The sequence below is a fragment of the Rhodovulum viride genome, assembly GCF_003265965.1.
In the GTDB taxonomy this organism is placed as follows: Bacteria; Pseudomonadota; Alphaproteobacteria; order Rhodobacterales; family Rhodobacteraceae; genus Rhodovulum; species Rhodovulum kholense.
This window is the reverse complement of record NZ_MUAV01000005.1, coordinates 1-55,652: the sequence shown is the minus strand read 5'-3', so window position 1 is coordinate 55,652 and position 55,652 is coordinate 1. Positions and strand designations below refer to the sequence as shown.

Here is a 55,652-nt window from a genome sequence, read left to right as displayed (position 1 = left end):
TACCCGCCCGCGATCGAGGCGCTGGTGGCCGAGATGGCGCTGCTGACCGCGCTGATCGGGCAGACCATCAAGCTGCGCTGGAAGCTCAGCCTGCAGGTTCGCGGCGACGGCCCGGCGCGGCTGATCGCGACCGACTACTATGCGCCGTCCGAGGATGGCGCCCCGGCCCGCATCCGTGCCTATGCCAGCTTCGACAAGGACCGGCTGGACCCTTCGGTCGACCCGTTCTCGCAGATCGGGCAGGGTTATTTCGCCGTGCTTCTCGACCAGGGGCCGGGCACGGTGCCCTATCAGGGCATCACGCCCATTGCCGGAGGCGCGCTTTCGGCCTGTGCAGAGACATATTTCGCCCAGTCCGAACAGTTGCCGACCCGCTTCGCGCTGAGCTTCGGGCGGGCGATGCTGCCCGGGTCGGGCAAGGGCGAGCACTGGCGCGCGGGCGGAGTGATGCTGCAGCTGATGCCCAGGGCCTCGATCCCGCAAAGCCCCGAGGGCGGCAGCGGCGAGGAGGGCCTGTTGCAGGCCGAGGACATGCTGGAGGGCGCCCAGGCCGAACACTGGAATCGCGCCAACATCCTGCTCGATACCGTCGAGGAAATCGAACTGGTGGGGCCGCGCGTGCAGCCGACCGACCTTCTGGTGCGGCTCTTCCACGAAGAGCGCCCGCGTGTGTTTGACCCGCAGCCGGTGCAGTTCGGCTGCACCTGTTCCGAGGCGCGGGTTCGGCAGAGCCTGTCGATCTATTCGGCCAAGGATATCGGCCACATGACGACGCCCGAGGGCGTGGTGACCGCCGATTGCCAGTTCTGCGGCGCGCATTACGTGCTCGACCCGGCGACGCTGGGCTTCGAGGCGGAGAAGGACCCCGATGCCGAGTGACCCGTTCGAGGCGCTGGCGGCGGCGCTGGCCCGGCCCGGGCGCGAAACCTCGGACCACGACCTGAACCCGGACTTCGTGCTGCCCGAGGGGCGGGTGCTGCGTCCGGCCGCGGTGCTGGTCGGCCTCGCGCCGGGACCGGCCGGGCTGCAGCTGATCCTGACCAAACGGTCGTCGCGGCTGACCCATCATCCCGGCCAGATCGCCTTTCCGGGCGGCAAGCTGGAGCCGGGCGAACAGCCGGTCGCGGCGGCGCTGCGCGAGGCGCGCGAGGAAATCGGCCTGCCCGAAAGCCATGTCGAGGTGCTGGGCACGATGCCGCCGCACGAGACGGTGACCGGGTTCACCGTGACGCCCGTGCTGGCCCGGCTGCGCCCCGATTTCCTGCGTGTGCCCGAGGCCGGCGAGGTCGACGAGGTCTTCGACGTGCCCTTCGAGCATGTCCGCGACCCCGCCCGGTTTTCGATCCAGTACCGGATCTGGCGCGGCCAGCGGCGCTATTACTACACCGTCCCCTACGGCCCCTATTACATCTGGGGCGCGACCGCCCGCATCCTGCGCGCGCTGGCCGACCGGGTGGAGCCATGACCCGGGTCTTCGGCGACTGGTTCTTTGCCGACCACACCCAGTCGGTCTGCGCGGTACTGACCCGTGCGGGATACAGGGCGCTTTTCGTCGGCGGCTGCGTGCGCAACGCGCTGCTGGGCGTGCCGGTGACCGATATCGACATCGCCACCGATGCCCGGCCCGAAACCGTGATGGCGCTGGCCGAGGCCGCCGGGCTGAAGGCAGTGCCGACCGGGTTCGACCATGGCACGGTCACGGTCGTGGCGGGGCATCTGCCGCATGAGGTCACCACCTTCCGCCGCGATGTCGAGACCTTCGGCCGCCGCGCCGTCGTGGCCTTCGCCGACAGTCCCGAGGAAGACGCGCGCCGCCGCGACTTCACCATGAACGCGATCTACGCGACGCCCGCGGGCGCGGTGATCGATCCCCTTGGCGGTCTTGCGGATCTTGCGGCGCGGCGGGTAAGGTTCATCGACGATGCCGATGCGCGGATCCGCGAGGACTACCTGCGCATCCTGCGCTTCTTCCGGTTTCATGCCTGGTATGGCGATCCCGATGCCGGGCTGGATGCCGACGGTCTGGCAGCTGCGGCCGCGAATTCGGCGGGAATAGAGACGCTGTCGAAGGAGCGGATCGGCGCCGAGATCCGCAAGCTTCTGTCCGCGCCCGATCCTGCGCCCAGCGTCGCGGCGATGGCGGCTGCCGGGGTTCTGGCGCGGACCCTGCCCGGTGCCGATCCGCGCGCCCTGCCGGTTCTCGTTGCCCTTGAACAGGCCGAGGGGCTGCCCCCCGATCCTGTCCGGCGGCTGGCAGCGCTGGGCGGTGAGGCCCCGGCCAGGCGGTTGCGCCTGAGCAAGGCCGAGGCCCGGCGTCTGGACCGGCTGACGGGCGCGGCGGGTCAGTTGGCGGGCGCCGCCGAACTGGCCTACCGGCTGGGGCCCGACATGGCGCGCGATGCGGTGCTGTTACGCTCTGCCGCGCTGGGCCAACCGCTGTCCGGCGATCTGGCATCCGAGCTTGCCCGGGGCACTGAGGCCCGGTTTCCGCTCAGCGCGGCCGACCTGATGCCCGGGTTCGACGGTCCGGCGCTGGGCGCGGCGCTCAAGCGGCTTGAGGCCGACTGGATCGCCTCGGGCTTCCGGCTGAGCGCGGCCGACCTGATCGCCCGCGCCCGGCAGGGATAGGCGCGGGCCGCGCCTCCCTGTTCGCGGGGTGTTCCTCTTGCCCGGCCGCCCCTGTAAGCTCTGCCCGTACCGCACGAGATCCCGCCATGTTCCGCCACTTCGAAAACCTGATCGACCCCTATGCGCCCTATGCGCAGACCGATACGCCGCCGAACCGGCTCTGGCCGTTCCTGGCGGCCTATATGCGCCCGTTCCGCAAGGTCTTCGCGGTCGCCGCGGTGCTGGCTCTGCTGGTGGCCATTGTCGAGATCTGGCTGATCGACGTCATGGGCCGGCTGGTCGACATGCTGTCCTCGGGCACGCCCGGGCAGGTCTGGCAGGATCACGGCCTGTCGCTGATCGGGCTGGCACTGTTCATCCTGATCCTCCGGCCCGCGTTGCAGGCGCTGGACGTGGCGGTGCTGAACAATGCGATCATGCCCAATTTCGGCACCCTGATCCGCTGGCGCGCCCATGCCCATGTGCTGCGCCAGTCGGTCGGCTGGTTCGAGAACGACTTTGCCGGGCGCATCGCCAACCGCCAAATGCAGACGCCTCCCGCCGCGGGCGAGGCGGTGTTCCAGATCTTCGATGCCATCGCCTTTGCCGTGGCCTATGTCGGCGGCGCGCTGGTGCTGCTGGGGCAGGCCGACCCGCGGCTGATGCTGCCGCTTCTGGCCTGGCTTGCGCTTTATGCGGTGCTGGTGCGCTGGACGATGAAGAACATTGCCGTGGCCTCGAAGGCCTCGTCCGACGCGCGCAGCACCGTCACCGGCCGGGTGGTCGACGCTTATACCAACATCCATTCGGTCAAGCTGTTCGCCCATCACGACAGCGAGCTTGGCTATGCCAAGGAGGCGATCGAGGATCTGCGCAAGGCCTTCGGCGCCGAGATGCGGATCATCACCAAGATGGATGTGGCGCTGACCGCGCTGAACGGGTTCCTGATCGTCGGCGTCGTCGGCTGGGCCATCGCGCTGTGGATGCAGGGTCAGGCCAGCGTCGGCGTGGTGGCGGCGGCGACCGCGCTGACGCTGAGGCTGAACGCGATGACCGGCTGGATCATGTGGGCGCTGTCGAGCTTTTTCCGGTCGCTCGGGGTGATCTCGGAAGGGATGGAGACCATCGCCCAGCCGATCGAACTGGTCGATGCGCCGGACGCGACCGCGCTTGAATTCCGCGAGGGCCGGATCGAGATGCGGGCGCTGACGCATCATTACGGGCGCGGGTCGGGCGGGCTCGACCGGATCGATCTGGTGCTGAAACCGGGCGAGAAGGTCGGGCTGGTCGGGCGCTCGGGCGCCGGGAAATCGACCCTCGTCAAGCTGCTGTTGCGGTTCTACGACCCCGAGGGCGGGCAGATCCTGATCGACGGGCAGGACATCACCCGTGTCACCCAGGAAAGCCTGCGCCGCCAGATCGGAATGGTCAGCCAGGACTCCAGCCTGATGCACCGGTCGGTGCGCGACAACATCCTTTACGGCCGCCCAGAGGCCAGCGAGGACGAGATGATCGCGGCGGCGAAGCGCGCCGAGGCGCATGACTTCATCCTCGATCTGCAGGACCCCGACGGGCGGCGCGGCTATGACGCCCATGTCGGCGAGCGCGGCGTCAAGCTGTCGGGCGGTCAGCGGCAGCGGGTGGCGCTGGCTCGGGTGATCCTGAAGGACGCGCCGATCCTGGTGCTGGACGAAGCGACCTCGGCGCTCGATTCCGAGGTCGAGGCGGTGATCCAGAAGACGCTTTACGGGGTGATGGAGGGCAAGACCGTGATCGCCATCGCGCACCGGCTGTCGACCATCGCGCATATGGACCGGATCGTGGTTCTGGACGGCGGCCACATCGCCGAGGACGGGACCCATGCCGCCTTGCTGGCGAAGGACGGGCTTTACGCGCGGTTCTGGGCGCGGCAGTCGGGCGGTTTCATCGGAACGGAGGCGGCCGAGTGAGCCATCTGGTCGAACGGCTGTCGCTGAAGGGCGAGGGGCTGACCGGCGACGGTCTGACGGTGGCCTTGGCGCTGCCCGGAGAAGAGGTCGAGGGCGAAGCCGAAGGCGGCCGCATTGCCCGGCCCCGGATCGTGACGCCGGTCGCAGACCGGGTGCGGCCGCCCTGCCGCCATTTCGCCTCTTGCGGCGGCTGCGCGCTGCAGCACGGGTCCGACGCCTTCGTGGCGGGCTGGAAGACGCAGGTCGTCGAACGGGCGCTCGCGGGGCAGGGGCTTGCGGCGCCGGTGCGGCCGATCCTGACCTCGCCGCCCGCCAGCCGCCGCCGCGCCGTGCTGGCCGGGCGGCGCACCAAGAAGGGCGTTCTTGTGGGCTTTCACGCCCGTGCCTCGGACGTGGTGACCGAGATCCCGGATTGCCGGTTGCTGCATCCCGACCTGATGGCGGCGTTGCCGGCCGCTGCCGCCGCGACCCTTCTGGGCGCCTCGCGCAAGGGGGCGCTGGCGATCACGGTGACCCGGTCGGAAGACGGGGTCGACATGGCGGTGGCCGAGGCCAAGCCGCTGGACACCGTGCTTCGGATCGACCTGGCGGCGCTGGCCGAGACCCACGATCTGGCACGGCTAAGCTGGAACGGCGAGCAACTGGCCGAACGCCGCCCGCCGCGTCAGGCCATGGGGCGGGCTCATGTGGTGCCCCCGGCGGGTGCCTTCCTGCAGGCGACCGAGGCGGGTCAGGCGGCGCTGACCCAGGCGGTGCGCGAGGCGCTGGGCGGCGCGCGCCGGGTCGCCGACCTGTTCGCGGGGGCGGGGACCTTCGCTCTGCCGCTGGCCGAAAGCGCCGAGGTGCAGGCGGTCGAGGGATCGGCGGCGATGCTGGCCGCGCTCGACCGGGGCTGGCGCGGTGCGCCGGGGTTGAAACGGGTGACGACCGAGGCGCGCGACCTGTTCCGCCGCCCGCTGCTGCCGGTCGAGCTGGCCCGGGTCGAGGCCGTGGTCATCGACCCGCCGCGTGCCGGGGCCGAGGCGCAATGCGCCGAGATCGCCCGGTCGGATCTGGGGCGTGTGGCGATGGTCTCGTGCAATCCGGTGACCTTCGCACGCGATGCGAAACGGCTCTGTTCCGGCGGATTCCGGCTGGACTGGGTGCAGCCGGTCGACCAGTTCCGCTGGTCGGGCCATGTCGAGCTGGCGGCGCAGTTCTCGCGCTGATCGCGCTTTTGGCCGTTCGCCGCTTGCGCTAGACTGGTTCGAAACAGCAAGGGCGCGAGCAGACCCCAATGATCGACCGACGTGCGTTTCTGACGCTGACCGCCATGGCGGCCCTTGCGGGCTGCAGTTCGAAGTTCAAGACCTATGACGGGCCCGAGGTCACCCGGGTCGTGGTCATGAAGGGGCAGCGGATGCTGTACCTGCTGCACCACGATCAGGTGCTGAAGGCCTATCGCATTTCGCTGGGCTATGCCCCGGTCGGCGACAAGCAGATCGAGGGCGACGGCAAGACCCCGGAGGGGCGCTATTACATCGACCGCCGCAATCCCAACAGCGAGTTCCACCTGTCGATCGGGATTTCCTATCCGAACGAGGCCGATATCGAAGAGGCCAAGGCGCTGGGCAAGAAACCGGGCGGCGACATCTTCATTCACGGACGCGCCCGCAAGAACCGGCGCCGCAAGGGCGACTGGACGGCCGGGTGCATCTCGGTCACCGATGCCGAGATGGAGGACATCTATGCGATGGTCCGCGACGGCACGGTGATCGACATCTTCCCCTGATCGCCGCGCCGCGAGGCGGGACCTTGCGGCCCCGCCGACGCCGGGGTCAGGCGCCGGACCCGGCTGCGGTGCGCTGTCCGGTGACCAGCGTCCACCAGATCTTGCCGTTCATTTCCTGATAGAAGGCGAAGCCCAGATCGGTCGCCTGCGGATCGAGGATGATGTTCCGGGTATCGGATTCCTCCATCCAGGCGGCCAGCGTCTCCAGCTCGGTCTCGTAGGTTTCCGAGATGTCCTCGCCGCGCAGCTGGCCCTGATAGCCCGCACGGGCCACCCGGTCGAGCGGCGACGACCCGTCCGAGCCGAAATGCCATGGGCGGTTCTGCACCGACATGTCGCGCGAATGGGTGGCGGCCGCTGCGTTCAGCCGCGAATCGAGCTCGAGCGGCGCGAGGCCCCGCGCCTGGCGCAGCGCATTGATCGAGTCGAGCATGCGGTACTGGATCTTGCCCTGGTCGGAACGCGAGATCCGGTAGACCGTCGGCAGAGGCTTGCCGTCGGGACCGATGCGAACCTCTCCTCCGGTCGAGCAGGCGGAGAGCGCGAAAAGTACGGCCACGAGGCCCAAAGCCGGTCGTATCATAAGAAAAACCCCAAGAGTCGGTCTTTTGGTCTTTAGCCGCTTGTGCAGGCGTGTTCAAACCCTTCGCGCGGCGATCCGCCGGGAGTGACGCCGGTTTGAATTGCTCCGCCCGATGGGTAACCTTATGGTCAGCCCGAACTTCCAGAAAAGACGCGACATTCGGAGCGCAATATGACGACCCGTTCGACCCGCGGCCTGACCCGCCGCCATTTCCTCGCCGGTACGGCCCTTGCCGTCACTGCCGGACCTGCCCTCGCCAACACCACCGAGATGGAGCCCGATCTGACCGACATGGTGCGGCGCAACATCTCGAGCTTCCGGGCGCTCGACTGGCATCCCTATTTCTCGAACCTGAAGAACGGCGCGATCCTGGTGGACACCACCTCGCGCGCGCTGCATTTCTGGTCGGAGGACGGTTCGATCTACAAGCTGTACCCGACCTCTGTGCCCCTGTCCGAAGACCTGACCCGGCGCGGCCGCACCAGCGTCGTGCGCAAGGTCGAGGGGCCGGAATGGCGGCCGACGCCGGCGATGAAACAGCGCAACCCCGAATGGCCGGACTATGTGCCGCCGGGGCCGGACAACCCGCTGGGAACCCACGCGCTTTATCTGGGGTGGACCTACTACCGGATCCATGGCACCCATGACACCCGCAAGATCGGACGCCGGTCGTCGAACGGCTGCATCGGCCTTTACAACGAGCACATCGCCGAGCTTTTCGGCCTGGCCAAGGTGGGCACACAGGTGTTGCTAATTTGACGACATCCGGGACGTCTTTGGGTCAAGCTGTTCCGGTCGATTGCAAGAATCCGGGGCCATCCCTTACAGAGAAATTACATGTGTAGGATGCCGCGAAGGGGAGAGTCCCTGCGCTGCTGTTACAGGAGAGACAGATGAAGAAAATCGCCCTTGCCGCCGCCTTCGCGGTTGCCGCCACCTCCGCCTTTGCCGGCGGCTACTCCGAGCCGATGATCGAGCCGGAAGTGATCGCTCAGGACACCTCGTCCTCGGCCCAAGGCATCCTGGTGCCGGTTCTGGCCCTGATCCTCATCGCCGCCGTCGCGTCGAACTGAGATCCGTCCGCAAGGACACGAAAAAGGCGGTGGCCGGGAGCCACCGCCTTTTTTGTTGTCTGCTGTCCAGGCGACCGGGGCGCAGCCGCGGCGGCGGCAGGTCGACTCAGTCGGCCCAGCCGCGCAGATTGGCCTTCACGATCTCGCCCAGCGCCCGGATATGGGCGTCGTCGTCGTTGAGGCAGGGAATGTAGGTGAACTTCTCGCCGCCCGCCTCCTCGAAGCTCTCGCAGATCTCTTCGTTGATCTCCTCGAGCGTCTCGATGCAGTCGGCCGAGAAGGCCGGCGCGATCACCGCGATCCGTTTCTTGCCGGCCTGCGCCAGCCGCGCCACCTCTTCGACGGTGTAGGGCTGCAGCCATTCCTCGGGGCCGAAGCGCGACTGGAAGGTCGTGGTGATGCGGCTGTCATCCCATCCGAGCCGTTCTTTCAGCAGCCGCGTCGTCTTGAGGCAATGGCAGTGATAGGGGTCGCCCTCGGTCAGATAGCGCTGCGGCACCCCGTGATAGGAACAGACTAGGATGTCGGGTTCGTGCTCGGCCGCGGCATAGGCCCGCTCGACCGAGGCGGCCAGCGCCGAAATGTAAAGCGGGTTGTCGAAATAGGTGCTGACGGTGCGCACGTCAGGCTGCCATTTCTCGTCCATCAGCGCCTTGAAGAAGCTGTCGCAGGCGGTGGCCGAGGTGGTGCCGGAATATTGCGGGTAAAGCGGGAAGAACAGGATCTTCTGACAGCCCTTTTCCAGCAGCGACCGGACCCGGGCGCGGGTCGAGGGGTTGCCGTAGCGCATGCAGAAATCGACCACGACGCGGTCGCCATAGGTCGCCTTCAGCTCGGCGGCCAGCTTGACGGTCTGCGATTTGGTGATCGTCATCAGCGGGCTTTCGTCGGCCTCGTGATTCCAGATCGACCGGTAGTTCTCGCCCGACGCGAAGGGCCGCTTTGTCAGTACCACCAGCTGCAGGAGCGGTTGCCAGACCCAGGGCGAATAGTCGATCACCCGCTTGTCGGACAGGAATTCGTTCAGATACCGGCGCATCGACCAGTAGTCATAGCCGTCCGGTGTGCCCAGATTGGCCAGCAGCACACCGACTCGCGCCGGCGGCACCAGCGGGTGGTCGTCGGGCCCGTGCAGGGGCCGTGTTTCAGTCAGACCGGAAGCCGCGGGTTTCCGCCCGTCCTGGTTGGAATCGAACATCGCCTTGGTCCCGGTATCGCGTCTGTCGAGCCTCAAACTCTGAATCCTCCCGGAAATATACAGATTTGAACGCAGGTCAATCGGAACTGCCGCTGTCGCCGGAGCCCGGGCGCGGCGTGTGCGCGCCCAGTGCGTCGGCTAGGCGCATGCGCGCCGAGCCGGGTTTCAATGCCTGCGGTTGGGTTTCTGCAGGCGCCCACCCGGCAAGGTAGATCATTTCGACCGTCGCGGGGATGCGGCCATCCGGCATGGTATGGATTTCCGCATAGCGCCGGGCGGCCTCGTCGAACAGCCGTCGCGGCGCGGGCCGACGGTGGCGGGCGGCCAGCGCGTTGGTCTCGCCCATCGCGCGCAGGTCGTGAAGAAGCGCGTTGAGATTGGCGTAAGTTACAGACATCTCAGCGCAATCCGCCACAGGCAGGGCCAGCCCGGCGCGCTGCAACAGCCCGCCCGCGTCGCGGATTTCGGCCATCGGCAGCACCCGGGGCGAGAGCCCGCCCAGGGTGGCGGTCTCGGCCTCGGCCAAAGCGCTGCGCAGCTCGTGCAGGCTGCGGCCGCCGAACAGGACCCCCAGGAACAGCCCGTCGGGTTTCAGCGCGCGGCGGCACTGGATCAGCTGGCCGACCGGGTCGTCTGACCAGTGCAGCGCGAGGGCGTGAATCACGAGATCGTGCGCGCCGGGGTCCAACGTCAGGGTCTCGTCGGCGGCCACCAGCCGCGCCGAGGGCAGGATGTCGGCCCAGGGCGTTTCGAACGGGGTCACGACGGCCGGGGCCGTAAAGGTTCTGTTAACCTCGTTCAGCCTCTCCTTGATCTCGGCGGCCGCTGCCTCGTGCAGGAACAGCGCGGGCCCCGCCCTGAGGGCCCGGGCGCGGTGCAGCGCCAGGGCGTGGCGGTCGGTCAGGTCGGGCGGTCGGGTCATCTTGGCTCCGGCAGGTTGCCCGGCGCTATGTAGGGGACGAGGCCGATGTTGCAAAGCGCCCTGCGACTCATCTACCCGCCCCGCTGCGTCGCCTGCGGCGAGCCGGTCGAAAGCGATCACGCGCTTTGTGCCCGCTGCTGGGGCGAGCTGGACTTCGTGACCGGTCTGCTCTGCGATGCCTGCGGGGTGCCCTTGCCCGGCGAGGATGCGGGCGATCCGGTCTGGTGCGACGACTGTCTCGCTGCGCCCCGGCCCTGGAGCCGGGGGCGGGCGGCACTGCTGTATCGGGGGCGCGCACGCGGTCTGGTGCTGGCCTTCAAGCATGGCGACCGGACCGACCTGACCCGGGCCGCGGCGGGTTGGATGCTGCGCGCCGGGCGGCCGATCCTCGGTCCGGGGATGCTGGTCGCGCCGGTGCCGCTGCATCGCTGGCGGCTTCTGCAGCGGCGCTACAACCAGTCGGCGCTGCTGTCGCGCGGCGTGGCCGAGGGGGCGGGGGCCGAGCATTGCCCCGATCTGCTGGTCCGCATCCGCGCCACCCGCCCGCAGGAAGGCATGAGTGCCGAGGCCCGCGCCGCGAACCAGGCCGGGGCGATGGCGGTCGAGCCGCGGCATCGCGGACGGGTTCCGGGCCGAACGGTTTTGTTGATCGACGATGTGATGACATCGGGCGCGACGCTCGGCGCTGCGGCCGGGGCCTGTCTGGCCGCCGGGGCGGCCGAGGTCCGGGTGCTGGTCCTGGCCCGCGTTGCGAAAGCCGAGTAAAGACCTATAGTCTCGGCAAAACGTCAGGAGCCGCGATGCAACCGGTTGAAATCTACACGACGTCCAGCTGCGGGTACTGCCATGCCGCCAAGCGGCTGCTGGACAGCAAGGGCGTGTCCTACGCCGAGATCGACGTGACCGCCGATCCGGGCCTCCGCCAGGAGATGATGGAACGCGCCAATGGCGGCTATACCGTGCCGCAGATCTTCGTCGGCGCGACCCATGTCGGCGGCTGCGACGATCTTTACGAGCTCGACCGGGCGGGCAAGCTCGACCCGCTTCTGGCAGGATAGGCCGATGCGCGCGGCACTGATCCAGCTGACCTCCTCGGACCTGCCGGACGAGAATATCGGTCTGGTGCGCGAGCTGATGCGCGAGGCGGTCGCGGGCGGCGCCGATCTGATCCTGACCCCCGAAGTGACCAACTGCCTGTCGCCCAGCCGGGCCCGGCAGAACGAGGTGCTGAAAGAAGAGGCAGACGACCCGACGCTGGCGGCGCTGCGGCAAGAGGCCGCGTCGCTTGGGATCTGGCTGCTGATCGGGTCGCTCGGGCTGAAGACGTCGGACCCTGACGGCCGCTTTGCCAACCGGTCCTTCCTGATCGGGCCGGGCGGCGCCATCGCGGCGCGCTACGACAAGATCCACATGTTCGATGTCGAGATCAGCGAGACCGAAACCTTCCGCGAATCCGGCGGCTACCGGCCCGGGACGCGCGCGGTGGTGGCGCCGACGCCCTTCGGCACGATGGGTCTGGCGATCTGCTACGACCTGCGCTTTCCGCATCTCTTCCGCGCGCTGGCCCATGCCGGGGCCGAGATCCTGACCGTGCCCGCCGCCTTTTCGCCGGTGACCGGCGCCGCCCATTGGGAGCCGCTGTTGCGCGCCCGGGCCATCGAGAATGGCTGTTACGTGCTGGCGCCCGCGCAATGCGGGGTGCATCCGGCGGCCGAGGGGCGGCCCCGGCGCACCCACGGGCACAGCCTGGCGGTGTCGCCCTGGGGCGAGGTGCTGGCCGATGGCGGCGAGGCGCCGGGCATCGTCTATGTCGATCTCGACCGCGAGGAGGTCGCCCGGGCCCGGGCGCGAGTGCCCTCGATCTTCCACGACCGGGACTTCGAGGCGCCGTGAGCGAGATCAGCGAGAGCCTGGTCGTGACGCTGTTCAGCGAGATCTTCATGGCAGATCAGCTGGCCCGGAACCGGATCTCGAAGGCCTTGCCCAAGGGCATGGAAATCAGCCATTTTTCGGTGCTGAACCATTTGGCGCGGCTGAATGAGGAACGCAGCCCGGCGCAGCTGGCGGCCGCGTTTCACGTCACCCGTGGGGCGATGACCAACACGCTGACCCGGCTGGAATGGGCCGGGCATGTGCATATCCGGCCCGACTGGGACGATGCGCGGCGCAAGATGGTGTCGATCAGCCCGTCCGGCCGGTCGGCGCGCGAGGCCGCGATCCAGGCGGTGGCGCCGGTACTGGCCGAGGCGGTGGCCGATATCGGCGAGGATCGGCTGAAGGCGGCGCTGCCGGTCCTGAGGATGCTTCGCCAGAAGCTGGAAGGCTAGGGCGGCCCGGCCGCCCCGCAGGGCATCAGGCCGGTTTGCGTGCGGCGGTGACGTAGTTCACCGACAGGTCGCGGCTTGAAATCGACCAGTCCCAGGTCAGCGGGTTGAAGACGAAGCCGCTGCGGTCCAGCACCTTCAGCCCGGCCTGTTCCAGCAGCCCGCACAGCTCGTCCGGGGTGATGAACTTCTGGTATTCGTGGGTGCCTTTCGGCAGCCAGCGCATCACGTATTCGGCGCCCAGGATGGTCATCACGAAGGCCTTGGGGTTGCGGTTGATGGTCGAACACAGATGCAACCCGCCCGGTTTCAGAAGCTCGCGGCAGGCGGTCAGATAGGCCAGCGGATCGGCCACATGTTCCACCACTTCCATGTTCAGCACCACGTCGAAGCGTTCGCCCGCGGCGGCCAGCGCCTCGGCGGTGGTGTGGCGGTAATCGATGGTCAGCCCCGACTGTTCGGCATGAATCCGCGCGACCGGGATGTTGCGTTCGGCGGCATCGGCACCCACGACCTCTGCGCCGAGACGCGCCATCGGTTCGGATAGAAGCCCGCCGCCGCAGCCGATATCGAGCAGCCGAAGCCCCTTGAACGGCGCCTCAAGGCTCAGATCGCGGTCGAATTCCGCGGCGATCTGGCGCGTGATGTAGTCCAGCCGGCAGGGGTTCAACATGTGCAGCGGCTTGAATTTTCCGGCCGGGTCCCACCATTCGGCGGCCATGGCCTCGAATTTCGCGACTTCTGAAGGGTCGACGGTTGTCTCTGCAGCTTGCATCGCGGGCTCCGTTCCTGTCTTCTGTCTGCACCCCCCTTGGGGGGTCGGTTCCCGGGGTTATATAGACGGGTCATGGACAAATCCGCAGGCCAAAAGCGCGCATCGCAGCATCTTTACCCGCCGATCGACCCGTTCGATCAGCGGATGCTGGAGGTTGGCGAAGGGCACCGGATCTATGTGGAACAATGCGGGCACCCGAGGGGCATTCCCGTGATCGTGCTGCATGGCGGACCCGGCGGTGGCTGCAGCCCGGCGATGCGGCGCTATTTCGATCCCGCCGAATTCCGGATCGTCCTGTTCGATCAGCGCGGCTGCGGACGGTCTCGGCCCCATGCCAGCGTGACCTCGAACACCACCTGGCATCTGATCGCGGATATCGAGAAGATCCGCGCCGAGCTGGGGATCGACCGCTGGGTGCTGTTTGGCGGCAGCTGGGGCGCGACGCTGGCGCTGGCTTATGCCCAGACCCATCCCGCACAGGTCGCGTATATGGCCCTGCGCGGCGTCTTCCTGATGACTCGGGCCGAGCTTGACTGGTTCTATGGCGGCGGCGCCGGGCAGTTCTGGCCCGATCTCTGGGCGCGGTTTTCCGACCTTATCCCGGCCGATGAGCGGTCCGACATGATTGCCGCCTATCACCGTCGCCTCTTTTCCGGCGACATGATGATGGAAACCCGGCATGCGCGGGCCTGGGCCGCCTGGGAAAACGCGCTGGCCTCGATCGAGCACGAGGGCCCCGCCGGCGAGGCGCCCGCCGACTACGCCCGCGCTTTCGCGCGTCTCGAGAACCACTATTTCATGAATCGCGGCTTTCTCGACCGCGACGGGCAGTTGCTGGACGACGTGCCGCTGATTTCGCATATCCCGGCGACCATCGTGCAGGGCCGCTATGACATGGTCTGCCCGCCCACCTCGGCCTTCCGGCTGGCCGAACGCTGGAGCCGGGCCGATCTCAAGATGGTGCCGATGGCCGGGCACGCCCTGTCCGAGCCGGGAATCAGTGCCGAACTGGTGCGCACGATGCGCGGCGTCCAGCGGCAGGCCGGGCTTCTGGGGCTGTAGCGCATGCATGTGAATGCCCGTTTCTGGGATCGTCTGGCGCCCCGCTATGCCCGGATGCAGGTCCGCGACCCCGATGCCTATGAACGCAAGCTGGCGATGACGCGGGCCTTCCTTGGCCCCGAGGCGCAGGTCTTCGAATTCGGCTGCGGCACCGGCACGACGGCGTTGAAGCACGCCCCCCATGCGGGCCATGTCACCGCCATCGACTGCGCCCCCGCGATGATCGGGATCGCACGGCAGAAGGCGGCCGAAGCCGGTATCGGCAATGTCGAGTTCCGGGTCGGCGATCTGGCCGACATGCCCGACAGCCCCGGCGCCTACGACATGGTGATGGCCCATAACGTGTTGCATCTGCTGCCGGATCGGTCGGGCGCGCTGGCCCGCGTGCGCCGAATGCTGAAACCCGGTGGGGTGTTCGTGTCCTCGACCGCCTGCGCGGCGGGGGCGCCGCGACTCTTCCGCTGGGTGGCGAAAGCGGGCCATGCGCTGGGGCTCTTGCCGCTTTTCAACCTGCTGACCGCCGACGGGCTGCGGGCCGAGATCGCGGCGGCGGGGTTCGAGATCGTCGAGGACTGGCGCCCCGAAGGGGGCCGCGCGCCGGTGCTGTTCCTGATCGCGCGCAAGCCCGCCTGACGCGTTCACCTCAATGGGCACGCGACAGTCTCTTGCCTTTCCGGTGCCGCAGGCGTATATCGCCATTCAACAACGGCGGTTCGGCGTCCAAACCCGAACCTCCTCCGGATGAGTTTGTGCGGGCCGTTGGCCCGCTTTTTTGTTTCTGGAACGCTGCCCCATGTCCGACCTCATTGCCAAGACTGCCATCGACCGGCGCCTGGCCGAGATCCTGACCCCGGTGATCGAGGGGATGGGCTTCGAGCTGGTGCGCGTCCGCCTGATGGGCGGCAAGACCAAGACCCTGCAGGTGATGGCCGAGCGGCCAGATGGCGGGATCGAGGTCGACGATTGCGCCAAGATCTCGACCGCGATTTCGGCCGTGCTCGATGTCGAGGACCCGATCGAGGAAGCCTATACGCTGGAGGTGTCCTCGCCGGGCATCGACCGACCCTTGACCCGGCTCAAGGACTTCGAGACCTGGGACGGCTACGAAGCCAAGCTGGAGACCGCCGAAATGATCGACGGCCGCCGCCGCTTCAAGGGCATGCTGCAGGGCGTCGAGGACGGCGAGGTGCTGATCGAGATCGACGGCCCCGAAGGCGAGCCGGTGATCATCGGACTGCAATATGGCTGGCTGTCGGATGCCAAGCTGGTGCTGACCGACGAACTGATCCGCGAGATGCTGAAGGCGCGCAAGGATGCGGGCCTCATCGACGAGAGCGACTTTGACGAGATCGAGACGGACGACGGGTCCGTCCCGCAGGAGGACTGAGACATGGCGATTACCTCTGCCAACCAGCTCGAACTGTTGCAGACCGCCGAGGCGGTGGCGCGCGAGAAGATGATCGACCCCGATCTGGTCGTGCAGGCGATGGAAGAGTCGCTCGCCCGGGCCGCCAAGTCGCGCTACGGCTCGGAAATGGACATTCGCGTGTCGATCGACCGCAAGACCGGCCGCGCCACCTTCACCCGGGTCCGCACCGTGGTCGAGGACGAGGCGCTGGAAAACTATCAGGCCGAGCTGACCGTCAAGCAGGCCAAGCAGTATCTGGCCGATCCGCAGATCGGCGATACGGTCGTTGACGAGGTACCGCCGGTCGAGCTGGGCCGGATCGCCGCGCAAAGCGCCAAGCAGGTCATCCTGCAGAAGGTCCGCGAGGCCGAGCGCGACCGTCAATACGACGAATTCAAGGACCGCGCGGGCACCATCATCAACGGTCAGGTCAAGCGCGAGGAATACGGCAACGTCATCGTCGATATCGGCCGGGGCGAGGGCATCCTGCGCCGCAACGAGAAGATCGGCCGCGAAAGCTATCGCCCGAACGACCGCATCCGCTGCTACATCAAGGACGTGCGCCGCGAGACCCGCGGCCCGCAGGTCTTCCTCAGCCGCACCGCGCCGGAATTCATGGCCGAGCTGTTCAAGATGGAAGTGCCGGAAATCTACGACGGCATCATCGAGATCAAGGCCGTGGCCCGCGACCCGGGCTCGCGCGCCAAGATCGCCGTCATCTCTTATGACAACTCGATCGACCCCGTGGGCGCCTGTGTCGGGATGCGCGGCAGCCGCGTTCAGGCGGTGGTGAACGAACTCCAGGGTGAGAAAATCGACATCATTCCGTGGAATGAAGATCAGGCGACGTTCCTCGTGAACGCGCTGCAGCCGGCCGAGGTCTCGAAAGTCGTGATCGACGAAGAGGCCGGCAAGATCGAGGTGGTGGTGCCCGACGAACAGCTGAGCCTCGCCATCGGGCGTCGCGGCCAGAACGTGCGTCTGGCCAGCCAGCTGACCGGGCTCGACATCGACATCATGACCGAGGCCGAGGAAAGCCAGCGCCGTCAGGCCGAGTTCGAGGAACGCACCCGGCTGTTCATGGACACGCTGGATCTGGACGAGTTCTTTGCCCAGCTGCTGGTGTCCGAAGGCTTCACCAATCTCGAAGAGGTCGCCTATGTCGATCTCGACGAGCTTCTGGTGATCGACGGCGTCGACGAGGATACCGCGGGCGAGCTTCAGGCCCGGGCCCGCGACCATCTGGAAGAGATGAACCGCAAGGCGCTGGAACATGCCCGCGAACTGGGTGTCGAGGACAGCCTGGTTGACTTTGAGGGCCTGACACCCCAGATGATCGAGGCCTTGGCTCTCGACGGCGTCAAGACGCTTGAGGATTTCGCGACCTGCGCCGACTGGGAACTTGCCGGTGGCTGGACCTCGGTCAATGGCGAGCGGGTCAAGGACGAGGGGATCCTCGAAAAATTCGACGTCTCTCTGGAAGAAGCCCAGACCCTGGTGATGACGGCGCGCGTCCAGCTTGGCTGGGTCGATCCGTCTGAGCTGGAGCCGGACGCCGACCCCGAAGAGGACGCCGGCGAGGAGGAGGCCGAGGCCTGAGGCCCGGCCCCGGAGACCGGACATGGCCCGAGGCGGTGCAGGCAGATCGGCCGACGAGCCGGAGCGGCGGTGCATCGCCACGGGCGAGGTGGCGCCGAAGGCCGGGCTGATCCGGTTCGTGGTCGGCCCCGAAGACGAGGCGGTGCCCGATTTGCTGGGCAAGCTTCCGGGCCGCGGCATGTGGGTCGCGGCCGACCGTGACGCATTGGAAAAGGCGGCGAAGAAGCGCCTGTTCTCGCGTGCGGCGAAACGGCAGGTGGCGGTGCCCGGGGATCTGCTGGAGCAGGTCGAGGCGGGATTGCTGCGCCGGGTGGTCGACAGCCTGTCGCTGGCCCGCAAGGCCGGGCTTGCGGTGGCGGGGTTCGAGAAGGCGAAAGGCTGGCTGGACAGTGGGCAGGCAATTGTCCTGATCCAGGCCAGCGACGGGTCGGAGCGGGGCAAGACCAAGCTTCGCCCGCCCCGCGATGAGGGTGGATTCATTGGCTGTCTGACGGCCCGGGAATTGGGTTTGGCTTTCGGTCGGGAACATGTGATACATGGCGCGCTTGCGGCTGGCGGACTCACGGAACGTGTAGTAGAGGATGCCGCCAAGCTTTCGGGCGTACGCAAGAAAGACGGGGGAGGGACCCCCGGAAAGGGTTGAAGACCTTATGGACGATACTGACGGCAAGAAGACATTGGGTTTGCGCGGGAGTTCGCGGTCCGGCCAGGTGAAGCAGAGCTTCTCGCATGGCCGCACCAAGAACGTGGTCGTCGAGACCAAGCGCAAGCGCGTCGTCGTGCCCAAGCCGGGAGCCGCCAAGTCTGGCGGCGGGGCCGGGGGCGGACATGCCGGAGGCGATCCGTCCAGGCGCCCGGCCGGGATTTCCGACGCCGAGATGGAGCGTCGGCTGAAGGCGCTTCAGGCTGCCAAGGCGCGCGAGGCTGACGAGGCCCGCCAACGCGCGGAAGACGAGCGTCAGCGCGAGGAAGAGCGCCAGCGCCGCCGCGAGGAGGCCGAGGCGAAGGAGCGCGAACAGCGCGAGATCGAAGAGGCCGCGCGCCGCAAGGTCGAAGAGGAAGAGCGCCGGAAGCGCGAGGAAGAGGAAGCCGCCAAGGTCAAGGCGGCGGCCGCCGAACGCGCGGCCGCAGCACCGGCTGCGTCGGCCAAGCCCGCTGCGGCCGGTGCTGCCGCGCCCGCTGCCGATGGCGATGCGCAGCGCGCGGCCGCCAAGACCGCGTCGCCCCGCAAGGTCGACCGCGAGCGCGAAGGCGCCGACGACCGTCCGGGTCGCGGCAAGACCACGGCCGCCAAGGGCGACCGCCGCTCTGGCAAGCTGACTGTCAGCCAGGCGCTGACCGGCGGCGAGGGCGGACGTCAACGCTCGCTCGCCGCGATGAAACGCAAGCAGGAGCGCATGCGCCAGAAGGCGATGGGCGGTGCCGACAAGCACGAGAAGGTCGTGCGCGACGTGCAGGTGCCGGAAACCATCGTGGTGCAGGAACTGGCCAACCGGATGGCGGAACGTGCCGCCGACGTGGTCAAGTCGCTCATGCAGATGGGCATGATGGTCACCCAGAACCAGTCGATCGACGCGGATACCGCGGAACTGATCGTCGAGGAATTCGGCCACAAGGTCGTCCGCGTTTCGGATGCCGACGTGGAACAGGTGATCGACACCGTCGAGGACAAGGCCGAAGACCTTCAGCCGCGCCCGCCGGTCATCACCATCATGGGCCATGTCGACCACGGCAAGACCTCGCTTCTGGACGCAATCCGCGATGCCAAGGTGGTCGCGGGCGAGGCTGGCGGCATCACCCAGCATATCGGCGCCTATCAGGTGACCACCGATAGCGGAGCGGTGCTGAGCTTCCTCGACACGCCCGGCCACGCGGCCTTCACCTCGATGCGGGCACGTGGCGCGCAGGTCACGGATATCGTGGTTCTGGTGGTCGCGGCCGACGACGCGGTGATGCCGCAGACGGTCGAGGCGATCAACCACGCCAAGGCCGCCGGTGTGCCGATGATCGTGGCGATCAACAAATGCGACAAGCCTTCGGCCAACCCGCAAAAGGTCCGGACCGACCTTCTGCAGCATGAGGTCGTCGTCGAAGAGATGTCGGGCGATGTGCAGGATGTCGAGGTTTCGGCGCTGACCGGCAAGGGGCTCGACGAGCTGCTTGAGGCCATCGCGCTGCAGGCCGAGATTCTCGAGCTGAAGGCCAACCCCGAACGCCAGGCCATGGGCGCGGTGATCGAGGCGCAGCTTGACGTGGGCCGCGGCCCGGTTGCGACCGTTCTGGTGCAGAACGGCACGCTGAAGCAGGGCGACATCTTCGTTGCCGGCGAACAGTGGGGCAAGGTCCGCGCGCTGGTCAACGACAAGGGCGAGCGCGTGAAATCCGCCGGTCCGTCGGTTCCGGTCGAGGTGCTGGGCCTGAACGGCACGCCCGAAGCGGGCGACGTGCTGAACGTGGTCGAGACCGAGGCCCAGGCCCGCGAGATTGCCGAATACCGTCAGCAGGCCGCCAAGGACAAGCGCGCCGCTGCGGGGGCCGCGACCACGCTCGACCAGCTTCTGGCCAAGGCCAAGGAAGACGCCAACGTGGCCGAACTGCCGATCCTGGTGAAGGCCGACGTGCAGGGCTCTGCCGAGGCCATCGTCCAGGCGATGGAAAAGATCGGCAACGACGAGGTGCGCGTGCGCGTGCTGCATGCCGGTGTCGGTGCGATCACCGAAACCGATGTGGGTCTGGCCGAAGCCTCGGGCGCGCCGATCATCGGCTTCAACGTCCGGGCCAACGCGCCGGCGCGGAACGCCGCGAACCAGAAGGGCGTGGAGCTGCGCTATTACAGCGTGATCTACGATCTGGTGGACGACGTGAAAGCGGCGGCCTCGGGCCTGTTGTCGAACGAGATCCGCGAGAACTTCATCGGCTACGCGCAGATCAAGGAGGTCTTCAAGGTCTCGGGCGTCGGCAAGGTCGCGGGCTGTCTGGTCACCGAGGGCGTTGCCCGCCGGTCGGCCGGGGTGCGCCTGCTGCGCGACGACGTGGTGATCCACGAAGGCACGCTGAAGACGCTGAAACGCTTCAAGGACGAAGTCGCCGAGGTCCAGTCGGGCCAGGAATGCGGCATGGCCTTCGAGAATTACGACGACGTTCGCGCAGGCGATGTCATCGAGATCTTCGAACGCCAGGAAGTCGTGCGCACGCTGTCCTGATCGGGCCTGATCGGATCAGATGTCGACACTGGAAATGGAAGGGGCGCTGCGAGCGCCCCTTTTCGTTCTGGTGAGTGGGGTGGGGGAATGGGGTCGCTTACGCCGCCGCCTCGATCGGCAAGCCTTCGAACAGGCGGGTTCCGACGCGGACCACGATCCGCCCATTCGCCCGGCAGAGCACGAAGGCGCCCTGCACCGAAACGCAGCTTCCCAAGCGGATGGTTCGTATCATTGCGCTATCCTCGATCAGCAACAATTCGAAGCTTTGCGCGATTTTATTAACCAATAAACAGAAATTTGATGAGTATGCGCCGGTTTCCGCCCAGACGTGGGGTCATGCGGCGCGAGGGCTGGTGCGCTCGGGCGGATAGTGTCGCCCGGGGTGCAGGGCCCCTCCGCCCGGCAAACCGTTTGACCGCATCGATTCGGGCTCCGGGGCCAACTGCCTCGACAGGCGCGACTCGGGCGAGCTGGGGTGTCAGACCTCGATGATCGCGCTTCGGTTGCGCAGCAGCAGGAAGCCCCCGACCAGAAGACAGAACCCGGCGATTCCCAGCGGATAGGCCAGCATTATGTAGTCGCCGCGATAGATCGGATAGAAGGCGCGGCGGGCCTCTCCGACCAGATGGATGATCGGGTTCCACCACAGGACCTCGCGGGCCTGACGCGGCAGGCTCTCGAAGGTGAAGAAGATGGCCGACAGAATGAAAAGCGGGCGGTTGATGATGCCCCAGACCCGCTGCCAGAGCGGGAAGAAGGAAAAGAGCACCGCGTTCAGGGTCCCGACCCCCAGCCCCAGAAAGGCCGCCGCCCCGAGCGCCACGAAAAGCGGCCCCAGTGACAGCCGCACCGGGTCGTCGGTCACGACCAGAAGCGTCGTGAACACGAGAAAGCTGACCACGATCACTGTCAGGAAGGACAGGAAGAAGCGCGCCAGAACCGCGTCGAGCGGCGTGACCATCGGGAAATGCATCAGTTGCCGGTTCACCGCGATGGAGGTGCTGACCACCGCCGCGATTTCGGAATAGGCGTGGAAGGGGATGTAGCCCGTCGCATAGAACAGGATGAAGCTTTCGCCCAGCGGCGGGGTGTGGATGAACTGCGAGAAGGCCAGCGCCAAAATCGCGATCATCCCTGCCGGCTCCAGAACGGCCCAGACATATCCGCCTGGAGACCGGCCATAGCGGGTGATCATTTCGCGGATCACCAGTGCTCCAAAGACGCGCAGCGCCCCCTGCAACGGATTGGTTCGGGACGGTTTGGCGGCGGGACGCTGAAATTTCATGTGATGTCCTGAGTGGCGACGACTCAACCTACGGCATTGCGCGCGGGGCAGATATGCTTACCATTGCACGAAAATCTCCGACAGATGGAAGCCGTCGTGCAAGTCGTGCCGAAAATCCAGGGTGGCCACTCCGTCACCCATGAGGTCTCCGAGACCGATACGAATCGCGCACGCTTGCGCCACCGGGTGATGCGCTTCGGCTTTGCCGTGGTCGTGGTGTTGCCGACCCTGATCGCGGCACTCTATCTCTGGCTGGTCGCGGCTGATCAGTATCATTCCGAGGCCGCATTCTCGGTCCGTTCGGAGGAATACTCGAACCCGCTCGAGGCGCTCAGCGTCTTTACCCAGGTCGGGTCATCCTCCGGGTCCGACTCGCAGATCCTGTACGATTTCATCCGCTCGCAGCCGCTGATGCAGCAGGTCGACGCCGATCTCGACCTCAAGGCCCTGTTCGGCAAGCATCCCTCGGATTTTGTCTTTTCGCTTGAGGGCGACGCCTCGCGCGAAGACATGCTGGACTACTGGCAGCGCATGGTGAAGGTCGCGGTCGATCCGCTGACGGGGGTCCTGACGCTTCAGGTCCGGGCCTTCACCCCCGAAGACGCAGAGGCGATCGCGCAGTCGATCCTGAACCAGAGCGGACGCATGGTCGACGATCTCAGCCGGATCGCGCGCCAGGATGCGATCCGTTTCGCGCTGGAGGATCTGGGCGAGGCCGAGGTCCTTTTGCGCGACGTGCGCCGCAAGGTCCGGGTGTTCCGGCTGGAAAACGACATCATCGACCCGACCGAGGCGGCGGAATCGCAGATGGGCGTGATCGCGGCGCTGGAAGGGGAACTGGCCAGCGCGCTTGTGGAACGCGAGACAATCACCAGCTTCGCGGGCGAAGAGGACCAGCGGGTCAAGAGGATCGACCGGCGCATCGAGGCGGTGCGCAGCCAGATCGACCAGGAACGTCGCCGGATCGGCAAGCCGACCTCGGGGCCGTCCTCTCTGGTCGATGCTATCGGGTCCTACGAGGAATTGCTGGTCGATCTGGAATTTGCCCAGCGCGCCTACACCGCCGCGCTGGCCGCCTCGGAACAGGCCCGCGCCGAAGCGCGCCGCATCAGCCGCTATCTGGCCGTGCACATCCCGCCGACCCTGGCCGAGGACAGTCTTTATCCGCAGCGGGGCCTGCTGATCCTGCTGGTCCTGATCTGCTCGCTGGCGGTCTATTTCACGGGTCTGCTGATCTATTACAACGTCCGCGACCGGGGCTGAGCGATGCTGGAATTCCGGGGCGTCGAAAAGTCCTTCCGCCTGCCGGGCGGGGGGCGGCGCCATATCCTGCGGGGGCTTACCCTCGATCTTCCGCGCCAGTACCGGGTCGCGATCATCGGGCGCAACGGGGCCGGCAAGTCGACCTTCCTGCGGATGATCGCGGGCACCCACCGGCCCGACCGGGGCGAGATCCGGCGGATCGGCCGGGTCAGCTGGCCGATGGGCTTTTCGGGCGGCTTCCATTCGGCGCTGACCGGGCGGCAGAACGCCCGCTTCGTGGCCCGGATCTATGGCGCCGATTCCGATGCGCTGGTCGAGGAAGTCTCCGAATTCTGCGAGCTTGGCCCCTATTTCGACGCACCGTTCGAAACCTATTCTTCCGGGATGAAGGCCCGGCTGGCGCTGGGGGTGAGCCTTGCCACGAATTTCGACTGCTACCTGGTCGATGAAATCACCGCCGTCGGCGACGTCGCGTTCCGCCGCAAGGCCGAGGCCGCCTTTGCCGCACGGCTGGACCGGGTGCAGATCATCATGGTCTCGCATTCCGATGATACGCTCCGGAAATACTGCAATGCCGCGCTGTTTCTTCAGGACGGGCACGCCTGGTTCTTCGACGATCTCGAAGACGGGCTTGCAGCCTATCGCGAGACGCTGAGGGCATGAGCCTCAGGCCGTTGGGCGTTGCGCCGCCCGCCTTTCTGGCCGGACGATTTTCGCCGACCGCCGATCTTTATCTCGGCTTTGCCTGCCGCGACCGCCTCGCCCGTGGCGCGCTTCGCCAGCTTTCCCCGACCGTCTTCGCGGCCGGCGAGACGCTGATCGTGATCCGCCATGCGGCCGGGATGCGGACGCTGCCGCCGCATCGACGGCTGGTCTATGTGATCGACGACGACATCCGTGCCGGGATCGCCGACCGGGCGCTGCCGCCGATCTATCGGGCCAAGCTGGCGCTGCTGGAATGGCCCGAGGCGCGCCGGTTCGAACCCGCGGCCGCCGCGATCCTGGCCACAAGCTCCGCACTGGCCGCGACGCTGCGCGCGCGCCGGCCCGGTGCCCGGGTGGAAGAGATCGCGCCCGCCTGGCCCGTTGCCCAGATGCCGGTGCCGGACCCCGTGGCGCCGATCCGGCGGATCGGGCTGCTGATGGGGCGAAGCCATGCCCGCGACGCGGCGCCGCTTTGGGCGCCGCTTCTGCGGGTGCTGGATCGCAGGCCTGGGCTCGCGCTGACGGTTTCGGGCAATCTCGACCTGCCGCGCGCCGTCGCCCGCCATCCGGCGGTAGACGTGCTGCCCGCGCTCGACTGGGCGGCCTATCTGGGTTGGCTTCGGCAGGCGCGGCTGGATCTGGGGCTGGTGCCGCATCTGGCGTCGCGACGGTTCAATGCCGCGCGCTCGGCCAGCAAGCTTGGCGAATACGCGATGGCGGGCGCGGCGGTGATCGGGTCCGACAGCTGGCACGAAGCGGCGCGCGGTGCGATGTGCGGCCGCTGTCTGGCGCTGGGCGCCGATCCTGCGGCTTGGATCGCGGCCATCGACCGGCTGATCGACGACCCCGCCTCGGCCCGCGCGATGGCCGCCAAGAACCGCGAGGCGCTGATCGCCGCCGATGCCGAGGGGCATCAGCGGAGGCTCTGGGCCTCATTGCTGGACGCGGCCGAAGACTGAGCGGCCCCGGCAAGGGCGGCGGCCAGCCGGTCGGCCAGATCCCGGGGGCTGGCGTCCAGCGGCAGCACCTGTCCGTTCGGGCGCGCGGCGGCGGTTTCGCCCTGGGCGCCGATGTCGAAAGCCAGCACAGGCAGCCCCGTCGCCAGGCATTCATGCACCGTATAGGAAAAGGTTTCGGGCCAGATGGCAGGCACGAACCAGGCGCCGATGGTGTGGGACGCGGCCAGGGTCGCGATCTCGTCCCGGCGGTAGCGCCCGTGAACGGTCATCCCGGGATGGGCGAAGGCGGGGTCGATCTCGCCCAGAACAACGATCTCAAATCCCCTGTCCGGCAGTGCGGCCAGCGCCTTCAGCACAGCGGCCCCCTTGGCATACCCGATCCGCCCAAGAACCCCCAGCCGCGCAGGGCCCGAGGGCGGTGCCAGTCGCGGCGGCAGGTGACCGACATGGTGAGGGCGCAGCACCAGATGCGGGGCGAGATCGGGCCAGACCCGCGCCACGCGCCGTGCGCTGTCGGCGGAAAAGACGACGATCTCGTCGGCGCGGGTTGCCGCGCGGTGCCAGGCCTGTCGCCAGGTTTCGATCCGGGGCGGCCGTGCGCCCGAGGTCACCGCCAGTTTCCGGTAACAGGACTGACAGGAAACGGGGTCCGGCAGGCCGCAGAAACGGCCCGCCGACCCGATCAGCGTATGGGACGGGCAGAGCGGCAGAAAGTCGTGGAAGATCAGCTCGAAACGGTCCTGCGGCCGCAGTCGGTCAAGCATGTCGTTCAGCAGCCCAAGCGGGTCGGCCGCGCCCACCAGGTTGGAATAGATCAGCCGGATGCGGGCGGGCCGTGACAGCAGATCCGCGGCCCCGGCCCGCGACAGGCGCTGATGCACCGGCGGGCCGCTGTCGTGAAGCTCGGCCAGTACCCCGGCGGGGTCGTCGCGCAGCACCAGAGCTACGTTGCCTTGCGCCCGCTCGGCCGCGATGCGGTCGGCCAGCCACAATTCGGCCCCGCCGCCCAACCGGTGCCCCAGGAAAACCGGCACCGGCTTGGCACTTCCCAGCCCGGCAAGGCGCGCCGCCAGCGGCGTTTCGGACCCGGCGGCGGGGGTGTTCTGCAACGCGGCCTCGGCTCCGGGGATCAGCGCGCGTTCCAGCCGGGTTCCGGCTCCGCTGTCGCCGCGCAGGAAATAGGCCGCGATGTCGCCCGCATGGCGCAGGGGCAACAACGCCAGCGCCGTGGCCGCCGAGAGCGCCCCGAGCACACGTTGGTCGGGACGATAAAGCGAAATCGTGACTGCGGGCGCGCCGTCGACCTGCCAGACCAGATGCCGCCGGCCGGGCAGGGCGAGCCGTACCGGGCCATCGCCGGGCTCGACGCGCCGGGTCGCGGTCTCGGTGCCGATGCGGGCCGGGCATGTGGCTTGCGCCTCGAGGCTGACGATCCCGTCGCGAGCCTGGGTTGCGATGCGGATCGTTTCCGTTGGCGCGACCCGAATGCGGCGCATGCCTCGCCGGCCCTGCAGTCTGGACCAGAGAAGATGCAGCAATACCCGCCGCGCGGCGGCCATTCGCGAGGTAGCCATGCGGCCAATCTATCTTATGCGATATGGACTTGGCCAGCGTGCCGCCAGAAACCGCAGGCCAGACGCATGCGTTCGACGGAGAACGCGTGACCGGCCCGCGCCAAGCCGGACCCATGGTTGACAGGGTCGATTTCGCAACAATAGAAACGTGCAGAAGTCGCTAATCTTATGCGGGAAGGCGCGTGCATGGAGCTGCGGGCTCGATCTGATCTGGAGTGCGTGGCCGCGCTGCGTTTTCCTCGGCAGGGCCGCCGGTGATCTCCTTGAGACGGCGTGTCGGTGGGACCGCCGATCCGATAGATTTCGCGATGGACGCGGTGACGGTCAAACGGATCGCAGGCCGGGCGTGGCGGACGGCAGGCGGCGGCGAACCGCTGGACCTGGAGCTTGTGTCTGGCGGCCGGGTGCTGATGACCGCAACGGCGGACCGTCCGGCGCCATCGGGTTTGCCTTGCGCGTTCGAGTTCCGTCTGGACGGCGGAACCGCCGCGGCCATCGGCCGCCGGGCGGCACATCTGCGCGTCGCGGGCGAAACGCGGCCTTTCGCGAAGCTGCATTTGCCTGGTGGCAAGACGGTGCGGGCAGGTCGGCGGGTGACGCTTGTGTCGCGGACCCTCCGCGCGGCCTATCTTTGTCGGTTGCGCACGGAATTTATGGTGAACCGTCCATTTGGGGACGGCGAGGGCGTGATCGAGACGGTGGCGTTGCGCGACGGCGTGCTGCATGTGCGCGGCCGCTCGAGGGTGCCGGTCACGATCCGAAGCGAGACCGCCCGTGTCGACCTGGCCAAAAGCGATATGGAAGATCGGGCGTTCGACCTGCGGCTGACAGGACACAGGCTGCTTTGGGTGGAGGGCGCCGGTCTGCCGCTTCTGGCGATCCGCCTGCCCGCGCCCCGGTTCTCGCCATTGGCGACGGTGCGCACCGTTGTCGATTTCTGCCGTATCCCGTTTCTTTTTGGCGGCAACCTTGCCGCGTTTCTCTTCCGGGGCGATGCCAAGGCGGGCGACCCGATCGAGGCGTTTTTGCTGCGTCTCCGCCCGGCCTCAGAGGCCGTGCCAGAGGTCGTGCCGGGGCTTTTCGCAGCGGCCGCGCCGCCCAAGCCTGCGCCGCCCGCCGATATCGTTCTGCCGGTCTTCAATGCCGCGGACGATCTGCGCGTCTGTCTGGAGCGTCTGGCGCGGAACACGCCGCCTGAGCATCGGGTGATCGTGATCGACGACGCCTCGACCGACCCGGCCATCGCGCCGATGCTGGAGGCCTTCGCGGACGCCCGGCCCGGCACCCTTCTGGTGCGCAATGCCGAGAATGGCGGTTTCATCGCCAGCGTGAACCGGGGCCTCGCGGAAAGCCGTGGCCATGTGGTGCTGCTGAACAGCGATGCCTTCGTCCCGCCGGGCTGGATCGACCGGCTGATGCGGCCGATCCTCGACGATGCGCTGATCGCCTCGGTCACGCCGATGAGCAACGAGGCCGAGATCGCGACCGCGCCGGTGATCTGCTGCCCCGAGCCCTTGGCCGAAGGCCAGGCCGAGGCCATGGATGCCATCGCCCAGCGGCTGAACCCCGCGGCCGCCCGGGCCGAGAGCCCGACCGGGGTCGGGTTCTGCATGGCGATGTCCCGGCGCTGGCTGGACGAGGTGCCCCGGTTCGACACGGCCTTCGGGCGCGGCTATGGCGAAGAGGTCGACTGGTGCCGCCGGGTGGGCGAACGGGGGGCCCGCCACCTTCTGATCGGCGATCTTTTTGTCGAACATCGCGGCGGCGGCAGTTTCGGACCCGAGAAGGCGGCACGTATCGCGGCGGCATCGCGGCTGATCAATGACCGGTATCCGGCCTATGATGCGTCCGTGGCGGATTTCGTGCGCACGGACCCCTTGATCGGTCCGAGGCTTGCGCTGGGCCTTGCCCGCGCGGGGACCGAGGCGCCGCTGCCGGTCTATCTGGGTCATCGCCTGGGCGGGGGGGCCGAACACTGGCTGCAGGACCGGATCGCCCGCGATCTGGAGGAGGGCGGTTCGGCACTGGTTTTGCGGGACGGCCCCGAACCGGAAACCGTGGCGGTCGAGCTTTATCGTGCGGCGGGTCAGACCCAGGCCGTCCTTCCGCTGGCCGAACTGGGCGGCTATCTTGGCGCTGCGGGCCGCAAGACCCTGATCTATTCCTGCCTTGTCGGTGCTCGCGCGCCGCTGGATCTGGCCGAGGCGGCCGCGCTTTCTCTGGGTGCAGAGGACGGCTTCCGGATGGTTTTTCACGACTATTTTCCGCTGTGCCCATCCCGTAACCTCCTGGGCCATGACGACCGGTTCTGCGACCTGCCGGGGGCCGAACGGTGCCAGGCCTGCTATGACCGGCTTGCCGCCATAGGTGAGACGTGGCCTCCCGGCATTTCCGACTGGCGGGGCCGCTGGCACGCGCTGGCTGCGCGGGCCGGGACCATCGAGGTGTTCTCGCCGTCTTCCCGAACGCTGGTCGCCCGCGCCTGGCCTGACCTCGCCCCGCGAATTGCGCTTCAGTCGCACCGGCTCGCGTTCCTGCCCCGCGCGGTGCGGCCTGCGCCCCGCGCGCGCCCGGTTTTGGGCGTGCTTGGCAGCATCGGGTTCGAGAAGGGGGCCGCCGTGCTGCGCGACCTCGCGGCGGCACCGGGCGTGCGGATGGACATTGTTGTGATCGGAAAGATGGACGAGGCCTACGCCCATCGCGGCATACGGGTCATTGGTCGCTACCGGCGCGAGGAGATTTCGGATCTGGCAGAAGCCTATGGGGTCGGGCGCTGGCTTATCCCGTCGGTCTGTCCCGAGACCTTTTCCTATGCGACCCACGAATGCCTTGCCACCGGGCTGCCGGTTTTTGCCTTTGACTTCGGCGGGCAGGCCGATGCGCTGCGCGGCGCCCCGAACGGACATCTTCTGCCGCGCGACATCGCCCCTACAGAGCTTGCCGCGCGACTTCTGGCGCCGCCGCCGAGCGACAGGCCCGCAGAGAGGAAAGAACTGACTGCATGACGATCGGCCGGACCGGAACGACGACCCACCCCGCCCCCGCGGATCCCATGCCCATAACTGTGAAACCGGCCCTGTCGGACATCTTTGCGCCGGATGACGAGGAAAGTGCCAAACGCCGGATTGCGGGTGCCCGCCGGGAGAAGGCGGAACGCACGTTGCTGATCCATTTCACACCGCGGTCGGGCTCGAGCTGGCTGGCCTCGCTGCTCGATGCGACCGGGTGCCTGGGGATGGGGCACGAGCTTTTCAATCCGAATTTCATGCCGCAGATCGCGCGGCATTTCGGAGCCCGGACTCTGACCGAATATGTAGAGATGGCGCGGCGGTTTCCCGTACGACAAGGCAGCCTCAGCTTCGAGATTACCTCGCACCAGCTGCATGCGGTCTTTGACGATCCCGCTCAGTTCTTTGCAGCCTTCGCCGACGCCGCGAGCGTCTGGCTGATCCGAGAGGATATCGTGGCCCAGGCGGTGTCGCTGGCCAAGATGGTGCAGACGCAGGTGGGTCACGCGGCGGATTCCGATGCCGAGACGCGGCGCAGGGCCGAGGCTGGCTTTGCCTATGACCGCAGCACGATAAAATACTGGTTGAGACACATTCTGGCTGCCGAGCAACGCACCGAGAACTATCTCAGGGCCTACCGGATCGCGCCCCTCAGGCTGTCCTACGAGCGGATCACCACGATCCCGCCGCGTCAGCTGGTCGAGCTGATGGCCAATTGGTGCAGGTATCCGGACCTGCCTGACGATGCACCGCTATCGTCCCGGCATGAAAAGATCGGGACCGCACAGAACCTCGACTATGCGGAGCGGTTCCGCAGGGAAAATCGTCGCTTCCTTGCCAAGGTCGAGGCAGAGCGGCGGTCGTGGCTGGACCGGCTGGACGACCCGGGCCAGGGCTTGCCCAAAGGCTGAACAGCCATCGACCCGGGAAACAGAGCCAAAGGATGGAAAGCCTTGGCGCCTGTCGGAAACGGACGGAAACCGCCGCGGAGGCCCTTGTCTGCCTGCGTCCGGTCCATCGTCAGGCGGCGAAGACGCCGAACCTGTTCATTGGCAACGAGCTGGTCAAAGCGATCCGGGAAGGCTGGACGAGGCGAGGCTTTTGGATCTGACCGCAGCCGTGGTGCCGACCCAAGCCGGATCCGCCACGGTCGCATCCCTTGTGCGTGCGCTGGGCATGGTCGAGGTGTTTGAGGACGAGGCCGCGCTGACCGCCCCCTTGCCGACAGCGCCGTTGTCACCAAGGTGTGCGCCCAAAGGGTTCGCTGGCAAAGGCCCTGCCCACAGCATGTTCGCGTGACGACGAGGCGCCCGCATGACGGCTCAAGTCTGCGCCAGCTTTTCCAGCAGCGACCTCAGGCGTTCTACCGGTTCCGGGTCCGGTTGCACCGTCCGCTCGAGGCTCGGATCGGTCCGCCGGAATTTTGGTTCGTGTCCGGAAGCCCCATTCGCGCGGTGCGCGTCTCTGCCCGGGCACCGCGTTGGTCCCGATCTGACTGTGCCTGTCGGCGTCACTCGACAGAGACCCCGCTTTCGGCACACCGGCTGACCGCGTTTCGGGGCGGCCGGCGCAGTCCGCCTGTTTTTTCAGTAAACCGCAGGGACCTGCGCAAAATACGGGCAAATCAGGCGGGGATTTTGCAGGAATCACCATGAGCCTTGCCCGCCCACCGCCTTGAGTCGGAAAATCTGACTTCGAGGACGAGACGGGCGTTCCGGCATCGGGTCAAGGCGGACGGGGGCTGATCGCCCCGGCCGCATCGAGGCCTTGGCTGCCGGATTTCGCGCGGATCGGCAGTTGCCAAAGACCCTGCGGCGGATAGAGTGCACTATGGCCAACGAAATGCCATCAGGGAAAGAAAGGGCCACATCATGAAATTCAGTACACTCCTTGCAGGCGCCTCGGTCGCGCTGACGGTGACGGCGGCGGCTGCCTCCGCGCAGGACATGTCGTTCTTCCGGATCGGTACGGGCGGCACGGCGGGCACCTATTATCCGATCGGCGGGCTTCTGGCGAATGCCATCTCGAACCCGCCCGGGTCGCGGTCGTGCGAAGAGGGCGGCTCGTGCGGCGTGCCGGGCCTGGTGGCCTCGGCGCTCTCCTCGAACGGCTCGGTCGCGAACATCAACGGCATCGCCGGGGGCACGCTGGAATCGGGTTTCGCCCAGTCCGACGTTGCCACCTGGGCCTATTCCGGCACCGGGATCTGGGAAGGCAAGCCCGCGGTCGAAAGCCTGCGCGCCATCGCCAACCTCTATCCCGAAAGCATCCACCTGGTGGCTGACGCCGCCTCTGGCATCAAGAGCGTCGCCGACCTGAAGGGCAAGCGGGTGTCGCTGGACGAGCCGGGCTCGGGCACGCTGGTCGACGCGCGGATCATCCTCGAAGGCTACGGCCTGTCGGAAAGCGACGTCACCGCCGAGTTCCTGAAACCCGACCAGGCCGCGGACCGCATGCGCGACGGCGCGATGGACGCCTTCTTCTTCGTCGGCGGCTATCCGGCGGGTGCGATCGCCGAGCTGGCCAGCCAGCACGATGTGACCCTGGTGCCGATCTCCTGCGAGGAAGTGCCAGCGATCTGCGAAACCTACAGCTTCTTCGCGTCCAATACGGTGCCGGGCGGCACCTATGAGGGCGTGGACGAGGACACGACCACCCTGTCGGTGGGCGCGCAATGGGTGACCAGCGCCAGCCAGCCCGACGACCTGATCTACGGCATCACCAAGGCGCTGTGGAACGAGAACACCCGCAAGCTTCTGGATGCGGGGCATTCCAAGGGCAAGCTGATCACCGCGGATACCGCGCTTGACGGTGTCGGCATCCCGCTTCATCCGGGTGCGGAACGCTTCTATCGCGAAGCGGGTCTGATCCAGTGATCGCGAACCGCGCGGCGCGATTTGCGCGGCGCGTCTGATCGGGGTGGGGCCGCGGCACGCTCGCGGCCCTTTCCGTTTCCAAGACAGGGTGGGCAAGCATGACCGAGAACCGGACTGAAACGGCGCAAGGCACGGCAACCGAGACGCTCAGCGCCGAGGATCTGAAGGCGCTGGAAGAGAAGTTCGATCCCGAGATGCGGTTCCGGACAGTGGCGCGGCCGCTGGCGATGCTGGCCGCGGCGATCATGTTCCTGCTGTCCTGCTATCACTATTACACGGCCGGTTTCGGCATTCCCCCGGCGACGACCCATCGCGGGTTGCATATGGGGGTGACGCTGCTGCTGGTCTTCCTCAGTTTCTCGGCCTTCGGCGGGAAAGAGGTGCGCCCGGGCCCGCTGGCGCCCTGGGGCATGCCGCTGATCGACTGGGTCCTGGCCGGTGCCGGTCTGGTCGCGGCGCTGTACGTGCCCTGGATCTATGCCGATCTGGCATTCCGGGTAGGCAACCCGTTGCCCGTCGATATCGCGATGGGGACGATCCTGATCGTCGTTCTGTTGGAGGCCGTGCGCCGCTCGATGGGCTGGCCCTTGCCGGTGATCGCGATCCTGTTCATCGCCTATGCCTATTTCGGGCGCTCGATGCCGGGCATTCTCGTCCATCCCGGTGCCAGCTGGTCGAACATCGTCAACCACCTCTACCTGACCTCGCAAGGGATCTACGGCACCGCGCTGGGCGTCATCGCGACCTATGTGTTCCACTTCGTTCTGTTCGGCGTGATGGCCTCTCGGATCGGGCTGGGGCAGTTGTTCATCGACATCGCCTCGGCGCTGGCCGGGCGCTATGCGGGCGGTCCGGCCAAGGTCTCGGTTGTGTCCTCGGCCCTGTTGGGGTCGATTTCGGGCTCGTCCATCGCCAATACGGTGACCACCGGCGCGCTGACCATTCCGGCGATGATCCGGATCGGCTATCCCCGGCATTTCGCGGCGGCGGTCGAAGCCGCCTCGTCCACCGGCGGGCAGATCACGCCGCCGGTGATGGGGGCGGTCGCCTTCCTGATGATCGAGTATCTGGGCGTGCCGCTGACCACGATCCTGACCGCAGCTCTGGTGCCCGCCTTCATGCATTTCTTCGGCGTGCTGGTGCAGGTCCATCTTGAGGCGCGCCGCCTCGGCCTGCGGGGCCTGCACCCGTCCGAGCTGCCCAATGCGTGGCGGGTGTTCCGCAAGGGCTGGCTGTCGGTGCTGCCGCTGATCCTGCTGATCGCGATCCTGCTGTCCGGGCGCACGCCCTTTGCCGCTGCCTTCTGGTCGATCACCGCCTGCATCGGGGTGCTGCTGATCCAGAAGATTTCCGAGGGCGGCCTGCTGGACGGGCTGAAGGGCGCCGCCTACGAGGTCTGGGAAGGCTTCGTGCTGGGCGCGCGCCAGTCGTTGGCGGTCACCGCCGCGGCGGCGCTGGTGGGCGTGGTGATCGGGGTGGTGACTCTGACCGGCGTCGGCTTCAAGATCGCCTATATGGTGACCGGTGTCGCCAGCGGCTGGGCCAATGACGTCCATGGCTGGCTGGCGGTGCTGCCGATCGAGCTGATGACGGTGCCGACGCTGACGCTCTTGTTCACGCTGATGCTGACGGCGGTGGTCTGCATCCTGATGGGCTGCGGCATTCCCACCACGGCCAATTACATCATCATGGTGGCGGTGGCCGCGCCGATCCTCGGCCTGCTGGGAGTGCAGCCGCTGGTGGCGCATTTCTTCGTCTTCTACTACGGCGTTCTGGCCGACATCACGCCACCTGTGGCGATGGCCGCCTATGCCGCGGCCGGGATCGCCGGGGCCAATGCCTTCAGGGCCGGGAACACCGCGTTCCGGCTGGGCATGGGCAAGGTGCTGGTGCCCTTCGTCTTTGCCTTCCAGCCCGCGCTGTTGCTGGTGACCGACGGCTTCACCTGGTCGGCCTTCTTCCTGGCCGCCTTCGGGGCGGTGATGGGGATCTGGGCGTTGGCGGCGGCGGTGTCGAACTGGCTGTTCGCGCCGCTCCATTGGGCCGAAAGGATCCTGCTGGTCATCGCGGCGCTGCTGCTGGTCGCTCCCGATACCGGGGCGACGGTGGTCGGGCTGGCGCTGTTCCTGCCTCCGGCGCTGCGGCAGCTGGCCTTCCGGCGGCGGAGCATGGCGTGAGGCGAAGGGATGGGAGACGGCGATGGCCCAGGTGATCTTCTATGAAAAGCCGGGCTGCGTCGGCAATGCGCGGCAGCGGGCGGTTCTGACGGCCTCGGGCCACGCGCTCGACCTTCGCGACATCCTGCGCGCCGGGTGGACAGCCGAAACCCTGCGCCCCTTCTTCGGCGACCGGCCGGTCCGCGAATGGGTCAACGCCAGCGCGCCGCGCGTCAAGTCGGGCGAGATCCGGCCCGAGGCGCTGACCGAGGCCGAGGCGATGGACCTGATGCTGGCCGATCCGCTGCTGATCCGCCGGCCGCTGATGCAGGTGGGAGAGGTGCGGATGGCGGGGTTCGATCAAGCGGCGGTGGCCGACTGGATCGGCCTCGCGCCCACCCGGGCGCCAGTCACCGACGCGTGCCCGCGCCGTCCCGAGGCGCCGCCCTGCGCGCCGCCGGACGCTTAGGGGGGGGCCGGGGCGCCTTTGGGGCGCCCCGCCGCGATCTGGTCAGCCATTGTAGTCGGCGTCGGCGACCTTCTCCATCCAGGTGACCGGCGATCCGTCGATGCTTTCCTGAATGGCGATATGGCTCATCGCGGTTTCCGCCGAGGCGCCGTGCCAGTGCTTTTCGCCGGCCGGGAACCAGACGATGTCGCCCTGGCTGACCTCTTCGACCGGGCCGCCCTCGCGCTGGACGCGGCCGCGGCCGAAGGTGATGATGATGGTCTGACCGGCCGGATGGGTGTGCCAGGCGGTGCGTGCGCCGGGTTCGAAGGTCACATGGCTACCGCCGGTTCGGCCGGGCTCTTCGGCCTGGAACAGCATGTCGACACGGACGGTGCCGGTGAACCAGTCGTCGGGACCTTTCATCGAGGCATTGCTGCCCGAACGGATGATCTTCATGGTCGTTCTCCTTTGGTTGGACGCGGGCTCAGCCGCGCAGCTTGTCGAAACGGTAGGTCAGGGCCGGACCGCCGGGTTGGTTGCAGGCCAGTTCCGCGGTCACCATGGCAAAGGGCTCGGCGAACCGGCCGGTCCGCAATCCGCCCGCATCGGGCGGCTCGAAGCCGATGTCGCGGACCAGGCTGGCGGCGATGTCCTTGGCCCCGGTATCGTCGCCATGGACCGGCAGATGCGGCGCCGGGGCCCGCCCCTTGCGGGCGAGGACCGGCCGCAGGCCTTCCGACGGGCTGGTGTTGAAGCGGGCGATCCAGCGGGCGTGGGGCCGCATCCGGGCCAGCTCTTCGGCGCCCGAGGCGGTCGGGCCGAAAAGCATCGCGCTTTCGTCCTCGGTGACCGGGACCGAACAGTTTAGCACGACCCGGTCCGCCAGGTCGCCGGCCTGATCCAGGACTTCGGGGATGCAGGCCCAGGGCGGGGCCAGCTGGATCGCAGCGGCACCAACCACGGCCTCGGCCACGCTGCCCTGCGCGGCCCCGCAGTCGCGGGCCATGGCGGCAAGCCGGTCGGGGTCGCGGGACCAGGCAAGGGTGACCTCGTGGCCGCGAGCGGCCCCCATATGCCCCGAGCCGAGAATGCCGATTCTCATGGACCCCTCCTGCGGTTGCGCGGAGGCTACCGGTTGCGGATTTCGAAGACAGCCTTCGCCACCGGCAGCGCCGAAAAGACCTTCGGCCAGCCGGCATAGAAGGCCAGATGCGACAGCATCGCGCCGGCCTCGGCCTGGGTCAGGCCGTTCTCCGTGGCGCGGTTGAGGTGGAAGGTCATCTGTTCGGGCTGGCCCGCAGCGATCAGGGCCGCGACGGTCACCATGCTGCGGTCACGCGGTGCGAGGTCGGGGCGCAGCCAGAGGTCGCGGAACAGAAGGTCGCGCTTGGTGTCGAAGACGCCCATGCTGACATCGCCGTAATTGCCGCGCACCAGAGTCTCGCGCGCGTCCTCGGCCTCTTCGTCCAGGGGCAGAAGACCGGGATCGACCGCGGGCAGGTCTTCGGGGACGATGCCGCGGGCGGCAAAGACCGGCGCGGCGGCCTCGGCGGCGGCGGTGGCGTTGCCCCAGCCGGTGTAGAAGGCCGGATGGGTGATCGTCTCGGACAGCTCGGCCGGGGTTTCGTGCCGGGTCATCAGCGTCGCGAAGGTGACCAGCGCGCGGTCGCGGACCGAAGGCTTTTCGCCGGTCCAGACCGACCCGAAGAGATCGTTCTTCGAATAGGCCTCGAGCGCGGGAGAAACGCGGCCGACATCCTGGGCGGCGGCTGCGGACGAGATCAGGGAAAGGCCCGAGACCGGGATATGGGTCTTCATGGGGCGCTCCTGTCGGGAATTTTCAGTTTACCCGGCAGATGTGGCGCCATCCGGGCCGGGCTTAATACCCGGACTCTTCACGCCACTTATGCAACACACTCATAGGCAGACCGTCATCTCGGGTCCCGCAGGGCCTCCAGAACCGCCTCGAAGGCCGAAGACGGCCGCTGGCGGCTGGGGTAGTAGAGATGGAAACCGGGAAAATAGGGTGAGTAGCTTTCGAGACAAACGGCCAGCCGCCCCGCCGCCAGATGTTCGGCCGCCAGCCGTTCGGGCACCAGCGCCAGCCCGTGCCCGTCGACCGCGGCGCGCAGCACCGGGTTGACGGTGTTGAAGCAGACCTGGCCCTGGACCTTGACCCGGATCTCGGTGCCGTCGGCATCCTCGAATTCCCAGGCATAAAGCGCGCCATGGGTCGACAGCCGCAGGTTCACGCAGCGATGCCCGGTCAGGTCCTGCGGGGTTTCCGGCACCCCGGCCTCGGCGAAATAGTCGGGCGCGCCGACGCAGACCATCCGTTCGTCCGGGCCGATCCGCATCGAGATCATGCCCTCGCTGACCTGCTCGCCATAGCGCACGCCCGCGTCGCATTGCGAGCTGGCGAGGTCGGTATAGCCGCAGTCCATCACCAGCTCGATATTGACCGAGGGGTATTTCTTCAGAAGCGGCGACAGCTTGGGCCAGAGCAGCGACTCGATGGCATATTCGACGGCGACGATCCGCACGGTGCCGGTCGGCGTGTCGCGGGACTCGTTCAGCGCCATCAGCCGCGCCTCGATCTTCTCGAAACACGGGTTCAGCGTCGCCAGCAGGTCTTCGCCCTCGAGCGTCGGCGCCACCGACCGCGTCGTGCGGGTCAGAAGCCGCAGGCCCAGCCGCTGTTCCAGCCCCTTGATGGTGTGGCTCAGCGCCGATTGCGAAACGTTCAGGCGCGCGGCGGCTTTGGTGAAGCTGCGCTCTTCCGCGACAGCGGCAAGCGCGATGAGGTCGGTGATGTTTTCGCGAAGCATGTGAGAGGACCGGATCTTGGATCATGACGGATGTTCTCGCGATGTATGGCCTCTGCTCATGGGGCCGATCATTATCCTGCCATCGGGGTCGTCGACGGCGGTCGTGGGAGGCGAACCGCCTTCGACGTCGGTGGCGCGCTCGCCGCAGGTCACCGCCGACCCGTCGACGTTCTCCTGCACCGCATAATGGGTCACAGAGGTCGTCGCGGTCGCGCCATGCCGGTGTTCGACGCCCGGCGGGCACCGGACCACGTCGCCGGGCTGCATGACCTGCTTGTCCTTGCCGCGTTCCTGCATCCAGCCGGTGCCCGCGGTCACGATCAGCATCCGACCGCCCGGATGGGGGTGTCAGGCCGACCGCGCGCCGGGCAGGAAGGTGACCTCGCCGGCGCTGACCGAGGCCATGTCGGGACCGAAGACCGGGGCGACATAAGCGGCCCCCGAGAAGGTCTCGGCGCTGCCGACCTGGCCGGCGCGGCTTTCCGCAGGGGTGATCTGCATCGATTGCGAAAAGGCCGCGGGGGCGGCGAGGACGAGCGCCAGAGTTGCCAGGGTCCGTTTCATCTTGGGTGTCTCCTCGCTGTGCTCGGGGCGACCGGTCACGCCGGTGTCCCGGACATGGGGCGGGCGCGCGGGATAATTCCCGGCGGGCTAAATCCGGTCACGAGCAGGCTTCACGAATGGATCTCGTCCATGCCGCACCGGCATATTCATGACAGCCGGTCATGAGCGGCTTGAGCGCCTGCGCGATTATCCTTGGTGCCGGAATGCGGCAGCATCTTCGCCGTCTTCGCCCTGTATGTGGTCCGCATTGCAGACCTCGGCAGCGTGCGACGTCACCGAAACTGCATCAAGGGAGCCAAAATGTGCGATTCCTGCAATGCGAAGGCTGAACTGCTGACCTGAAGCGGCGAAAGCCGCCGCACCTTCCTGCGAACCGGCACCGCGATGGCCGCCGCGCCGCTGGCCGCCGCCGCCTTCGCCGGTCCGGCCCGTGCCCAGGAGACCGGAGGCGCGGCGCTGGCACCGTCCGAGGTTCAGGCCTGCCCCGGTTCCACATCCCGCAGGAAGGCGAGTGCCGAGGCATGACCCGGATCACTTTCATTACCGGAGACGCGGTGCTTTCCGCCACGCTGGACGACACGCCCTGGGCCGACGACTTCGCGTCGCTGCTGCCAATGGAGGTGACGCTGGGCGACTATCACGGCATCGAGAAGGTGTCGGATCTGCCGCGAAAGCTGCGGACCTAGAAGGCACCCGCGCGCTATGCCGCGCGCGCAGGCGACATCGCGACCCATGCTTCGTGGGGCAATCTCGCGATCTTCGTCAAACCCTTCGGCGCCACCCCGGGGCTTGTCCGGCTTGGCGCCTTCGACGGGGACTTCGGCGCCCTTCTCAAAAGCGGCCGCGTTCCGGTCCGCATCGAAATCGCCCGATAGTCGGCAGGGCCCTCCGGTTCCCGCCCACCCGGCAGAGCGCTCGCGGGCCGGAGTTCGTCCCGCACGTCCCGAAGCTGCCCCGGCCCCTGCGATCCGGTGCTTCGGGAGCGTCGCGCGGAATGCCCCGGCGGTTGTTTCGCAATTCCCGACGCCGCGGTTTCTCTTACCCGATTTATGCCATTTTTGCGGGTTAAGCCCCTGTTCATGTCCGCGTTCTAAAGCTGGGGGCGGGTGAATCGAGGTGGTGCTATGGCCGTTGGAACCAACGCGCCGGTCATCATCAAACGAAAGAAGGTTGTCGGTGGCGACGGGCATCATGGCGGTGCCTGGAAGGTCGCGTATGCGGATTTCGTCACGGCGATGATGGCCTTCTTTCTGCTGATGTGGCTGTTGAACGCGACGACAGAGAAACAGCGAAAGGGAATTGCGGATTACTTCAATCCGACAATTCCGGTGAACCGTGTGTCCGGGGGCGGCGAAGGCGCTTTCGGCGGCGATTCGATCTTTTCCGAGGAAACGCTGATCCAGCGGGGCACGGGGGCGACCCAGCCCAGCCCCTCGCCCGACCGTCAGGCGAAGGGCGAGATCGGCAGCGGTCCGGTCGAGCAGAAGGACGACAAGGGAACCAATTCCGCCGATGCCGAGGCCGAGACCCAGGCTCTCAAGAAGCTTGAGGACATGATCAACGGCAAAAGCGGCGAGACGATCCTGAGCGAGCAGATGATGCGGCACGTCGTGACGCGACTCACCGATGAGGGTCTGATCATCGAGCTGTTCGATATCGAGGGGGTCCCGCTCTTCGATGCGAACGACCGGCCTACCGAGATCCTCGAACAGCTGACCGAGGTGATCGGCGGCGCCTTCGGCGTGGTGCGCAACAAGGTGTCGGTCGCCGGTCATGTCAGCGCGCGCCCCGTCGTTCTGCTGGACAATCCGGTCTGGGACATCTCGACTCTCCGTGCGCAGACGGTGCGCAAGATGCTGGAGGACCACGGCGTGGCCCCGGCCCGGATCGAGCGTGTCACGGGCTTTGCCGACCGGAAACCCGCGGTTTCGCGGCCGATGGCGGTGCGCAACAACCGGATCGAACTGACTCTGCTCCGGTCGGATCTGAGAAACTAAGGAAAATTTTGAATGTTAGGGCCGCGTTAAAGACAAGGGTCGTACCTCTGGCCTAACGGGAACAGCAGCAAAGAGGCGCACCCAAATGACGATTTCTTCCTCGCTCAACGCAAGTGTCGCTGGTCTCGCGGCGAACGCCACTCGCTTGGCGACGATCTCCGACAACATCGCGAACTCATCGACCTATGGCTACAAGACGGCCAATGCCGATTTCCATTCGATGGTGATCAACTCGTCGCGCGGGACCTATTCCGCCGGCGGTGTCCGCACGACGACGACGCGGATGATCGATCAGCCGGGTGCGCTCCTGACTACCGCGAATGCCACCGACCTCGCGGTCCGCGGCCGCGGTTTCCTGCCGGTGATGACCCAGTCCGAGCTGATCTCGAAATCGGGCAACTACACCATGTACATGACCACCACCGGGTCGTTCCGCACCGACGAGGATGGATATCTGAAGACGTCGACCGGGCTTGTCCTCATGGGCTGGCCCGCCGATGCCGATGGCTCGATCCCGTCCTATTCGCGCGATACCACCGACGATCTGCAGCCGATCCAGATCCAGACCAACCAGTTCGCGACCGAACCGACGACCGAAATGACGATTGGCGTGAACTTGCCCGCCACCGAGACGGCCTACGATTCGGCTTCGCCCACCGGCACGCCGCTGCCGTTGTCGGTCGAGTATTTCGACAACCTTGGTACGTCGCAGAGCATCGAGATCAATTATACTCCCGATACCTCGGTCGCGGGCCTGTCGAACAGCTGGAACGTGACGTTGACCGACTCGGCGACCGGGGCCGTCGTAGGCGATTACGATCTCGTCTTCTCCGATACCCAGCAATATGGCGGGACGCTGGAAAGCGTTACTGCCAATACGGGCGGCGCCTGGGATCCGGCGACCGGGGTGCTGACGGTGCAGGTGGGTCCCAACGGGGACACGATGTCGATCAATATCGGCGCCCAGCACAGCCGTTCGGTCACGGTCCAGCTCTCGGACAGCTACGGTCCCACCACGATTACCAAGAACGGCTTCCCGGTCGGCAATATGACCTCGATCGAGATTGACGCGAACGGCATGGTCAGGGCGAACTTCGACACCGGGATTACCCGCACGCTCTATCAGGTGCCGATCGTCGACGTGTCGAACCCGAACGGTCTCTATGCCCATGACAACCAGTGCTACAGCCCGTCTGACACCAGCGGCTCGTTCTTCATGTGGGATGCCGGCGACGGGCCGACCGGGGATGTGGTGAGCTTCGCGCTCGAAGAATCGGCGACGGACGTTGCCGGAGAACTGACCGATCTGATCCAGACTCAGCGGGCCTATTCATCGAACGCGAAGGTCATCCAGACCGTCGACGAGATGCTCCAGGAAACGACCAACATCAAACGGTAATCTGTCCCGGCGGCGGGAAGAGGAGGTGACACATGAGCCTGAGCGCGAGCCTAGCCAACGCCCTATCCGGCCTCAATGCCGCTTCCCGCGGTGCCCAGGTCGTTTCGTCGAACGTATCGAACGCGCTGACCGAAGGCTATGGCCGGCGCGTTCTGGAAACCACGCCCAACACCGTCTCGACGTCGGGCAGCGGTGTGAAGATCGTCGGGGTGCGCCGCGATGTGAACCAGCAGCTGATCGGCGACCGGCGCCTCGCAGATGCGGCCTCGGCCGAGGCCGAAGCCCGCGCCGACGGTCTCTCGAAGCTTGAGGCTGCGCTCGGAACGGCTGACAGCGCCGATTCGATTTCCAGCAGCATTGCCGCCTTCGAATCGGCTCTCGCCGCGGCGGCCAGCAGACCCGACAGCGACGCTCGGCTTGCCACGGTGCTGTCGGCGGCACAAAGCCTCACCGACAGGATCAACGATGCGGCCGATGCCATCCAGCAATCGCGGATGGATGCTGAATCCGGCATCGCATCGAGCGTTCAGACCCTGAACGATACGCTTCAGCAGATCTCCGAACTCAACACCGAGATCTGCAAGCAATATTCCTACAACAACGACGCCAATGCGCTTGTCGATCAACGCCAAATCCTGATCGACAAGCTCGCCGAAATCGTCCCGATCCGGGAGATCCCGCGCGACAATGGTATGGTGGCTCTTTACACCGAGAACGGCGCTGCCCTGATCGACGGCCCTCCGGCCGAATTCTCCTTCTCGAGCGCCGGCGTGATCGTTCCCCAAATGACGGTCGAAGGCGGGGCCCTCAATGGCCTCTACATGAACGGCAAACCCGTCAAGGTGTCGGGCACCTACGCGGCGATGGGCGGCGGAAGTCTCGAAGCCCTGTTCGAACAACGTGACATCACGGCGGTTCAGGCGCAGACCGATCTGGATGCGCTCACCCGCGACCTGATCGAACGTTTCCAGGATCCGGCCGTCGACTCCTCGCTCGGGGCGACCGATGCAGGCCTCTTCACCAACTTCGGCGCCGCTTTCGATCTTGTGTCCGATCCCAATGCGGAAACCGGCCTGTCCACGCGGATCGGCGTGAACGCACTCGTCGACCCCGATCAGGGTGGCGCGCTCTGGCGGCTCCGCAGCGGGATGATGGCCGGGTCGGCGGGTTCGGTTGGCGATGCGAGCCTGCTCAATTCCATGTCCGATGCCTTGACGGCCAGCCGCACCCCAAGCTCCGGTTCCTACACGACCCAGGCCTTCACCATGGCCGACCTCGCGTCCGAAGTGGTTTCGGGCATCTCGGTTCGCGCGCAATCGGCCATCGACCAGTCCACGTTCAGCACCGCCCGCGCCGCGACGCTTCGGGAGGCCGAACTCGCGGACGGTGTCGACACAGATTACGAACTGCAGATGCTGATGGTCTTCGAAGAGGCGTACGCCGCCAACGCGAAGGTCATGCAAACGATTGACGAACTGATCAACATGTTGATGGAGCTTTGAGTCATGTCCTTAATCTCTATGGGAGATCTGGCGCAGAGCCTCGGGCTTCGCACGCGCAATGCCGAGGTCAAGGCGCAATTCACACGCCTGACAGAGGAAATGGTCAGCGGGGTAACCTCTGATCCGGCCGCTCGTGTGCGGGGCGATTTCCGCCCTCTCGGCGCGATCGAGCGCAGCTTGACGATGCTCGACGCCTATGACCTTGCGACATCCGAAACCAAATCGACGGCGGAGGTCATGCAAGCGGCGCTGGGCGTTCTCAGCGATACGGCGAAGGACATCGGTTCGACCCTGATCAACGGTTCGTCGGGGCAGCATGAGAACATGATCGCCGCGGCGGGCCAGGAGGCGGATGAACAATTCCGCCAGGTCGTTGCCGCCCTGAACACGCGGTTTGCCGGGCGGTCGTTGTTCGCCGGCGATGCGACCGATGCACCGGCGCTGGCAAGCGCCGATACGATCCTGTCTTCGATCGGGAGTGCGATCAGCGGCCTGACCAGCGTCACCGACATCGAAACCGCGATTGACAACTGGTTCAACTCCCCCGGAGGTTTCGACACCGTTGCCTATCAGGGCTCCACAACGGCAGTCGGGACGGTTCGCCTCAACGAGACAGAAACCATCCGCCTTGACGTCACCGCCATGGACCCGGCCATCCGCGATGTGCTGAAGTCCTTGGCGACAGGTGCGCTTCTGGCAGACCCGGCGCTTCTTTCAGGGAACCCCGTGCTGAGGTCGCTTCTGGCCGAATCTGCAGGCGAAGGTCTTCTGACCGCCGACAGCGCGCTGACTGACGTTCGGGCGCTGCTTGGGGTCCGCCAGGAAAAGATTGAGTCGATCGAGACCGAAAACAGTGCCAACCGGAAGACGCTTTTGCTTGCCCGCGATGGTGTGATTGGCCTCGATCCGTACGAAACCGCCACCCAGATGGAAGCCGTCGAATCCCAGATCGATGCGCTCTATACGGTCACGGCGCGTCTGGCGCGCCTCAGCTTCACGAACTACATGTCATGATCAGCCGCCTGACCCTTCTGCTTGCCGCCCTTATCCTCGCTTTTCCGGCCTTTTCGGCGCCGATCCGTATCAAGGATCTGGTGGAGTTCGATGGGGTTCGGGGCAACGATCTGGTCGGATACGGCCTTGTCGTCGGTCTCAACGGGACCGGCGACGGGATCCGGAATGCGCCCTTCACCGAAGAGATCATGTCCAACATTCTCGAACGGCTTGGCGTTAACGTTACCGGAGAGCAATTCCGGCCCAAGAACGTTGCGGCTGTTCTGGTCACTGCGAGCCTGCCGCCCTTTGCCCGCGCCGGGTCTCAGATCGACGTGACCGTTTCAGCCATCGGCGATGCCAAAAGCCTTCTGGGCGGCACTCTGGTGATGACGCCGCTGAACGCCGCCGATGGTCAGATCTATGCCGTGTCGCAGGGGGCTGTGATCGCCGGAGGCGCGTCGGCAGAGGGCGATGGCGCTAAGGTCGTAGAAGGCGTTCCGACATCGGGCGTTATCCCTTCGGGTGCGCGGGTCGAGCGAGAAATCGATTTCGATTTCGGATCGCTCAATCGTCTGCGATTGGCTTTGCGCAACCCCGACTTCACCACGGCGGGGCGGATCGAGGCGGCGATCAACAATGATTACGGCCGCGGCGTTGCGCGCATGATCGATTCAGGCACCGTCGTGCTGGACATTGGGGCGACCCGCGCGCCCTCGCCAGCGCATGCGCTGCAACGTATCGAGGGGATCATGGTCGAGCCTCAGCAGAAGGCGACGGTCGTGGTCGACCAACGATCGGGTACCATCGTGATGGGGGAAGACGTACGCATTTCTCGCGTGGCGGTGTCTCAAGGCAATCTTACGTTGCGTGTGCAGGAAGAGCCACTGGTCATTCAGCCGAACCCCTTCGCGCAAGGGCAGACCGTCGTCGTCCCGCGGACCAGGGCGTCCCTTGAAGAAGATCCGGGAACGGGTCTGGCCGAGATCAACGAAGGAACATCTTTGTCAGAAGTGGTCGCGGGGCTGAACGCCTTGGGGGTTTCTCCGCGCGACATGATCGACATTCTCAAGAGCATCAAGGCGGCTGGGGCTTTGCATGCGGATTTTGTCGTCCGGTGATCCCAGTATCGTGATCCTGTCCCGTGGCGTTCTGCATTTGACGCTGGTTTTGGCCGTGATGCTCGGTGCGGGCCGGCTTGATCGGGATGTCACGGCAAGCAGGCCGATGACGGAATGATCGCCCATCGGTGCGACCATTCCTGCGCCTTGACGCCGGCGTCGAGAGGACAGCGCGAAGAAGGCGGCGCCGATCCTCAGCGAAAGCCCCGGGACGTTTGCCGGATGACGGCGATCTGGGCATAGCCGCGGAAGAGCACGCGATGGCTCGCCGCGCCGCCGGTCTCTGCCGCGACGCGACCCACGACCCCGGCGAGGTCGGTGCGGGGCTCCACATGGAACCGCGCAAGCCAAGCCCGAAGCCCCCTTCCGAAAGCCTCCGGCAGTTCCGCCTGATCGTGAAAATCGACGATGTGCAGCGTGCCGCCCGGGGCCAGATGGCGCACTGCTTCGCGGATCGCCTCGGGCCAGTCGGGCATCATCGAAAGCGCGTAGGAAATTGCGATCCGGTCGAATGCGCCGGTGCCGAACAGCGCGTTGGGGTCGAAGCGGCGCGCGTCGCCCTCGGCCAGCAGCGCCCGACCGTTCAGGCGAGCCGAGGCGGTGCGCAGCATCTCGCGCGAGATGTCGAGCCCGAACAGCCGGCGGCCGGGATAGCGCGCGCCGATCCGGGCGAGGTTCCGGCCGGTGCCGCAGGCAATCTCCAGCACCCGGCCCTGCGCGGGCGGGTCGAGATCGGCGATCAGCCGGTCGCGGCCCAGCAGGAACCAGGCCCGGGTCGCATCGTAGATCAGCCGCTGATGCCGGTAGGTGGCATCCATCAGCGCCGCGTGCTCGGTCGTGTCGGTCATGGCCTCAGCCCCGCAAGCGGTAAAGATGGACCGCCCCGTAGATCGCCGACCGGTCTTCGGCCGAGGCGCGGCGTGAGGCTTCGGTGTCATAGGCCCAGCGTCCCAGGATCGCGTCGGGCACCCGGCCGGGCAGGATGTCGGGTTCACCGCCGGTGCGGAACAGCACCCGCGCGCCCGGCGCCGCGACCCGGGTCAGTTCGGTCCAGAGCGCGGTCAGCTGGGCATCGGTCATCCAGTCCTGCGCATCGAGCAACACCGTGCAGTCGACCGACCCCGCCGGCCGATCCGCCAGATAGTCGGTGACGGACCGGTTCCGGACCGAAACGCGCCCGGCCATTGCCCGCAGAGTCTCGAAAGCATCGGGGTCCAGATAGGGCGGCACCGCGCCGCCCGCGACCCCGCCATAGCGCCGCTTGCAGGCCTGCCAGGCGAAATAATTCTCGGCCACGGGAAAGTCGCAGAAAAGCTTGCGCAGCCGCTCGCGCAGCACCGGGATCACGTCGCCGCCGCCATCGGCGGCCAGCTTGTCGTGCTGTGCGGGCGGAATCCCCAGCCCGAAGAGCGCCGCCCGACGGCGTGCCAGCGCGCGGACCAGCGGCCGGTCGAAAAGCGGGCCGACCTCGGTTTCGAAGAAGCGGCGCTGCTCGTCGAGGCTTTGGGCCGCCAGCAGCCGGTCGAAATCGACCCCGCCCAGCCGCGCCACCAGCCCGGCCGCGCCCAGGAACCGGCCCAGCAGCCCATGGCGATAGGCGCCGCGCGCGAAGATCTCGATCCGGCGGCGGCCGAACACGCGGCCCTCCCACCAGTCCCGGGAGGCCGCGTCGAGCCGCGGCGCCAGATACCGGTCATAGGCCCTGACGTTCGACTGGCGGTCGGCCTCGCCGAAGAAGGCGAAGAAAGACGCCTGATCCGGCAGGTAAAGCGCCGCCGCGCGCTTTAGGTTCAGAAGCGCGACATGGGCAGGCGACAGGTCGACCGCGGCCACTTCGGCCGGGCGGCGGGTGAGATAGGACATCACGTTGCAGCCGCCCGAGGCGATGCAGACCACCCGGTCGCCCTCGGCCAGATCCAGCGCCGCCATGTCGGCGACCGGGTCTTCCCAGATCTGGACATAGACCAGACCCTGAAAGAGCCGCGAGAAGGCCCGTTCCAGCAGGCCGGTCGCGCTCAGGGCGCGGTTCTGGTGGACGGCCGCGCCAAGCTGGGCTTCGACCGATGCGGGGGGAACAGAGATATCGCTCATGCCGCCTCGCGGTCCTGGCCGCGGCGGCGCCCGCCCAGCAGGCGCAGCCGGTCGCGGCGGAATGGCCGGGCCCGCATCTCGGCCGCCCAGTCGATCAGCTCGAACCGGCCGTCCGGATGCTCGATCACGGCGGTGCAGCTTTCGACCCAGTCGCCGCAATTGACATAGGCGAGCCCGTCGATGGCCGACAGCTCGGCCTTGTGGATATGGCCGCAGACGATGCCGTCATAGCCGCCCCGGCGGGCCTCGGCGGCCAGCACGTTTTCGTATTCGCTGATGTAGTTGACGGCCTGCTTGACCTGCTGCTTGGCCCAGTTCGACAGCGACCAGTAGGGCCCGCCCCAGATCCGCCGTGCCCGGTTCAGCAGGGTGTTCAGCCCCAGCGCGGCGCCGTAGGCGCGGTCGCCCAGATGCGCCAGCCACTTGGCATGCACGACGATCGAATCGAACTGGTCGCCATGGGTGATCAGATAGCGCCGCCCGTCGGCCGCCACATGCACCGCCTGGCGTTTGACCTCGATCCCGCCGAAATGGGTGCCCAGATAGGCGCGCAGCATCTCGTCGTGATTGCCCGGGATGTAGACGATCTCGACCCCGCTCTGGGCCCGGGCGAGGATTTCCTGCACCAGGTCGTTATGGGTCTGGGGCCAGTGCCAGGTGCGTTCGAGCCGCCAGCCATCGACAATGTCGCCCACCAGAAAGATCCGTTCGGCGCTGTGATGCGACAGGAAATCGAGAAGCATCCCGGCCTGGCATCCGCGCGTTCCCAGATGGATGTCAGAAATAAATATGGTGCGACATTCCATGGCTGGACCCATAATGTAGATTCTATTCGGATGGGGATACCCGGTTCGTGCAACATCCATGTGACGTGGGCCCGCGTCGGCCTGCGGCGGAATCGTCGCCATGCGGTCTGAGGGATTGCCCTAGCGCAGCCAGAACTCGACCCGGTGGTTGAGCCGGTGTGCTACCGCTTCGGGGAGCGCGTCGTCGGCGTGCGCGCCCGTACAGGCCACCGGCAGCAGGGCGCCGAACGCGACAACCTCCAGCCGGACCCGGCCGAAATCGGCGGCCGTTGCCGCGGCACGCAGGGCGTCCCGCACGGCCTCGGCGTCCTTCCGGGCCAGCGCGCGGTCGGCATCGGGACCGTCCGCGTCATCGGCAAAGCCCGCAAGGATCAGGGTGCGGCCATCGAAGGTTCCGGCTTCCAGCGCCCGCGCCAGAGCCTCGATCCCTGCCTGCGACAGGGCTTCGTCCGTTTCGGGGCCGGGGCGGACGGTTTCGGTCAGGCGCACCGCGCCGCGCAGAACCGTGACCATCCGCTGCAACTCTGCCAGACCGGACTCCGGAGCGGCCTCGGCGATGGCGAGCGCCAGTCGGTCCCCCTGACGGGCCAGTGGAATCTCCTCGCGCATGAGATCGGCAAAGCCCGCCCGGCGGATCGCGATCTGGGCCGCGGGCGTCGCCAGATAGTCGAGGAAGGCCCGGGCAAGCGGCGGCAGCTGCGGCGCACCCACATAAAGGAAAAGCGGCACCACGAAGGGGTAGTCGCCGGTCTTGATGCCTTGGCGCGAGGCCAGCAGACGGGTGCCGCATCCGGCGCCCAGCGGCACCTGAACCGCGCCGCCGAGCGTCGAGAACCGGGTCAGCCCGAGTCCCATCGGGTCGGCCGCGACCGCCGCCGAAACCGCCGCCGCATCGGCATGCTGTCGCGCCGAGGGGACCGCCGCCCGGCCCTCCAGAAGCCGTGTCTCGGGGCTTTGACCGAGCCCCCCGTCCGGTCGCGGCAGATGCACCGTGACCGGGGCCTTGGTCCCGCCGATCCGGGACCAGTCGACGATTTCGCCGGTCAGCAGGCTCAGGACGGTCTCGTAGGGAAGGCCGCGCCCCGGGTCCCCCATTCGGGTGTCGGGAGCCACCACCGGCACGATGGCGTCGAGCGCGATCAGCCGGCGGCGGTGGTTTGCGGAAAGGTCTCCAAGCCCGGCTTCGCGTCCATGGGCGACCTCGTCGGGCAGGATGGTGCGGTCGGACATTGCGATATCGGCGCCGCCGGTCAGAAGATCGGCAAAGCCCTCGCCGGTGCTGCCGGTGGTCAGGGCGATTTCGGCACGCAGCGTCCCGTCGTCCGGGGCGCGCAGCCGGAACAGACCCCGCCGCCCGTCGACAGCCCGCTCGACCGTCATCCCGCGTGCGGCGGCAAAGCCCTCGATCAGGGCGGGCATCGCGACATCGCCCAGCGCTGGCGTCCCCGAAAGCGCGAACCGGGCGACACGCGCCTCGGCGCCGGGACAGGCGGCGCCCTCGCAGGTCACGGCATCGGCATTGACCGCGAGCGGGCCATAGATCGTGTCGAGCCGATAGATCCCGTCGTCAAACTCCAGCAGGCGGCCGCCAATCTCGACCGTGCCGTCGCGCGAGATCAGCGTCACCTCCTCGGCCGGGGCGGGCCGGGCGGCCAGAAGGGACAGCGCCGCGCAAAGCAGGGCGCCTGGCAGACAGCGCATGTTCAACCGGACCGGATTGCCTTTGTCGGGCCCGAGTGTCCGATCTGTCAGCGCCGATTTCAACCGGTCGGATTTCAACCGGCCGGGCGGACGGCCGCCGGTCCTAGACCAGCTGGCCGTGGCAATGCTTGAACTTCTTGCCCGACCCGCAGGGGCAGGGGTCGTTGCGGTTCGGGTTGCCCCAGGTTTCGGGCCGGCTCTCGTCGAAACCGGGGGCCGCAGAGGCCAGCGCCGCCGGGGCGGGCTCGGTCCCGTCCGCGGGCGCGTCGGCATGCGAGGGCTGGGCCTGTGCCGTCGCCTCGGCCAGCCGGGCCTGCTGTTCGGCCAGCTGGCGGATCATCTCGTTCCGCTCGTCTTCGGTCAGCGGCCGGATCTGTCCCAGTTTCTGGGTCACATCCTCGCGCAGGCTGTTCAGCATCGATTCGAACAGCGCGAAACTTTCGGTCTTGTATTCGTTCAGCGGGTCGCGCTGGGCGTAGCCGCGGAAGCCGATGACCGAGCGCAGGTGTTCGAGTTTCAGCAGATGTTCGCGCCACTTGGTGTCGATGGTTTGCAGCAGCATCTGTTTTTCGATGTTGCGCATCGCCTCGGGGCCGAACTGCGCCGCCTTCGAGGCCATCGCCTCGTCCGAGGCGTCGGCGATCCGTTCGGCGATGGTCTCGTCGTCGACGCCCTCTTCCTCGGCCCAGTCCACGATCGGCAGATCGAGGTTCAGCGACTGGGCCACCGCGCGTTGCAGCCCCTCGTTGTCCCACTGGTCGGCATAGGACCGGGGCGGGATATGCGTCTCGACCAGATCGTCGATCACCTCGTGGCGCATGTCCTGCACGATGTCCGACAGGTCGTCCGATTCCATGATCTCGCGGCGCTGGCCGAAGATGACCTTGCGCTGGTCGTTCATCACGTCGTCGAATTTCAGAAGCTGCTTGCGGATGTCGAAGTTGCGCCCCTCGACCTTGGCCTGCGCCTTTTCGAGCGACTTGTTCACCCAGGGGTGGATGATCGCCTCGCCGTCCTTCATTCCCAGCGTCGACAGCACCTTGTCCAGGCGCTCGGACCCGAAGATCCGCATCAGGTCGTCTTCCAGCGACAGGAAGAAATAGGACCGGCCCGGGTCGCCCTGACGGCCAGACCGGCCGCGCAACTGGTTGTCGATCCGGCGGGATTCGTGACGTTCGGTGCCCAGCACGTAAAGACCGCCGGCCTCGAGCACCTTCTGTTTTTCCTCGGCATGCTCGGCCTCGATGCGCGCACGCACCGCGTCGGGATGGGCGGTCGGGTCGGCCTCGAGCGCCTCCATCACCTTGATCTCGGCATTGCCGCCCAGCTGGATGTCGGTGCCGCGCCCTGCCATGTTGGTGGCGATGGTGACCGCGCCGAAGCGGCCCGCATCGGCCACGATCTGGGCTTCCTGTTCGTGGTGACGCGCGTTCAGGACGTTATGCGGAATGCCCTGTGTCTTGAGCATCTCCGACAGCATCTCGGATTTCTCGATCGAGGTGGTGCCGACCAGAACCGGCTGTCCCCGGCCATGGGCTTCCTTGATCGACTCGACGATGGCCGCGTATTTCTCGGTTGCGGTGCGGTAGACGGCGTCATGCTCGTCGATCCGGGCGATAGGGCGGTTGGTCGGGATCTCGACCACGCCAAGCCCGTAGATCTGCATGAATTCCTCGGCCTCGGTCGCGGCCGTCCCGGTCATGCCCGCCAGCTTGTCGTACAGCCGGAAGTAGTTCTGGAAGGTGACCGAGGCCAGGGTCACGTTCTCGGGCTGGATCTGCACGCCTTCCTTGGCCTCGATGGCCTGGTGCAGCCCGTCGGACAGCCGCCGCCCGCGCATCATCCGCCCGGTGAATTCGTCGATCAGCATCACCTCGCCGTCGCGCACGATGTATTCCTTGTCCTTCAGGAACATCTTGTGCGCCTTCAGCGCCTGCTGGGCGTGGTGGACGATGGTCGTGCTTTCGGGGTCGTACATCGACTGCCCCTCGGGCAGGATGCCCATCTCATGGAGCCGCTTCTCCATGAACTCGTTGCCTTCCTCGGTGAAGGTCACGTTGCGCATCTTTTCGTCGAGCTTGTAATGCTCGTCGGTCAGCTCGGGCACGACCTTGTCGAGGGTCATGTACAGCTCGGACCGGTCCTGGCTCGGCCCCGAGATGATCAGGGGCGTCCGCGCCTCGTCGATCAGGATCGAGTCGACCTCGTCGACGATGGCGTAATAATGCCCGCGCTGCGCCATGTCCTTGAGCTCGGACTTCATGTTGTCGCGCAGGTAGTCGAAGCCCAGCTCGTTGTTCGTGCCGTAGGTGATGTCGGCCCGGTAGGCCGCGCGCTTTTCGGGTTCGGGCTGCCAGGGATAGACGACGCCCGTGGTCATGCCGAGCATGGCATAGACCTTGCCCATCCATTCGGCGTCGCGCTTGGCGAGGTAATCGTTGACGGTGACGATATGCACGCCCTTGCCGGTCAGCGCGTTCAGATAGGCCGGGAAGGTCGCGACCAGCGTCTTGCCCTCGCCGGTCTTCATCTCGGCGATATTGCCCCGGTGCAGGAAGATCCCGCCCACCAGCTGCACATCGAAGGCCCGCAGCCCCAGCGCCCGGCGCGCGCCCTCGCGGCAGTTGGCGAACGCTTCTGGCAGAAGGTCGTCCAGCGCCTCGCCCTCGGCGATCCGGCGGCGTAATTCCGCAGTCTTGGCCTTCAGCCCGTCGTCGTCCAGCGCCTGGAACTCTGGCTCCAGCGCGTTGATCCGGGCGACCAGCGGGCGCACCTTCTTGACCAGCCGGTCGTTCCGGGTCCCGAAGACCTTACGGGTGAGTGTTCCGATGCCCAGCATGTTCTCTCCGCGCGGATGCGTATCTGACAGGATCTTGTACGACGGACCGCTTGCCCGCCTGAGAATGCGGCAATAGAAGTGGCCAAGGAAATAAGGCCGACCCCGAGAACCAGTTGCGATGTAAGGGGAGGCCGGAATGGTGTCAACGCCGCCAAGTGCCCGGCGAGAAGGAGAGCCCCATGACATTTGCCCTCAAACCGCTTGCCGCGCTGACCCTCGCGGCGGGGATGGCGCTGCCCGCGCTGGCCGAGGATATCGGCCCCGACACGGTCGTTGCGCGGGTGGGCAATCAGGAGATCACCATCGGGCACATGGTCGTACTGCGCGCCCAGCTTCCGGCCGAATATCAGCAGCTTCCCGACGACGTGCTGTATCAGGCGGTGCTGGACCAGCTGATCCGCCAGACCGCGGTGGGCGAGGCCATCGGGACCGACCTGTCGAAGGGCGCGAGCCTCGCGCTTGAAAACGAACGCCGGTCCTTCGTGGCGGGCGAGGCGCTGTCGCGCGTCGCCGAAGAGGCCGTGACCGACGAGGCGGTGCAGGCCGCCTATGACGCGGCCTATGGCGCCGCGCATCCGATCAACGAATACCATGCCGCGCATATCCTGGTGGAAACCGAGGACGAGGCGAAGGCGATCGAGACCGAGCTGGCGAACGGTGCCGATTTCGCCGAACTCGCCAAGGAGAAATCCACCGGTCCGTCGGGCCCGAATGGCGGCGATCTGGGCTGGTTCTCGGAAGGCATGATGGTCCAGCCCTTCGAGGAGGCCGTGGTTGCGATGAAACCCGGCGAGGTCTCGGCCCCGGTGCAGACCCAGTTCGGCTGGCATGTGATCAAGCTTTACGAAAACCGGTTGAAGGACGCCCCGGCGCTGGACGATGTCCGCGGCGATCTGGTGCAGAAGATCCAGCGCGACGCGATGGAGCAGGCGCTTGAAAAATACACCGAAGAGGCCGACGTCACCCGGACCGAGATCGAGGTCGATCCCGCGATCCTGAAAGACCAGTCGCTGCTCGACCAGTAAGTGCCAATCCAAGAGGGACAGATGGCCAAGGACAAGAAGAAAAAGGTCGATACGGGCGAGACCAAGAAGAAAAAGGCCAAGATCAAGCCGCTGAAGCGCGAGATCGAACGCCTGCGGGCGCAGCTGGTGGCGGTGTCCGAAAAGGTCCCCGCCAAGCAGCCGGTGATCTCGCCTCTGGCTCCCGAGGCCGGGTTCCCGGCGCTGCCGGTGATCGAGGGCGCCGAATTCGCGGCGGCCGAGGCCGGTGTCCGCTACAAGGGTCGGCTTGACGTGATGCTGGCCCGGCTTGCGCCCGGCACGGCCGTGGCCGGCGTCTTTACCCGGTCGGCGACGCGCTCGGCGCCGGTTCTGGACTGCGAGGCCAAGATCGCAGCCAAGCCCGCGCCGAAACAGGGTGCGGCGATTCTGGTGAACTCGGGCAATTCGAACGCCTTCACCGGAGCCGCCGGGGCCGAGGCGGTCTCGGCGCTCTGTGCGGCCGCGGCCGCGGCTTCCGGCGTGCCCGAAACGCGGGTCTTCACCGCCTCGACCGGCGTGATCGGCGAGCCGCTGCCGCATGAGCGGATCTCGGCGGTTCTGGGCGATCTGGCGGCGCGGCTGTCGCCCGAGGCGCTGCCGCTGGCCGCGCGCGCGATCATGACCACCGACACTTTCCCCAAGGGCGCGACCGCCACGGTCGAGATCGACGGACAGCAGATCCGCATTGCTGGCATCGCCAAGGGGTCCGGCATGATCGCGCCCGACATGGCGACGATGCTGGTCTACATCTTCACCGATGCGAAGATCGGCCAGCCGCTTCTGCAGAAGATGCTGGGCAAGCTGACCGACGAGACCTTCAACTGCATCACCGTCGATGGCGACACCTCGACCTCGGACACGCTGATCGTGGCCGCGACCGGCAAGTCGAAGGTGCCCGAGATCACCGATCTGCGCAGCTCGGCCGGGCGCGCCTTCCAGGAGGCCCTGAAGGGCGTGATGCTGGATCTGGCGCATCAGGTGGTGAAGGACGGCGAAGGCGCGACCAAGTTCGTCGAGGTCGCTGTGACCGGCGCGGCCAGCCCGGCCGATGCGCGCAAGGTGGCCATGGCCATCGCCAATTCGCCGCTGGTCAAGACCGCGGTCGCGGGCGAGGACCCGAACTGGGGCCGGATCGTGATGGCCATCGGCAAGTCGGGCGCCAGGGCCGACCGCGACCTGATCTCGATCCGCTTTGGCGACATCCTCGTCGCCGAAAAGGGCTGGGTGGCCGAAAACTATGCCGAAGAGGTGGGGGCGGCCTACATGAAGCGCGAAGAGCTGGCGATCCGCGTCGATCTGGGGCTTGGCAAGGGCGCCGCGACGGTCTGGACCTGCGACTTCACCAAGCGCTACATCGAGATCAACGCCGACTACCGGTCATGAAGATCGTTCTGGTGGCCGCGGTGGCCCTGATCGACGTGGATGGGCGGGTTCTGCTCGCCCAACGCCCCGTCGGCAAGTCCATGGCGGGCCTCTGGGAATTTCCCGGCGGCAAGATCGAGCCGGGCGAGACCCCCGAGGCCGCGCTGAAACGCGAACTGAAGGAAGAGCTTGGCATCGACACCTGGGAAAGCTGTCTCGCGCCGCTGAGCTTCGCGAGCCATTCCTATGACGACTTTCATCTGCTGATGCCGCTGTTTGCTTGCCGCAAATGGCAAGGCCAGCCCCAGCCCCGCGAGGGTCAGGTGCTGAAATGGGCGCATGCGCGGGATCTGCGCGATTTCCCGATGCCACCCGCCGACCTGCCGCTGATCCCGGTGCTGCAGGACCTGCTTTAGCCTGGCTCGGGGCGGCATCGGTCGGCTCGATCCCGCCCGCGCGCTTGGTATCATGCGTTTGCATCGCGCTGGGACGGGTTTAATTTCAGCTCCATCTCACGAACACCCCGGTCGTCGACGTGTTCGGAACTCGGTCGAAAACTAACAAGTTATTTCAAGCTCTTGTAAGCTAACTGTTCCATCCCGGATGATCACATAGACCCTCGCCGGTCTGCCCTGTTCATGGCAAGGTCGATCCT

52 protein-coding genes and 2 pseudogenes (1 of these 54 running past the window's edge) are annotated in these 55,652 nt (G+C 66.9%); 36 read left to right on the top strand and 18 right to left on the bottom strand.

From position 1 onward, the window contains the following. The 6 genes from hslO to BYZ73_RS05480 all read left to right on the top strand — a co-directional run. A protein-coding gene (gene hslO, locus BYZ73_RS05505) for an Hsp33 family molecular chaperone HslO (protein ID WP_112315204.1) crosses the window boundary here: on the top strand, window positions 1–879 show its 3' portion. The gene continues 126 nt to the left of window position 1, outside the view; 879 of the gene's 1,005 nt are visible here — the last part of the coding sequence; the start codon falls outside the window, past its left edge; the stop codon is at window positions 877–879. Next, window positions 869–1,465, top strand: a complete 597-nt coding sequence (locus BYZ73_RS05500) for an NUDIX hydrolase (RefSeq protein ID WP_112315203.1) — start codon at window positions 869–871, stop codon at window positions 1,463–1,465. The genes hslO and BYZ73_RS05500 overlap by 11 nt, the downstream gene beginning before the upstream one ends. After that, complete coding sequence (locus BYZ73_RS05495) at window positions 1,462–2,628, top strand: CCA tRNA nucleotidyltransferase (RefSeq protein WP_112315202.1); 1,167 nt, start codon at window positions 1,462–1,464, stop codon at window positions 2,626–2,628. Before BYZ73_RS05500 ends, BYZ73_RS05495 begins: the two co-directional genes overlap by 4 nt. Window positions 2,629–2,714: 86 nt before the next feature. Continuing rightward, window positions 2,715–4,556, top strand: coding sequence for an ABC transporter ATP-binding protein (locus BYZ73_RS05490; protein WP_112315201.1), 1,842 nt, complete (start codon window positions 2,715–2,717; stop codon window positions 4,554–4,556). Continuing rightward, window positions 4,553–5,764: a class I SAM-dependent RNA methyltransferase gene (locus BYZ73_RS05485; RefSeq protein WP_112315200.1), complete on the top strand. Its 1,212-nt coding sequence runs from the start codon at window positions 4,553–4,555 to the stop codon at window positions 5,762–5,764. The genes BYZ73_RS05490 and BYZ73_RS05485 overlap by 4 nt, the downstream gene beginning before the upstream one ends. 68 nt (window positions 5,765–5,832) lie before the next feature. Beyond that, window positions 5,833–6,327 carry a L,D-transpeptidase family protein gene (locus BYZ73_RS05480; RefSeq protein ID WP_108025648.1) on the top strand — a complete coding sequence of 165 codons (495 nt, stop codon included), beginning with the start codon at window positions 5,833–5,835 and terminating at the stop codon, window positions 6,325–6,327. A 46-nt stretch (window positions 6,328–6,373) separates the two neighbouring features. On the opposite strand, the gene dalA is transcribed toward BYZ73_RS05480, so the two are convergent. Then, window positions 6,374–6,910, bottom strand: a complete 537-nt coding sequence (gene dalA / locus BYZ73_RS05475) for a divisome-associated lipoprotein DalA (protein WP_112315199.1) — start codon at window positions 6,908–6,910, stop codon at window positions 6,374–6,376. Window positions 6,911–7,081: 171 nt separating this feature from the next. On the opposite strand from dalA, the gene BYZ73_RS05470 reads away from it, so the two are divergent. Together BYZ73_RS05470 and BYZ73_RS05465 are read left to right on the top strand one after the other, a co-directional pair. Continuing rightward, window positions 7,082–7,669, top strand: a complete 588-nt coding sequence (locus BYZ73_RS05470; protein WP_108025644.1) for a L,D-transpeptidase — start codon at window positions 7,082–7,084, stop codon at window positions 7,667–7,669. 134 nt (window positions 7,670–7,803) lie between these two features. Further along, window positions 7,804–7,983, top strand: a complete 180-nt coding sequence (locus BYZ73_RS05465; protein WP_075784163.1) for a hypothetical protein — start codon at window positions 7,804–7,806, stop codon at window positions 7,981–7,983. A 106-nt stretch (window positions 7,984–8,089) separates the two neighbouring features. On the opposite strand, the gene hemH is transcribed toward BYZ73_RS05465, so the two are convergent. Together hemH and BYZ73_RS05455 are read right to left on the bottom strand one after the other, a co-directional pair. Beyond that, entirely contained in the window at window positions 8,090–9,181 is a 1,092-nt protein-coding gene (hemH, locus tag BYZ73_RS05460) for a ferrochelatase (protein ID WP_181497979.1), read from the bottom strand. Between the two features lie 76 nt (window positions 9,182–9,257). Continuing rightward, entirely contained in the window at window positions 9,258–10,103 is an 846-nt protein-coding gene (locus BYZ73_RS05455) for a methyltransferase domain-containing protein (protein WP_112315198.1), read from the bottom strand. Between the two features lie 45 nt (window positions 10,104–10,148). Between BYZ73_RS05455 and BYZ73_RS05450 the strand changes: the two genes are divergently transcribed. From BYZ73_RS05450 to BYZ73_RS05435, 4 genes are read left to right on the top strand one after another with little or no spacing between them, the layout of a single operon-like run. Next, complete coding sequence (locus BYZ73_RS05450; RefSeq protein ID WP_112315197.1) at window positions 10,149–10,868, top strand: double zinc ribbon domain-containing protein; 720 nt, start codon at window positions 10,149–10,151, stop codon at window positions 10,866–10,868. 35 nt (window positions 10,869–10,903) lie between these two features. Beyond that, window positions 10,904–11,161 (top strand): glutaredoxin 3, encoded by a 258-nt coding sequence (grxC, locus tag BYZ73_RS05445; protein WP_108025638.1) that lies wholly within the window; start codon window positions 10,904–10,906, stop codon window positions 11,159–11,161. Between the two features lie 4 nt (window positions 11,162–11,165). Next, complete coding sequence (locus BYZ73_RS05440) at window positions 11,166–11,996, top strand: carbon-nitrogen hydrolase family protein (RefSeq protein WP_112315196.1); 831 nt, start codon at window positions 11,166–11,168, stop codon at window positions 11,994–11,996. 47 nt (window positions 11,997–12,043) lie between these two features. Then, on the top strand, window positions 12,044–12,430 hold the full coding sequence (locus BYZ73_RS05435; protein ID WP_237399701.1) for a MarR family winged helix-turn-helix transcriptional regulator: 387 nt from the start codon (window positions 12,044–12,046) through the stop codon (window positions 12,428–12,430). Window positions 12,431–12,455: 25 nt separating this feature from the next. Here the strand turns inward: BYZ73_RS05435 and ubiG are convergent, their stop codons facing one another. Continuing rightward, window positions 12,456–13,202 carry a bifunctional 2-polyprenyl-6-hydroxyphenol methylase/3-demethylubiquinol 3-O-methyltransferase UbiG gene (gene ubiG / locus BYZ73_RS05430; protein ID WP_112315195.1) on the bottom strand — a complete coding sequence of 249 codons (747 nt, stop codon included), beginning with the start codon at window positions 13,200–13,202 and terminating at the stop codon, window positions 12,456–12,458. A gap of 72 nt (window positions 13,203–13,274) precedes the next feature. On the opposite strand from ubiG, the gene pip reads away from it, so the two are divergent. The 6 genes from pip (at window position 13,275) to infB (ending at window position 20,474) form a co-directional block, all read left to right on the top strand. Beyond that, window positions 13,275–14,264 (top strand): prolyl aminopeptidase, encoded by a 990-nt coding sequence (pip, locus tag BYZ73_RS05425; protein ID WP_112315194.1) that lies wholly within the window; start codon window positions 13,275–13,277, stop codon window positions 14,262–14,264. 3 nt (window positions 14,265–14,267) lie between these two features. Then, complete coding sequence (locus BYZ73_RS05420; protein ID WP_112315193.1) at window positions 14,268–14,897, top strand: class I SAM-dependent methyltransferase; 630 nt, start codon at window positions 14,268–14,270, stop codon at window positions 14,895–14,897. A 160-nt stretch (window positions 14,898–15,057) separates the two neighbouring features. Then, entirely contained in the window at window positions 15,058–15,651 is a 594-nt protein-coding gene (gene rimP / locus BYZ73_RS05415; RefSeq protein ID WP_108025626.1) for a ribosome maturation factor RimP, read from the top strand. Between the two features lie 3 nt (window positions 15,652–15,654). Further along, window positions 15,655–17,271 carry a transcription termination factor NusA gene (gene nusA, locus BYZ73_RS05410; protein WP_108025624.1) on the top strand — a complete coding sequence of 539 codons (1,617 nt, stop codon included), beginning with the start codon at window positions 15,655–15,657 and terminating at the stop codon, window positions 17,269–17,271. A gap of 22 nt (window positions 17,272–17,293) precedes the next feature. After that, complete coding sequence (locus tag BYZ73_RS05405) at window positions 17,294–17,914, top strand: RNA-binding protein (protein ID WP_108025622.1); 621 nt, start codon at window positions 17,294–17,296, stop codon at window positions 17,912–17,914. A gap of 7 nt (window positions 17,915–17,921) precedes the next feature. Further along, window positions 17,922–20,474 carry a translation initiation factor IF-2 gene (gene infB / locus BYZ73_RS05400; RefSeq protein ID WP_108025620.1) on the top strand — a complete coding sequence of 851 codons (2,553 nt, stop codon included), beginning with the start codon at window positions 17,922–17,924 and terminating at the stop codon, window positions 20,472–20,474. A gap of 97 nt (window positions 20,475–20,571) precedes the next feature. On the opposite strand, the gene BYZ73_RS23980 is transcribed toward infB, so the two are convergent. Together BYZ73_RS23980 and BYZ73_RS05395 are read right to left on the bottom strand one after the other, a co-directional pair. Beyond that, window positions 20,572–20,706, bottom strand: a complete 135-nt coding sequence (locus tag BYZ73_RS23980) for a hypothetical protein (RefSeq protein ID WP_281258214.1) — start codon at window positions 20,704–20,706, stop codon at window positions 20,572–20,574. A 246-nt stretch (window positions 20,707–20,952) separates the two neighbouring features. Continuing rightward, complete coding sequence (locus BYZ73_RS05395; protein ID WP_108025618.1) at window positions 20,953–21,759, bottom strand: ABC transporter permease; 807 nt, start codon at window positions 21,757–21,759, stop codon at window positions 20,953–20,955. An 84-nt stretch (window positions 21,760–21,843) separates the two neighbouring features. Here BYZ73_RS05395 and BYZ73_RS05390 point away from each other — a divergent pair, with 84 nt between their 5' ends. From BYZ73_RS05390 to BYZ73_RS05380, 3 genes are read left to right on the top strand one after another with little or no spacing between them, the layout of a single operon-like run. Continuing rightward, window positions 21,844–23,022, top strand: coding sequence for a KpsE/RkpR family capsule polysaccharide export protein (locus tag BYZ73_RS05390; RefSeq protein WP_108025617.1), 1,179 nt, complete (start codon window positions 21,844–21,846; stop codon window positions 23,020–23,022). A gap of 3 nt (window positions 23,023–23,025) precedes the next feature. Then, window positions 23,026–23,685, top strand: a complete 660-nt coding sequence (locus BYZ73_RS05385) for an ABC transporter ATP-binding protein (RefSeq protein ID WP_108025615.1) — start codon at window positions 23,026–23,028, stop codon at window positions 23,683–23,685. Beyond that, window positions 23,682–24,686, top strand: coding sequence for a glycosyltransferase family protein (locus BYZ73_RS05380; RefSeq protein ID WP_146746259.1), 1,005 nt, complete (start codon window positions 23,682–23,684; stop codon window positions 24,684–24,686). Before BYZ73_RS05385 ends, BYZ73_RS05380 begins: the two co-directional genes overlap by 4 nt. Here the strand turns inward: BYZ73_RS05380 and BYZ73_RS05375 are convergent. Next, the gene (locus BYZ73_RS05375) at window positions 24,641–26,182 is read right to left on the bottom strand and encodes a glycosyltransferase (protein WP_181497968.1); all 1,542 of its coding nucleotides are present in this window, start codon (window positions 26,180–26,182) and stop codon (window positions 24,641–24,643) included. The genes BYZ73_RS05380 and BYZ73_RS05375 overlap by 46 nt on opposite strands. A 734-nt stretch (window positions 26,183–26,916) precedes the next feature. Here BYZ73_RS05375 and BYZ73_RS05370 point away from each other — a divergent pair. The 6 genes from BYZ73_RS05370 (at window position 26,917) to BYZ73_RS05350 (ending at window position 34,769) form a co-directional block, all read left to right on the top strand. Further along, a complete protein-coding gene (locus BYZ73_RS05370; RefSeq protein WP_181497967.1) occupies window positions 26,917–29,265 on the top strand; it encodes a glycosyltransferase family 2 protein in 2,349 nt (782 codons plus the stop codon). After that, window positions 29,262–30,179 (top strand): Stf0 family sulfotransferase, encoded by a 918-nt coding sequence (locus BYZ73_RS05365; protein ID WP_112315189.1) that lies wholly within the window; start codon window positions 29,262–29,264, stop codon window positions 30,177–30,179. Before BYZ73_RS05370 ends, BYZ73_RS05365 begins: the two co-directional genes overlap by 4 nt. A gap of 32 nt (window positions 30,180–30,211) precedes the next feature. Further along, window positions 30,212–30,379 carry a hypothetical protein gene (locus BYZ73_RS22680; protein WP_181497966.1) on the top strand — a complete coding sequence of 56 codons (168 nt, stop codon included), beginning with the start codon at window positions 30,212–30,214 and terminating at the stop codon, window positions 30,377–30,379. Window positions 30,380–31,139: 760 nt separating this feature from the next. Beyond that, the gene (locus BYZ73_RS05360; RefSeq protein ID WP_108025606.1) at window positions 31,140–32,144 is read left to right on the top strand and encodes a TAXI family TRAP transporter solute-binding subunit; all 1,005 of its coding nucleotides are present in this window, start codon (window positions 31,140–31,142) and stop codon (window positions 32,142–32,144) included. 98 nt (window positions 32,145–32,242) lie between these two features. After that, complete coding sequence (locus tag BYZ73_RS05355; protein ID WP_112315188.1) at window positions 32,243–34,321, top strand: TRAP transporter permease; 2,079 nt, start codon at window positions 32,243–32,245, stop codon at window positions 34,319–34,321. Between the two features lie 22 nt (window positions 34,322–34,343). After that, the gene (locus BYZ73_RS05350; protein WP_112315187.1) at window positions 34,344–34,769 is read left to right on the top strand and encodes an ArsC/Spx/MgsR family protein; all 426 of its coding nucleotides are present in this window, start codon (window positions 34,344–34,346) and stop codon (window positions 34,767–34,769) included. A 42-nt stretch (window positions 34,770–34,811) separates the two neighbouring features. Here BYZ73_RS05350 and BYZ73_RS05345 read toward each other — a convergent pair whose 3' ends face one another. From BYZ73_RS05345 to BYZ73_RS23710, 6 genes and pseudogenes are all read right to left on the bottom strand, one after another. Next, a complete protein-coding gene (locus BYZ73_RS05345) occupies window positions 34,812–35,207 on the bottom strand; it encodes a (R)-mandelonitrile lyase (RefSeq protein ID WP_108025600.1) in 396 nt (131 codons plus the stop codon). 28 nt (window positions 35,208–35,235) lie between these two features. Next, a complete protein-coding gene (locus BYZ73_RS05340) occupies window positions 35,236–35,853 on the bottom strand; it encodes an NADPH-dependent F420 reductase (protein WP_112315186.1) in 618 nt (205 codons plus the stop codon). A gap of 26 nt (window positions 35,854–35,879) precedes the next feature. Further along, on the bottom strand, window positions 35,880–36,569 hold the full coding sequence (locus BYZ73_RS05335; protein WP_112315185.1) for a carboxymuconolactone decarboxylase family protein: 690 nt from the start codon (window positions 36,567–36,569) through the stop codon (window positions 35,880–35,882). Window positions 36,570–36,682: 113 nt separating this feature from the next. Then, window positions 36,683–37,579 (bottom strand): LysR family transcriptional regulator, encoded by an 897-nt coding sequence (locus BYZ73_RS05330; protein WP_112315184.1) that lies wholly within the window; start codon window positions 37,577–37,579, stop codon window positions 36,683–36,685. A 21-nt stretch (window positions 37,580–37,600) separates the two neighbouring features. Then, window positions 37,601–37,915, bottom strand: a pseudogene (locus BYZ73_RS23715) (cupin domain-containing protein); the annotation flags it as partial. A 12-nt stretch (window positions 37,916–37,927) separates the two neighbouring features. Further along, window positions 37,928–38,143, bottom strand: coding sequence for a cupin domain-containing protein (locus BYZ73_RS23710; protein ID WP_245943057.1), 216 nt, complete (start codon window positions 38,141–38,143; stop codon window positions 37,928–37,930). A 521-nt stretch (window positions 38,144–38,664) separates the two neighbouring features. Here BYZ73_RS23710 and BYZ73_RS23705 point away from each other — a divergent pair. From BYZ73_RS23705 to BYZ73_RS05295, 6 genes and pseudogenes are all read left to right on the top strand, one after another. After that, window positions 38,665–39,018 (top strand): annotated as a pseudogene (locus BYZ73_RS23705) (cyclophilin-like fold protein). 249 nt (window positions 39,019–39,267) lie between these two features. Further along, window positions 39,268–40,140 (top strand): flagellar motor protein MotB, encoded by an 873-nt coding sequence (locus tag BYZ73_RS05315; RefSeq protein WP_108025595.1) that lies wholly within the window; start codon window positions 39,268–39,270, stop codon window positions 40,138–40,140. Between the two features lie 85 nt (window positions 40,141–40,225). Then, a complete protein-coding gene (locus tag BYZ73_RS05310; protein WP_108025593.1) occupies window positions 40,226–41,539 on the top strand; it encodes a flagellar hook protein FlgE in 1,314 nt (437 codons plus the stop codon). A gap of 32 nt (window positions 41,540–41,571) precedes the next feature. Continuing rightward, a complete protein-coding gene (gene flgK / locus BYZ73_RS05305) occupies window positions 41,572–43,041 on the top strand; it encodes a flagellar hook-associated protein FlgK (protein ID WP_112315183.1) in 1,470 nt (489 codons plus the stop codon). Between the two features lie 18 nt (window positions 43,042–43,059). Beyond that, window positions 43,060–44,055, top strand: a complete 996-nt coding sequence (locus tag BYZ73_RS05300) for a flagellin (RefSeq protein WP_181497965.1) — start codon at window positions 43,060–43,062, stop codon at window positions 44,053–44,055. Then, window positions 44,052–45,155, top strand: a complete 1,104-nt coding sequence (locus BYZ73_RS05295) for a flagellar basal body P-ring protein FlgI (protein WP_112315182.1) — start codon at window positions 44,052–44,054, stop codon at window positions 45,153–45,155. Before BYZ73_RS05300 ends, BYZ73_RS05295 begins: the two co-directional genes overlap by 4 nt. A 194-nt stretch (window positions 45,156–45,349) precedes the next feature. Here the strand turns inward: BYZ73_RS05295 and BYZ73_RS05290 are convergent, their stop codons facing one another. From BYZ73_RS05290 to secA, 5 genes are all read right to left on the bottom strand, one after another. Next, window positions 45,350–46,003, bottom strand: a complete 654-nt coding sequence (locus BYZ73_RS05290; protein WP_112315181.1) for a class I SAM-dependent methyltransferase — start codon at window positions 46,001–46,003, stop codon at window positions 45,350–45,352. 4 nt (window positions 46,004–46,007) lie between these two features. Then, window positions 46,008–47,246 carry a BtaA family protein gene (locus BYZ73_RS05285; protein ID WP_112315180.1) on the bottom strand — a complete coding sequence of 413 codons (1,239 nt, stop codon included), beginning with the start codon at window positions 47,244–47,246 and terminating at the stop codon, window positions 46,008–46,010. After that, complete coding sequence (locus tag BYZ73_RS05280) at window positions 47,243–48,052, bottom strand: UDP-2,3-diacylglucosamine diphosphatase (RefSeq protein ID WP_112315179.1); 810 nt, start codon at window positions 48,050–48,052, stop codon at window positions 47,243–47,245. The genes BYZ73_RS05285 and BYZ73_RS05280 overlap by 4 nt, the downstream gene beginning before the upstream one ends. A 120-nt stretch (window positions 48,053–48,172) precedes the next feature. Next, on the bottom strand, window positions 48,173–49,753 hold the full coding sequence (locus BYZ73_RS05275) for a substrate-binding domain-containing protein (protein WP_146746257.1): 1,581 nt from the start codon (window positions 49,751–49,753) through the stop codon (window positions 48,173–48,175). Between the two features lie 103 nt (window positions 49,754–49,856). After that, the gene (secA, locus tag BYZ73_RS05270; RefSeq protein ID WP_112315177.1) at window positions 49,857–52,592 is read right to left on the bottom strand and encodes a preprotein translocase subunit SecA; all 2,736 of its coding nucleotides are present in this window, start codon (window positions 52,590–52,592) and stop codon (window positions 49,857–49,859) included. A gap of 179 nt (window positions 52,593–52,771) precedes the next feature. Between secA and BYZ73_RS05265 the strand changes: the two genes are divergently transcribed. The 3 genes from BYZ73_RS05265 to mutT are packed head-to-tail and all read left to right on the top strand — an operon-like array spanning window position 52,772 to window position 55,413. Next, the gene (locus tag BYZ73_RS05265) at window positions 52,772–53,617 is read left to right on the top strand and encodes a peptidylprolyl isomerase (RefSeq protein WP_112315176.1); all 846 of its coding nucleotides are present in this window, start codon (window positions 52,772–52,774) and stop codon (window positions 53,615–53,617) included. Window positions 53,618–53,638: 21 nt separating this feature from the next. Continuing rightward, window positions 53,639–55,018, top strand: a complete 1,380-nt coding sequence (gene argJ / locus BYZ73_RS05260; RefSeq protein WP_112315175.1) for a bifunctional glutamate N-acetyltransferase/amino-acid acetyltransferase ArgJ — start codon at window positions 53,639–53,641, stop codon at window positions 55,016–55,018. After that, complete coding sequence (gene mutT, locus BYZ73_RS05255; RefSeq protein ID WP_108025572.1) at window positions 55,015–55,413, top strand: 8-oxo-dGTP diphosphatase MutT; 399 nt, start codon at window positions 55,015–55,017, stop codon at window positions 55,411–55,413. The genes argJ and mutT overlap by 4 nt, the downstream gene beginning before the upstream one ends. Window positions 55,414–55,652: the final 239 nt, after the last annotated feature.

Bases quoted from the DNA above. Each gene is read 5' to 3' on its own strand.
- BYZ73_RS05500 (WP_112315203.1), top strand. From the start codon at position 869: ATGCCGAGTGACCCGTTCGAGGCGCTGGCGGCGGCGCTGGCCCGGCCC.
- BYZ73_RS05495 (WP_112315202.1), top strand. From the start codon at position 1,462: ATGACCCGGGTCTTCGGCGACTGGTTCTTTGCCGACCACACCCAGTCG.
- BYZ73_RS05490 (WP_112315201.1), top strand. From the start codon at position 2,715: ATGTTCCGCCACTTCGAAAACCTGATCGACCCCTATGCGCCCTATGCG.
- BYZ73_RS05480 (WP_108025648.1), top strand. From the start codon at position 5,833: ATGATCGACCGACGTGCGTTTCTGACGCTGACCGCCATGGCGGCCCTT.
- dalA (WP_112315199.1), bottom strand. From the start codon at position 6,910: ATGATACGACCGGCTTTGGGCCTCGTGGCCGTACTTTTCGCGCTCTCC.
- BYZ73_RS05470 (WP_108025644.1), top strand. From the start codon at position 7,082: ATGACGACCCGTTCGACCCGCGGCCTGACCCGCCGCCATTTCCTCGCC.
- BYZ73_RS05465 (WP_075784163.1), top strand. From the start codon at position 7,804: ATGAAGAAAATCGCCCTTGCCGCCGCCTTCGCGGTTGCCGCCACCTCC.
- hemH (WP_181497979.1), bottom strand. From the start codon at position 9,181: ATGTTCGATTCCAACCAGGACGGGCGGAAACCCGCGGCTTCCGGTCTG.
- BYZ73_RS05455 (WP_112315198.1), bottom strand. From the start codon at position 10,103: ATGACCCGACCGCCCGACCTGACCGACCGCCACGCCCTGGCGCTGCAC.
- BYZ73_RS05450 (WP_112315197.1), top strand. From the start codon at position 10,149: ATGTTGCAAAGCGCCCTGCGACTCATCTACCCGCCCCGCTGCGTCGCC.
- grxC (WP_108025638.1), top strand. From the start codon at position 10,904: ATGCAACCGGTTGAAATCTACACGACGTCCAGCTGCGGGTACTGCCAT.
- BYZ73_RS05440 (WP_112315196.1), top strand. From the start codon at position 11,166: ATGCGCGCGGCACTGATCCAGCTGACCTCCTCGGACCTGCCGGACGAG.
- BYZ73_RS05435 (WP_237399701.1), top strand. From the start codon at position 12,044: ATGGCAGATCAGCTGGCCCGGAACCGGATCTCGAAGGCCTTGCCCAAG.
- ubiG (WP_112315195.1), bottom strand. From the start codon at position 13,202: ATGCAAGCTGCAGAGACAACCGTCGACCCTTCAGAAGTCGCGAAATTC.
- pip (WP_112315194.1), top strand. From the start codon at position 13,275: ATGGACAAATCCGCAGGCCAAAAGCGCGCATCGCAGCATCTTTACCCG.
- BYZ73_RS05420 (WP_112315193.1), top strand. From the start codon at position 14,268: ATGCATGTGAATGCCCGTTTCTGGGATCGTCTGGCGCCCCGCTATGCC.
- rimP (WP_108025626.1), top strand. From the start codon at position 15,058: ATGTCCGACCTCATTGCCAAGACTGCCATCGACCGGCGCCTGGCCGAG.
- nusA (WP_108025624.1), top strand. From the start codon at position 15,655: ATGGCGATTACCTCTGCCAACCAGCTCGAACTGTTGCAGACCGCCGAG.
- BYZ73_RS05405 (WP_108025622.1), top strand. From the start codon at position 17,294: ATGGCCCGAGGCGGTGCAGGCAGATCGGCCGACGAGCCGGAGCGGCGG.
- infB (WP_108025620.1), top strand. From the start codon at position 17,922: ATGGACGATACTGACGGCAAGAAGACATTGGGTTTGCGCGGGAGTTCG.
- BYZ73_RS23980 (WP_281258214.1), bottom strand. From the start codon at position 20,706: ATGATACGAACCATCCGCTTGGGAAGCTGCGTTTCGGTGCAGGGCGCC.
- BYZ73_RS05395 (WP_108025618.1), bottom strand. From the start codon at position 21,759: ATGAAATTTCAGCGTCCCGCCGCCAAACCGTCCCGAACCAATCCGTTG.
- BYZ73_RS05390 (WP_108025617.1), top strand. From the start codon at position 21,844: ATGGAAGCCGTCGTGCAAGTCGTGCCGAAAATCCAGGGTGGCCACTCC.
- BYZ73_RS05385 (WP_108025615.1), top strand. From the start codon at position 23,026: ATGCTGGAATTCCGGGGCGTCGAAAAGTCCTTCCGCCTGCCGGGCGGG.
- BYZ73_RS05380 (WP_146746259.1), top strand. From the start codon at position 23,682: ATGAGCCTCAGGCCGTTGGGCGTTGCGCCGCCCGCCTTTCTGGCCGGA.
- BYZ73_RS05375 (WP_181497968.1), bottom strand. From the start codon at position 26,182: ATGCGCCGCATTCGGGTCGCGCCAACGGAAACGATCCGCATCGCAACC.
- BYZ73_RS05365 (WP_112315189.1), top strand. From the start codon at position 29,262: ATGACGATCGGCCGGACCGGAACGACGACCCACCCCGCCCCCGCGGAT.
- BYZ73_RS22680 (WP_181497966.1), top strand. From the start codon at position 30,212: ATGGAAAGCCTTGGCGCCTGTCGGAAACGGACGGAAACCGCCGCGGAG.
- BYZ73_RS05360 (WP_108025606.1), top strand. From the start codon at position 31,140: ATGAAATTCAGTACACTCCTTGCAGGCGCCTCGGTCGCGCTGACGGTG.
- BYZ73_RS05355 (WP_112315188.1), top strand. From the start codon at position 32,243: ATGACCGAGAACCGGACTGAAACGGCGCAAGGCACGGCAACCGAGACG.
- BYZ73_RS05350 (WP_112315187.1), top strand. From the start codon at position 34,344: ATGGCCCAGGTGATCTTCTATGAAAAGCCGGGCTGCGTCGGCAATGCG.
- BYZ73_RS05345 (WP_108025600.1), bottom strand. From the start codon at position 35,207: ATGAAGATCATCCGTTCGGGCAGCAATGCCTCGATGAAAGGTCCCGAC.
- BYZ73_RS05340 (WP_112315186.1), bottom strand. From the start codon at position 35,853: ATGAGAATCGGCATTCTCGGCTCGGGGCATATGGGGGCCGCTCGCGGC.
- BYZ73_RS05335 (WP_112315185.1), bottom strand. From the start codon at position 36,569: ATGAAGACCCATATCCCGGTCTCGGGCCTTTCCCTGATCTCGTCCGCA.
- BYZ73_RS05330 (WP_112315184.1), bottom strand. From the start codon at position 37,579: ATGCTTCGCGAAAACATCACCGACCTCATCGCGCTTGCCGCTGTCGCG.
- BYZ73_RS23710 (WP_245943057.1), bottom strand. From the start codon at position 38,143: ATGAAACGGACCCTGGCAACTCTGGCGCTCGTCCTCGCCGCCCCCGCG.
- BYZ73_RS05315 (WP_108025595.1), top strand. From the start codon at position 39,268: ATGGCCGTTGGAACCAACGCGCCGGTCATCATCAAACGAAAGAAGGTT.
- BYZ73_RS05310 (WP_108025593.1), top strand. From the start codon at position 40,226: ATGACGATTTCTTCCTCGCTCAACGCAAGTGTCGCTGGTCTCGCGGCG.
- flgK (WP_112315183.1), top strand. From the start codon at position 41,572: ATGAGCCTGAGCGCGAGCCTAGCCAACGCCCTATCCGGCCTCAATGCC.
- BYZ73_RS05300 (WP_181497965.1), top strand. From the start codon at position 43,060: ATGGGAGATCTGGCGCAGAGCCTCGGGCTTCGCACGCGCAATGCCGAG.
- BYZ73_RS05295 (WP_112315182.1), top strand. From the start codon at position 44,052: ATGATCAGCCGCCTGACCCTTCTGCTTGCCGCCCTTATCCTCGCTTTT.
- BYZ73_RS05290 (WP_112315181.1), bottom strand. From the start codon at position 46,003: ATGACCGACACGACCGAGCACGCGGCGCTGATGGATGCCACCTACCGG.
- BYZ73_RS05285 (WP_112315180.1), bottom strand. From the start codon at position 47,246: ATGAGCGATATCTCTGTTCCCCCCGCATCGGTCGAAGCCCAGCTTGGC.
- BYZ73_RS05280 (WP_112315179.1), bottom strand. From the start codon at position 48,052: ATGGAATGTCGCACCATATTTATTTCTGACATCCATCTGGGAACGCGC.
- BYZ73_RS05275 (WP_146746257.1), bottom strand. From the start codon at position 49,753: ATGCGCTGTCTGCCAGGCGCCCTGCTTTGCGCGGCGCTGTCCCTTCTG.
- secA (WP_112315177.1), bottom strand. From the start codon at position 52,592: ATGCTGGGCATCGGAACACTCACCCGTAAGGTCTTCGGGACCCGGAAC.
- BYZ73_RS05265 (WP_112315176.1), top strand. From the start codon at position 52,772: ATGACATTTGCCCTCAAACCGCTTGCCGCGCTGACCCTCGCGGCGGGG.
- argJ (WP_112315175.1), top strand. From the start codon at position 53,639: ATGGCCAAGGACAAGAAGAAAAAGGTCGATACGGGCGAGACCAAGAAG.
- mutT (WP_108025572.1), top strand. From the start codon at position 55,015: ATGAAGATCGTTCTGGTGGCCGCGGTGGCCCTGATCGACGTGGATGGG.